Origin of the sequence: Flagellimonas spongiicola (genome assembly GCF_023502425.1) — a bacterium.
GTDB classification, from domain to species: Bacteria; Bacteroidota; Bacteroidia; order Flavobacteriales; family Flavobacteriaceae; genus Flagellimonas; species Flagellimonas spongiicola.
Genome location: NZ_JAMFMA010000001.1, coordinates 865074 through 922744 on the forward strand (window position 1 = coordinate 865074; position 57671 = coordinate 922744).

48 protein-coding genes (2 of these 48 cut by a window edge) are annotated in these 57671 nt (G+C 40.1%); 30 read left to right on the forward strand and 18 right to left on the reverse strand.

Annotated elements, in window-relative coordinates:
- Nucleotides 1–445 carry the 3' end of a DegT/DnrJ/EryC1/StrS family aminotransferase gene (locus M3P19_RS04125; RefSeq protein ID WP_249656359.1) on the forward strand. The gene continues 749 nt to the left of window position 1, outside the view, so only the last 445 of its 1194 coding nucleotides appear in the window; its start codon lies off the left edge, out of view; its stop codon occupies nt 443–445.
- Here M3P19_RS04125 and ribB read toward each other — a convergent pair.
- The 9 genes from ribB to M3P19_RS04170 form a co-directional block, all read right to left on the reverse strand.
- A complete protein-coding gene (gene ribB / locus M3P19_RS04130) occupies nt 442–1578 on the reverse strand; it encodes a 3,4-dihydroxy-2-butanone-4-phosphate synthase (RefSeq protein ID WP_249656360.1) in 1137 nt (378 codons plus the stop codon). The genes M3P19_RS04125 and ribB overlap by 4 nt on opposite strands.
- 1 nt (nt 1579) lies before the next feature.
- Nucleotides 1580–3022, reverse strand: coding sequence for an LptF/LptG family permease (locus M3P19_RS04135; protein ID WP_249656802.1), 1443 nt, complete (start codon nt 3020–3022; stop codon nt 1580–1582).
- 72 nt (nt 3023–3094) lie between these two features.
- Nucleotides 3095–3742, reverse strand: a complete 648-nt coding sequence (gene lolA1 / locus M3P19_RS04140) for an outer membrane lipoprotein periplasmic chaperone LolA1 (protein ID WP_249656803.1) — start codon at nt 3740–3742, stop codon at nt 3095–3097.
- Between the two features lie 4 nt (nt 3743–3746).
- Nucleotides 3747–6119, reverse strand: coding sequence for an FtsK/SpoIIIE family DNA translocase (locus tag M3P19_RS04145; RefSeq protein ID WP_249656362.1), 2373 nt, complete (start codon nt 6117–6119; stop codon nt 3747–3749).
- 63 nt (nt 6120–6182) lie between these two features.
- Nucleotides 6183–6551: a diacylglycerol kinase gene (locus M3P19_RS04150; RefSeq protein ID WP_249656363.1), complete on the reverse strand. Its 369-nt coding sequence runs from the start codon at nt 6549–6551 to the stop codon at nt 6183–6185.
- The gene (tpx, locus tag M3P19_RS04155; RefSeq protein ID WP_249656364.1) at nt 6544–7050 is read right to left on the reverse strand and encodes a thiol peroxidase; all 507 of its coding nucleotides are present in this window, start codon (nt 7048–7050) and stop codon (nt 6544–6546) included. Before tpx ends, M3P19_RS04150 begins: the two co-directional genes overlap by 8 nt.
- A 156-nt stretch (nt 7051–7206) precedes the next feature.
- Nucleotides 7207–7851: a peroxiredoxin gene (locus tag M3P19_RS04160; RefSeq protein WP_249656365.1), complete on the reverse strand. Its 645-nt coding sequence runs from the start codon at nt 7849–7851 to the stop codon at nt 7207–7209.
- 210 nt (nt 7852–8061) lie between these two features.
- Nucleotides 8062–9546, reverse strand: a complete 1485-nt coding sequence (gene nhaC / locus M3P19_RS04165; protein WP_249656366.1) for a Na+/H+ antiporter NhaC — start codon at nt 9544–9546, stop codon at nt 8062–8064.
- Between the two features lie 73 nt (nt 9547–9619).
- Nucleotides 9620–10840: an aminotransferase class I/II-fold pyridoxal phosphate-dependent enzyme gene (locus tag M3P19_RS04170; protein WP_249656368.1), complete on the reverse strand. Its 1221-nt coding sequence runs from the start codon at nt 10838–10840 to the stop codon at nt 9620–9622.
- A 148-nt stretch (nt 10841–10988) separates the two neighbouring features.
- Between M3P19_RS04170 and M3P19_RS04175 the strand changes: the two genes are divergently transcribed.
- Nucleotides 10989–11447, forward strand: a complete 459-nt coding sequence (locus M3P19_RS04175) for an Lrp/AsnC family transcriptional regulator (RefSeq protein WP_249656369.1) — start codon at nt 10989–10991, stop codon at nt 11445–11447.
- A gap of 101 nt (nt 11448–11548) precedes the next feature.
- Here the strand turns inward: M3P19_RS04175 and M3P19_RS04180 are convergent, their stop codons facing one another.
- The gene (locus tag M3P19_RS04180; protein ID WP_249656371.1) at nt 11549–11770 is read right to left on the reverse strand and encodes a hypothetical protein; all 222 of its coding nucleotides are present in this window, start codon (nt 11768–11770) and stop codon (nt 11549–11551) included.
- A 357-nt stretch (nt 11771–12127) separates the two neighbouring features.
- Here M3P19_RS04180 and lpdA point away from each other — a divergent pair, with 357 nt between their 5' ends.
- On the forward strand, nt 12128–13534 hold the full coding sequence (lpdA, locus tag M3P19_RS04185; protein ID WP_249656372.1) for a dihydrolipoyl dehydrogenase: 1407 nt from the start codon (nt 12128–12130) through the stop codon (nt 13532–13534).
- 9 nt (nt 13535–13543) lie between these two features.
- Here lpdA and M3P19_RS04190 read toward each other — a convergent pair whose 3' ends face one another.
- A complete protein-coding gene (locus tag M3P19_RS04190) occupies nt 13544–14737 on the reverse strand; it encodes a heparan-alpha-glucosaminide N-acetyltransferase domain-containing protein (RefSeq protein ID WP_249656374.1) in 1194 nt (397 codons plus the stop codon).
- Nucleotides 14738–14865: 128 nt separating this feature from the next.
- Between M3P19_RS04190 and M3P19_RS04195 the strand changes: the two genes are divergently transcribed.
- The 16 genes from M3P19_RS04195 (at nt 14866) to M3P19_RS04270 (ending at nt 37991) form a co-directional block, all read left to right on the forward strand.
- Entirely contained in the window at nt 14866–15399 is a 534-nt protein-coding gene (locus M3P19_RS04195; protein ID WP_249656375.1) for an NADPH-dependent FMN reductase, read from the forward strand.
- Between the two features lie 13 nt (nt 15400–15412).
- The gene (locus M3P19_RS04200; RefSeq protein WP_249656376.1) at nt 15413–16714 is read left to right on the forward strand and encodes an anthranilate synthase component I family protein; all 1302 of its coding nucleotides are present in this window, start codon (nt 15413–15415) and stop codon (nt 16712–16714) included.
- A gap of 22 nt (nt 16715–16736) precedes the next feature.
- The gene (tilS, locus tag M3P19_RS04205) at nt 16737–18044 is read left to right on the forward strand and encodes a tRNA lysidine(34) synthetase TilS (RefSeq protein ID WP_249656377.1); all 1308 of its coding nucleotides are present in this window, start codon (nt 16737–16739) and stop codon (nt 18042–18044) included.
- Nucleotides 18041–20020 carry a protein-disulfide reductase DsbD family protein gene (locus M3P19_RS04210; protein ID WP_249656378.1) on the forward strand — a complete coding sequence of 660 codons (1980 nt, stop codon included), beginning with the start codon at nt 18041–18043 and terminating at the stop codon, nt 20018–20020. The genes tilS and M3P19_RS04210 overlap by 4 nt, the downstream gene beginning before the upstream one ends.
- Nucleotides 20021–20097: 77 nt before the next feature.
- A complete protein-coding gene (locus M3P19_RS04215) occupies nt 20098–22491 on the forward strand; it encodes a penicillin acylase family protein (protein ID WP_249656379.1) in 2394 nt (797 codons plus the stop codon).
- A gap of 185 nt (nt 22492–22676) precedes the next feature.
- The gene (locus M3P19_RS04220) at nt 22677–23426 is read left to right on the forward strand and encodes a hypothetical protein (RefSeq protein ID WP_249656380.1); all 750 of its coding nucleotides are present in this window, start codon (nt 22677–22679) and stop codon (nt 23424–23426) included.
- Nucleotides 23426–26200, forward strand: a complete 2775-nt coding sequence (locus M3P19_RS04225) for a TonB-dependent receptor (protein WP_249656381.1) — start codon at nt 23426–23428, stop codon at nt 26198–26200. The genes M3P19_RS04220 and M3P19_RS04225 overlap by 1 nt, the downstream gene beginning before the upstream one ends.
- 8 nt (nt 26201–26208) lie before the next feature.
- Nucleotides 26209–27423, forward strand: coding sequence for a DUF4249 domain-containing protein (locus M3P19_RS04230; protein ID WP_249656382.1), 1215 nt, complete (start codon nt 26209–26211; stop codon nt 27421–27423).
- Between the two features lie 42 nt (nt 27424–27465).
- A complete protein-coding gene (locus M3P19_RS04235) occupies nt 27466–28629 on the forward strand; it encodes a DUF4249 domain-containing protein (protein ID WP_249656383.1) in 1164 nt (387 codons plus the stop codon).
- A 2-nt stretch (nt 28630–28631) separates the two neighbouring features.
- A complete protein-coding gene (locus M3P19_RS04240) occupies nt 28632–29855 on the forward strand; it encodes a DUF4249 domain-containing protein (RefSeq protein WP_249656384.1) in 1224 nt (407 codons plus the stop codon).
- A 12-nt stretch (nt 29856–29867) separates the two neighbouring features.
- On the forward strand, nt 29868–31073 hold the full coding sequence (locus M3P19_RS04245; protein WP_249656385.1) for a DUF4249 domain-containing protein: 1206 nt from the start codon (nt 29868–29870) through the stop codon (nt 31071–31073).
- A complete protein-coding gene (locus M3P19_RS04250) occupies nt 31070–32272 on the forward strand; it encodes a DUF4249 domain-containing protein (RefSeq protein WP_249656386.1) in 1203 nt (400 codons plus the stop codon). Before M3P19_RS04245 ends, M3P19_RS04250 begins: the two co-directional genes overlap by 4 nt.
- Nucleotides 32269–33453 (forward strand): DUF4249 domain-containing protein, encoded by a 1185-nt coding sequence (locus M3P19_RS04255; RefSeq protein ID WP_249656387.1) that lies wholly within the window; start codon nt 32269–32271, stop codon nt 33451–33453. Before M3P19_RS04250 ends, M3P19_RS04255 begins: the two co-directional genes overlap by 4 nt.
- Nucleotides 33450–34634, forward strand: a complete 1185-nt coding sequence (locus tag M3P19_RS04260; protein WP_249656388.1) for a DUF4249 domain-containing protein — start codon at nt 33450–33452, stop codon at nt 34632–34634. Before M3P19_RS04255 ends, M3P19_RS04260 begins: the two co-directional genes overlap by 4 nt.
- A gap of 9 nt (nt 34635–34643) precedes the next feature.
- Complete coding sequence (locus tag M3P19_RS04265) at nt 34644–36407, forward strand: hypothetical protein (RefSeq protein WP_249656389.1); 1764 nt, start codon at nt 34644–34646, stop codon at nt 36405–36407.
- 48 nt (nt 36408–36455) lie between these two features.
- The gene (locus M3P19_RS04270) at nt 36456–37991 is read left to right on the forward strand and encodes a YifB family Mg chelatase-like AAA ATPase (protein ID WP_249656390.1); all 1536 of its coding nucleotides are present in this window, start codon (nt 36456–36458) and stop codon (nt 37989–37991) included.
- Between the two features lie 4 nt (nt 37992–37995).
- Here the strand turns inward: M3P19_RS04270 and M3P19_RS04275 are convergent, their stop codons facing one another.
- Nucleotides 37996–38439 (reverse strand): hypothetical protein, encoded by a 444-nt coding sequence (locus tag M3P19_RS04275; RefSeq protein ID WP_249656391.1) that lies wholly within the window; start codon nt 38437–38439, stop codon nt 37996–37998.
- Between the two features lie 181 nt (nt 38440–38620).
- On the opposite strand from M3P19_RS04275, the gene M3P19_RS04280 reads away from it, so the two are divergent.
- The 11 genes from M3P19_RS04280 (at nt 38621) to M3P19_RS04330 (ending at nt 51652) form a co-directional block, all read left to right on the forward strand.
- On the forward strand, nt 38621–39814 hold the full coding sequence (locus M3P19_RS04280) for an Nramp family divalent metal transporter (protein ID WP_249656392.1): 1194 nt from the start codon (nt 38621–38623) through the stop codon (nt 39812–39814).
- Nucleotides 39814–40557 carry a 5-oxoprolinase subunit PxpA gene (pxpA, locus tag M3P19_RS04285; RefSeq protein WP_249656393.1) on the forward strand — a complete coding sequence of 248 codons (744 nt, stop codon included), beginning with the start codon at nt 39814–39816 and terminating at the stop codon, nt 40555–40557. The genes M3P19_RS04280 and pxpA overlap by 1 nt, the downstream gene beginning before the upstream one ends.
- Entirely contained in the window at nt 40554–41288 is a 735-nt protein-coding gene (gene pxpB, locus M3P19_RS04290) for a 5-oxoprolinase subunit PxpB (RefSeq protein ID WP_249656394.1), read from the forward strand. Before pxpA ends, pxpB begins: the two co-directional genes overlap by 4 nt.
- Nucleotides 41281–42120: a 5-oxoprolinase subunit C family protein gene (locus M3P19_RS04295; RefSeq protein ID WP_249656395.1), complete on the forward strand. Its 840-nt coding sequence runs from the start codon at nt 41281–41283 to the stop codon at nt 42118–42120. Before pxpB ends, M3P19_RS04295 begins: the two co-directional genes overlap by 8 nt.
- Nucleotides 42121–42481: 361 nt before the next feature.
- Complete coding sequence (ilvD, locus tag M3P19_RS04300; protein ID WP_249656396.1) at nt 42482–44161, forward strand: dihydroxy-acid dehydratase; 1680 nt, start codon at nt 42482–42484, stop codon at nt 44159–44161.
- 56 nt (nt 44162–44217) lie between these two features.
- On the forward strand, nt 44218–45951 hold the full coding sequence (gene ilvB, locus M3P19_RS04305) for a biosynthetic-type acetolactate synthase large subunit (protein ID WP_249656397.1): 1734 nt from the start codon (nt 44218–44220) through the stop codon (nt 45949–45951).
- A gap of 1 nt (nt 45952) precedes the next feature.
- A complete protein-coding gene (locus M3P19_RS04310) occupies nt 45953–46531 on the forward strand; it encodes an O-methyltransferase (protein ID WP_249656398.1) in 579 nt (192 codons plus the stop codon).
- A 5-nt stretch (nt 46532–46536) separates the two neighbouring features.
- Complete coding sequence (gene ilvN / locus M3P19_RS04315) at nt 46537–47064, forward strand: acetolactate synthase small subunit (RefSeq protein ID WP_249656399.1); 528 nt, start codon at nt 46537–46539, stop codon at nt 47062–47064.
- Nucleotides 47065–47087: 23 nt separating this feature from the next.
- Nucleotides 47088–48563, forward strand: a complete 1476-nt coding sequence (gene ilvC, locus M3P19_RS04320; protein WP_249656400.1) for a ketol-acid reductoisomerase — start codon at nt 47088–47090, stop codon at nt 48561–48563.
- Between the two features lie 38 nt (nt 48564–48601).
- Nucleotides 48602–49906, forward strand: a complete 1305-nt coding sequence (ilvA, locus tag M3P19_RS04325; protein ID WP_249656401.1) for a threonine ammonia-lyase IlvA — start codon at nt 48602–48604, stop codon at nt 49904–49906.
- 156 nt (nt 49907–50062) lie between these two features.
- Entirely contained in the window at nt 50063–51652 is a 1590-nt protein-coding gene (locus tag M3P19_RS04330; RefSeq protein WP_249656402.1) for an NADP-dependent glyceraldehyde-3-phosphate dehydrogenase, read from the forward strand.
- A gap of 119 nt (nt 51653–51771) precedes the next feature.
- Here the strand turns inward: M3P19_RS04330 and M3P19_RS04335 are convergent, their stop codons facing one another.
- The 6 genes from M3P19_RS04335 to leuC form a co-directional block, all read right to left on the reverse strand.
- On the reverse strand, nt 51772–52524 hold the full coding sequence (locus tag M3P19_RS04335; protein ID WP_249656403.1) for a methyltransferase family protein: 753 nt from the start codon (nt 52522–52524) through the stop codon (nt 51772–51774).
- 170 nt (nt 52525–52694) lie between these two features.
- The gene (locus M3P19_RS04340; protein WP_249656404.1) at nt 52695–54053 is read right to left on the reverse strand and encodes a putative metal-binding motif-containing protein; all 1359 of its coding nucleotides are present in this window, start codon (nt 54051–54053) and stop codon (nt 52695–52697) included.
- A 225-nt stretch (nt 54054–54278) separates the two neighbouring features.
- Nucleotides 54279–55337 carry a 3-isopropylmalate dehydrogenase gene (gene leuB / locus M3P19_RS04345; protein WP_249656405.1) on the reverse strand — a complete coding sequence of 353 codons (1059 nt, stop codon included), beginning with the start codon at nt 55335–55337 and terminating at the stop codon, nt 54279–54281.
- A 24-nt stretch (nt 55338–55361) separates the two neighbouring features.
- Nucleotides 55362–56879: an alpha-isopropylmalate synthase regulatory domain-containing protein gene (locus M3P19_RS04350; RefSeq protein WP_249656406.1), complete on the reverse strand. Its 1518-nt coding sequence runs from the start codon at nt 56877–56879 to the stop codon at nt 55362–55364.
- Between the two features lie 55 nt (nt 56880–56934).
- Nucleotides 56935–57531, reverse strand: a complete 597-nt coding sequence (gene leuD / locus M3P19_RS04355; protein ID WP_249656407.1) for a 3-isopropylmalate dehydratase small subunit — start codon at nt 57529–57531, stop codon at nt 56935–56937.
- 32 nt (nt 57532–57563) lie between these two features.
- A protein-coding gene (gene leuC, locus M3P19_RS04360) for a 3-isopropylmalate dehydratase large subunit (protein ID WP_249656408.1) crosses the window boundary here: on the reverse strand, nt 57564–57671 show its end. The gene runs 1302 nt beyond the window's last position; the window shows 108 of its 1410 coding nt (coding positions 1303–1410); its start codon lies beyond the right edge, outside the window — the gene reads right to left on this strand; it ends in the stop codon at nt 57564–57566.

The following is a 57671-nucleotide window of genomic DNA, read 5'->3' on the forward strand; positions in this document are numbered from 1 at the left end:
ATTGGATGATTTCTTGACTATTCAAGAACGAAATTATACCACATTACGAGAGGCAATTGCGCCAATTGATGGAATCCAGTTTAGGACGGTACCAGAAGGGGGCGCGGAGAACTATTCCTTTTTGAATTTTTTCCTACCGAGTGAAGCAAAGGCTGCTGAAGCCCAAAATGCTTTGTCCGAGGCTGGAATTGATGGTTGTTTTTATTGGTACAACAACAATTGGCATTATTATCGAAAATGGGAGCACTTAATCAACAAGACTGCCCTTGGCCGATTGCCGAAAGATGTTTTGGAGGCGCTTCCAGATTATAATAAATCGGATTTTTCAGCCTCCGACCATTGGGTTGGACGTAATTTGTCATGCTTGATAAAACTGAGCTGGACCGAATCTGAAGTTCAGGCCAGGGCGAAGAAAATGGCTGATGTTCTTGGAGCTATTCTCTAATAATTCACATAGTCCACAATCTCAAGACCATAGCCCACCATGCCAACCCGTCTGGTTTGGGCTGAATTGGTCAGTAGCCTGATCTTGGAGATATCCAAGTCGTGTAATATTTGTGCGCCAATACCAAAATCCTTGGCATCCATATCAATTTTCGGAGCCTTATGGATACCTTCGGCTTGTAGTTTTTTGAATTCTGCCAATCGCCCTAAAAGGTTCATATGCTGATTACCTTGGTTGATAAAAATCATCGCGCCGTTTTCTTCAGCATTGATAGCATTGAACATCCGCTGTAAACGCTCATCAGGATTATTGGTCAATGTGCCCAGCATATCATTATTGATCAATGTGGAATTGATACGGGTCAGCACCGGCTCACCGGATTTCCAATGTCCTTTGGTCAAGGCGATGTGCACTTGATCATTGGTAGTTTGCTTATATGCCCGTAGTCGAAAATCCCCAAAGCGGGTTTTGATATCAAAGGATTCCTTACGTTCAATAAGGCTATCGTGCTCCATGCGATAAGCAATCAAATCTTCAATGGAGACTATTTTTAAATCGAATTTTTTTGCCACCTCAATCAATTGAGGAAGACGTGCCATGGAACCATCCTCGTTCATGATTTCCACGATTACGCCAGCAGGTTGTAAATCGGCCAAACGCGCAAAATCAATTGCGGCCTCTGTATGGCCTGTTCTTCTCAACACCCCACCTTCCTTTGCGATTAAAGGGAAAATATGCCCGGGACGCGCTAAATCATGTGGCTTGGTGGCTTGTTCCGTAAGCGCGATAATCGTTTTTGCACGATCACCTGCAGAGATTCCTGTGGTTACACCGTTACCCCGTAAATCCACGGATACGGTAAATGCAGTTTCCAGAGGGTCCGAATTATGGCTCACCATTTTATGTAACCCTAAATCCTCACAACGCCCTTCTGTTAAAGGCACGCAAATCAAGCCACGCCCATGTGTGGCCATGAAATTCACGGTCTCAGAGGTTATCAATTCTGCGGCAGCAAGAAAGTCACCTTCGTTTTCACGGTTTTCGTCATCTACAACAATGATGACTTTTCCTTGTCTGATGTCCTCAATGGCCTCTTCTATGGCATTGAGTTGGATTTTATCTTTATCGGTCATATTAATCGCCGTCTTCTTTGTCTTTTTTCTTGAATAGATTCTTGATGCCATCTATAATGTGCCCAAAGCCTATCAATCCTCTATCTGCAGTTGCTCTTCGCGTTAGCGAAATACCCATTGGTAACATGATCAGTGTTGATAGCCATGCTCCTAACGCAGGATGTATGTTTCCTTCTTTGGAATAGTTTCCGGCGAATACCCCGATAAAGTAGTAGGTCAAAAACAGGATGATTGCAATCACCATGGGCAGTCCCAACCCACCTTTTCGAATAATTGCGCCTAAAGGGGCACCCACGAAAAACAGAATGATACAGCTTAATGCCAGCGCATATTTCTTATGCAATGACAGAATATGGCTGTTGTAGAACTTAAATCGTTTTTGGAGTTCATCCTTTTTGGCAATCACTGTGGTCAAGATTCCCTTGGCCGAGGTTTGGGCAGAACTCATTACTTGTAACTGTTGCCAATCTGGAAGCGTGTCCACAAATTCCTGCACCGAGGAAATGCTATCATATTGAGCTTTCTGTTCCTCTGAAATTTTTGGTTTTACCAGGGTGGAGACTTGCTCGCTTTTCTCGATGCTATCATTGACAACAACAGGTGTGAATGCACCAATCCGCGTAGAAATGTTTTTTGAAAAAGCTTCTACTTTTTCAAGATTGTTTTTCTCCAAGGAATCAATGTCCTTAACCAGTCGAAAAACATTTTTCATTTTATCGGTGGTAATATTACCATCCTCCTCCAAATCTTGGTTGTTGAGCTCAGAAATGTCAATATTAATCGTGTACGTGTCGAACTGGGCCTTGGCAAAAGGGTGTTTGCGACGTTCCTTGCTCGACTTTGGCTTGAGCTCCTCATAGTAATTCCCATCCTTTAAAACCAATTGTATGATATCTGAGTCTTCACTACTGATCAATTCCCCTTCTTTGGCTTTAATTACCGTATTGTTTACCGCTTGTTCCGTTTTTTTGTGAATTATGACATTGTCCAAAAAACGATCTTGTTCGCCATACTTCTTTTCAACCTTGATGTTCATTCCTTCGCCGGTACCTTCAAAATCACTGAACACCCCTTCTGTGATGGCTGCTGCAGGTTTTACCTTGGCAATGTTACGTCTTAGGTTGAACATTTTTTGTTCTGATTTTGGAATGATATTATTCGCAAAAAAGAAAGTGACCACTCCCAGAAACAGTACAAAAACAATTAAACTCCGCATACCACGCTGCAGCGAAATTCCAGAGGCTTTCATTGCTGCAAACTCATAGTTTTCCGCGAATGTTCCAAAGGTGAGGATGGAGGATAATAATACGGTTAAGGGTAGTACTTTATCAACCAGGGTTGGAATGAAATAGAAAATAAACTTGCCAATAATAACAATACCAAGGCCTTTGCCTGCCAAATCATCGATAAATAACCATATTCCTTGGAATATGAAGATCACGATCAAGATGCAGAAAGAGCTAAAAAAGTTATAGAGAAACCTCGATAATATATACCGGTCAAGTAATTTCAATGCTTAATTTCTTATGATGTAGTACCCTTCGTCCTCGTATTTTTTCGCGTTAAAGGTAAACAGTGTACTTGACAATGCTTGATTGGTTTTGAAAGAATTAACGGTAATGGTGGTTTTGGTACTGTTTTTACCAGTTTGAATAAGCTTGTAAATGTGTTTGGTACCCATATCGATGCCCAATAGAATTGATTGAATTTCCGTGTTGGAATCGATTGGGGTTAATTTGACATATTGGATTTTACGTCCACCAACATTTTGAAGGATATCCCAGGCATAATTATGGCCAGACCGGTAAAAAGTCAACATTTTTGATGGGGTGATGTTATTATCATCCTCAGAAATGGCATCTATGGTGACTTCCTCATTTTCTGGAACAATTGTGTAGACTTTAGCACCATCGCTCATAACCTGTGCACCTAAGTAATCCAAGAAGTAATTCTCGCCACTGAGGGTGACATTACCACTGGATTCTTGATTTATGTTGGCCTCGGTGTTTTCGAGTCCGTATTTAAAATCAATTTGAATGTTATCATAACTGGTGACTTTCGCGTAAACCTCTTCAAGCAGTGCCTTGGCCTTGTCTGAGTTCTGTGCATTTACTGCTAAGGTTAAACTGAATATTCCTATGAATAAAAATAGTTTTTTGAACATGCTGTTATTTTGTCTCATTTTCCAATAATTGATCTAGGGCAAAGATATCGGGAACCAATACTTGTCTCGCTTTACTCCCTTCAAAGGGTCCCACAATACCAGCAGCTTCCAACTGATCTATGATTCTTCCAGCCCTATTGTATCCTAATTTTAATTTACGTTGGATCAAAGATGCGGAACCTTGCTGCGCATTTACAATGACTTCTGCGGCATCGCGGAACATTGCATCCCTGTCCGCAATGTCATAATCAATACCCGTGCCAGAATCCTCACCTACATATTCTGGCAGAAGATGTGCGTCAGGGTAAGCTCTTTGCGATCCAATATACTCCGTGATTTTTGCTACTTCTGGGGTATCAACGAAGGCACATTGTAGTCGCGTAACATCGTTACCTTGGGTAAACAACATGTCACCTCGTCCAATTAATTGATCTGCACCTTGAGAATCCAAGATGGTTCTTGAATCTATTTTTGAAGTCACCCGAAATGCAATACGTGCAGGGAAATTAGCCTTGATTATCCCCGTAATAACATTTACAGACGGTCTTTGCGTTGCAATAATCAAATGGATACCAATGGCCCTGGCCAATTGTGCTAGTCTTGCTATTGGGGCTTCCACTTCCTTTCCAGCGGTCATAATCAGGTCAGCAAACTCATCAATGACCAAAATCACGTAGGGTAAAAACTTATGCCCATCATTTGGGTTCAATTTTCTGGCCTTGAATTTGACATTATACTCCTTGATGTTACGGACCATCGCTGATTTCAATAGTTCATATCGATTGTCCATTTCGATACATAAGGAATTCAAGGTATTGATGACCTTGGTGTTATCTGTGATTATCGCATCCTCGGAATCTGGTAGTTTCGCCAGAAAGTGTCGCTCAATTTTATTGTAAAGCGTTAATTCCACTTTTTTAGGGTCTACTAGAACAAATTTGATTTCCGCCGGATGTTTTTTGTAAAGTAAGGAAGTTATCACCGCATTTAGGCCCACGGATTTTCCTTGTCCCGTTGCACCTGCCATAAGCATATGTGGCATCTTGGCTAAATCCACTACAAAGGTTTCATTGCTTATGGTCTTGCCAAAAGCAATGGGAAGCTCCATTTCCGCTTTTTGAAATTTATTGGAAGCGATAACCGAACGCATGGAAACCACACTTGCATTTTTATTGGGCACCTCAATACCAATGGTTCCTTTACCTGGAATTGGTGCGATAATACGAATGCCTAGGGCAGCCAATGATAAAGCGATATCGTCCTCCAGATTTTTGATTTTTGAAATCCGGATTCCAGCTTCAGGGACTATTTCATAAAGTGTTACTGTAGGACCAATGGTAGCCTTAATTTGGGCAATACCGATTTTGTAGTTTTTTAAGGTGCTTACAATCCTATTCTTATTTTCTTCGAGTTCTTCCTGATTTATGGTGATTCCGCCGGAAGCTCCATGCGGTTCAAGAAGGTCAATAGGAGGGAACTTGTAATTGCCCAGTTCCAGTTTAGGGTCAAATTCGCCGAAATCCTTGACCAGTTTTTCCGCTTTGATATCTTTTTCTTCCTTTTCCTCTTTTACGGCCTCTACCTTCAGTGCAATATCGCTTTCTTCTTCTTGCGGAATATTCACATCCAGTCCTGCCTCAGGATTTATAGGAGGTATGTCCTTTTTATGTGTATAAGTGTCTACCGCAACCGGTTCATCAATATCGGTGCTGAGTTCTATACTTTGTTCTTCAACTATTGTAGCTGATTCTGGTGAAGGTTTGGTCTTAAAATCTGATTTGATTTGTTCGCGTTGCTTCCTAAAAAAATTGCCAATGCCCTCTGGACTAAAATTAAAAAGGCGCACAAGAATGACCACCAATAAGAACAACAATATCAGGAATACACCGATTTTACCTGTATAGTCCTGCAGAAAGTCATTCATCTCATAACCAATGAGACCGCCCAGCAAAGGTTGTTCCATGGCAAAGAATCCCAATGCTACGGATATCCAAATAATGGCGATTATGCCCCAAATCCATTTGCTGATCAAACCCTTGCAGTCCAAGCCAAGGAATAGGTATAATCCTGTAATGGCCAAAAGTACAGGAAAAACCAGGGATGCTAGTCCAAATCCCTGATACATGAAAAAATGACTTACGGCTGCTCCAAATTTGTTAAGCAGATTGCTGGCTTCCGCATTGCGGTTTCCAAATTCGGTTAACAAGCTCTGATCTTCCTGCCATGTAAAATAATAGGACATAAAGGAAAAGAAGAGTGCGATACTAAGCATAATCAAAAGACTTCCCAAAATGATTTTATTTTGTTTGGACGGCTTAAGCGATACTTTCTTTTTCTTGGCTGATGTAGATTTGGATTTTGTCCTCTTTTTTGCCATGCAGTTGTTGAATATCGGGGCTAATTTACAAATTTACGTTGCTTGCGGTGCTTGCGGATGTTGTTATACCCAAATTTTGGGGATATAAATGATAAGACCAACAATACTTGCGATTATGGAAACCATCATTACTGCCCCGGCGGAAACATCTTTGATGAAACCAATTTTTGGGTCGACCTCGGGCTGGATATAGTCGGAGATTTTTTCCACCGCGGTATTTAGCCCCTCAATTCCCATGACCAATCCTATAGCCAATAATTGGGCAATCCATTCATTTGCCGAAATATCATAGTAGAATCCCGCAAATGTCATTATGATGGCTATTACAAATTGGATTTGTATGCTGGCTTCGGTCCTTAATAAAAGGAATAAACCTTTGAAGGCGTAGCCAACACTTTTGACCCTATTTATAAAAAAGGATTCCTTAGGCATCCATTAACGCTTCTAAAGCCGCTTTGTAGTTCGGTTCATCTGCCGTTTCCGAAACCTGTTCCGTGTATCTGACCTTTCCATTTTCATCCAGTACAACAATACATCTAGACAAAAGGGTTTCAAATGCGGTATCTGTAAACGCCAATCCATAGTCCTTGCCAAATGCACCTGTTTTGTAATCTGATAACATTTCCACATTTTCTATGCCTTCAGCTCCACAGAATCTATTCTGGGCAAAAGGTAGGTCTTTGGATATGCAAAGTACTTTAACCCCATCTAGTTCCGCAGCTTCCTCATTGAACTGTCTAACGGATTTCGCACAGGTTCCAGTGTCTACACTAGGGAAAATATTAAGTACGACTTTGCTTCCTTGATAATCGGATAACGTTTTTACACTCATGTCTGATTTGGTAAGTTCAAATGCTGGAGCTTGAGAATTCAACGCTGGAAGTTCTCCTATTGTGTGAGCGGGATTTCCGCCTAATGTTATTGATGCCATTATATCTAATATTTAAGCCATGAAATTACTAAATATTCCATAGTGCGAAACAAAAAAAGACCCATTTAATTCAAGTTAAATAGGTCTTTTTCAAACTGTCTATTTGTACTGCTAATATATCCTTCCCCAAAGAATTAATGGGGCAATGGCTTAGGACTAATTGGCGTGCTTTGATAAGTATTCGGCTACACCACTTCGGTCAGCGTTCATCGCTTCATCTCCTGTATTCCAATTAGCTGGGCAGACTTCGCCTTTTTCCTGAACATGAGCATATGCATCAATTAGCCGTATAAATTCATCAATGTTTCTGCCCAATGGCATATGGTTCACGCTTTCATGGAAGATAGTTCCTTCTTCATCAATTAAATACGTGGCTCTGTACGTTACATTGTCGCCTTCAACGGTAAATACCTTAGTCTCTTCATCATAGCGTTCGTCCGTAATATCCAAGATTCCCAGGGTACTGGCCAAATTTCTGTTGCTATCTGCAAGTAAAGGATAGGATACACCTTCAATCCCACCGTTTTTCTTAGGAGTGTTAAGCCATGCAAAATGAACTTCCGAAGTATCACATGATGCACCAATAACGATGGTATTTCTTTTATCGAATTCCTCAATTGCCGCTTGAAAAGCGTGTAATTCTGTTGGACAAACAAAGGTGAAATCCTTAGGGTACCAAAACAAGACCACTTTTTTATTGGATTCTTGCGCCTTTTTAAGAATGTTCAATTTGGTAGTAACACCAGATTTGTCGATTGCATTTACTTCTAAATTTGGAAATTTTTTACCAACTAATGTCATAATGATTTTGTGCTTTTAAGGAAAAACAAAGTTAGAATGGAACGAGAGAATTTTAAACTTCTGTAAGCTTAATTTCAGTAGCCTGGAATGGATTTTTCATATCCATTATCACGTGGTTATTTTACTGAGATAATTTAAAAATTTGCAGTGGAATATTATGACTTTGATAGCCAAATCAAAAATTGGTAGCGAATATGCTATGCGGGGAAATTATTCCGATTTAGTGGCCAATTGTTTGATCTTGATTTTGAATGCAGCGAACAACAAGGTCATGAAAGGGCTGAGCCAGTTGAAAATGGCAAAGGCAAAGTAGTCGATAACCGGCACTCCTAAAACGCCACTGTGATAGGCACCACAGGTATTCCAGGGCACTAATACTGAAGTAACCGTTCCGGAATCTTCAAGAGTCCTACTTAGATTTTCCGGGGCCAATCCTCGTTCTTGATAGGCCTTTGAGAACATTTTTCCGGGTACTACAAGCGCCAAATACTGGTCGGACGCAGTAACATTTAAAGCCAAACAACTTCCTACTGTACTTGCAAAAAGCCCAAAAGTGGTTTTTGCCATATTCAATAGGGATTTAGTAATGCGCTGTAAGGCCCCAATTCCATCCATAATCCCACCAAAAACCATAGCACAAACAATTAGCCAAATGGTTCCCAACATACCATGCATGCCCTTAGATTTAAACAATTTTAAATACTTGTCAGGTGCATCCAATTGCGTTTCGATTGTTATTGCATTAAGAACGCCCTTATATCCAGATTCAAATGTGAGAGTATCTGCACCGCCCAAACCGCTGACAATATTTGGTTGGAAAATTAAAGCAAAAACACCTCCTAGAAGCGTACCTATTAACAATGCAACTAACGGCGGAGTTTTTTTTATGATTAAAAAAATAACAACCACTGGAACGATAAATAGCCAGCCATTGATATTGAATTTAGATTGAATAATTCCCAATATTTCAGAAGCGTCAGTTAAACCATCTGGTTCCGCTACAAATCCAATGATAATAAAAGCCAACAAGGTAACCGTAATGGTAGGAATTGTGGTAAGAGACATATATCTTATATGGGAAAACAACTCTCCGCCTGCCATAACCGGGGCTAAATTGGTTGTATCACTTAATGGCGACATTTTATCCCCGAAGTATGCTCCTGATAGTACAGCTCCAGCAGTCATTCCCAAGGAGATACCGAGGACATCACCAATTCCTATTAGCGCAATACCAATTGTTGCGGCTGTCGTCCAGCTACTGCCCGTAGCAATGGAAATAATAGCACAAATGACAACGCAGGCAGCAAGAAATATAGTGGGATTAAGAATGTAAAGACCATAGTAAATCATTGCAGGTATTATTCCGCTAATTAACCAGGTGCCAGCGAGTGCTCCAACCATTAAAAGTATAAGTAGCGCGCCTGTGGTGGATCGAACATTTTCCGCAACTTCAGCCAACATTTGCTTGTAAGAGACCTTGTTTCTGAAACCAACGATAGCTGCAACCGCACCACCAAGCAATAAAATGAACTGATTAGAGCCTTCAATGGCACTATCACCAAAAACGAACACATTATAGGCCAGCATGGCTACCAGTGCAAAAACCGGAATGAGCGCCTCCCAAATATTTAGTTCTTTATTTTCTACGATATTTTCCGCTTCTCTAAACTTGGGTTTTTGGGCTTTTTCTGCCATGTAGTCTGGTTTTGTTAACGAGTAATATTACGACATTGCTGTCTGTTGTGCAAACCAGCATATCCAGCAAGCTTTATACCAAGGAATTAGAGGTTTCAACAATTCCTAGCCTTTGCATGCACGATTTCATGGCGTGGTAGGTTTTGTCAATATCGTTGTCCAATCCAATAGAAAAGCGTATTAATCCTTGAGACAAGCCTAATTCCTCCTGCTCTTCCATTGGAATTTCGGAAGAAGTGGAAGTTCCAGGGGCACTAAAGAGTGTTTTGTAGAAGCCAAGACTTACGGCTAAGTAACCTAATTTTTCGCGCTGCATCAATTCCATAAGTGCATTTGCCATATCCAAAGAGCCTACATCCAGGGTGAGTAATCCACCATATCCAAATTCCGGGTTGTATTGTTTGGTCATGGTTTCATGACCGGAATGCCCTTCAAGACCCGGATATACAACGGTTAGTCCGTCTTTTTGGAATTGATCCGCAAGATATTGCGCATTTTCGCTATGTTTTTTAATGCGAATATGTAGCGTACGCATGTTTTTAAGGATGGATGCTGCGCGTAGACTATCCAAAGTAGAACCTAAAAGCATACCAGCACCATCGTTTACATCTTTTAGGCTTAAGCAAAACTCCGAAGATGCGCATACGGCCCCAGCAACACAATCACTAGTTCCGTTAATGAATTTGGTTAGACTATGTACAACAATATCAGCACCCAATTTGGTTGCACTGATGGATAAGGGGGAAAAAGTGTTGTCCACAACCAAAGGGAGGTCATGGGATTTGGAGAGGATTGACAGCTGCGGTATATCCGCAACTTCCAATAATGGATTACTTACCGCCTCGCAATAAATCATTTTAGTATTCGGATTGATGGCTTCCTTAACCTTATCCAAATCAGTGATATCAACAAAGGAGGTTGTGATATTGAATTTCTTTAAAAAATTCTTCAATAGGGCATAGGTTCCACCGTAAATTGTACGACTGCATACAATATGGTCACCTGCATTGCAAAGCTGTAGGATTACGGCGCTTATGGCACCCATACCGCTTGCATAAACATTGGCGGATTCCGTACCCTCCAATTGAGCTAACGCTTCACCGAGATAAAGGTTTGAAGGAGACGAGTGCCTACTGTATAAGTAACAGCCCTCCGTATTACCCTCAAAAGTATCGAACATAGTTTTTGCCGATAAGAAGGTATAGGTAGATGAATCCGATATTGATGGATTGACACCGCCAAATTCGCCAAAGTATTGCAAGTCTTGTATCTCGTCTGATGCTTTATAGTCCATTGGTGTTTTTTATGTAAAACTACCTATGATTAGTATTAAAGTCAATGATAATTTAATATATTAGAATATAATTCTGTATTAATTATGTTTGTAGAATATTGTAAAGAACAATTCGTTTTATTATAAATTAAACTGAACATTGGTCGGTATGGACTTAGATCATCTTGATAAACAGCTTGTCACCTTATTGCAAGAGGATTGTAAAAAGACAACTAAACAATATGCGGATAGTTTAGGTTTATCTAAAACAGCAGTATACGAGCGTATTCGCCGATTGGAAAGACTTGGTGTTATTACCAACTATGTTGCGCTGGTGAACAAAGAAAAGGTAAAGCGTGATTTTACGGTATTGTGTCACATTCGTTTGGCACAGCACATTAAAGAAAATGTGCTGCGTTTTGAACGCGAAATATTGAAGTTAGAGGAAGTTTCCGAGTGTTTCCATGTTAGTGGTGACTACGATTATATTTTGAAGGTACATGTGGAAAATATGACCAAATTCCGGGAATTCATGGTTACCAAGTTGACGGCCATAAGCAACATTGGCAGTACGCAAAGTTCCTTTGTAATCAGTGAAGTTAAGAGTAGTACTGCTATTTCCATTTAGTAAACTTTAACCTAAAACGGTGTTAAAGTCAAGGTGTGGTTAGAATGATATTTCTAATTTTTGCGTTAATCAAGAAACGAACCACAATCAAAAAACTTCAATCAAAAAATGAATTTGCGTACACGAGTGATGCTAACAGTGCTCTCAACGGCTGTTGGCGGCTTTTCATTAATACTGTATTCAACAATATCCAAAGACATTCTGTTTAAAGGTTTGAGTTTCTGCTCTTCCTCTACACAGGAACTTTTTTTAGGAACATCCGCCTTCTTTCTCTCTGCAGTAGTTGCCGGGTTTATTTCAACACTAATAGTGGTCAAGGACAATTTTGTGCCCTTGTTTTTTCTTTCATTTTATGTGATATGTAAATTATTCGTTTTTACGACCTGTGGCCAATGGCACGGCCCAATTTGGTTTGAAACCAGTTTAAATGTTTCTCATCTTGGGGGATTATGGTTAGGCTGGTATGGTGCCGTAAAATTTCCTTTGGCGCCCGTATAATAACTACGTTGTATTTGGTTAAGAATTGCTTGCGATAGACCCTTTGCATTAAAGGTGGTTGCATGCATTTAGCGGCTATAGTGATTTGTTGTCGCAAATGCGGAAAAATCACAGTTGATTCAAATAAACATTCCTATTTTTGTAGTTGGTATTTAAACAATTAAAATCCCTAATAAGAAGATATGAATCAATATGATGTGACCGTTATTGGCTCAGGACCTGGTGGATATGTAGCAGCAATTCGATGTGCACAGCTGGGTATGAAAACCGCAATTATTGAAAAGTACACTACACTAGGTGGAACCTGCCTAAACGTTGGTTGTATCCCTTCCAAAGCGTTATTGGATTCCTCGCATCACTATGAGGATGCTGTAAAGCATTTTGAAACACATGGGATTGAAATCCCAGGAGAGGTAAAGGTGAATCTGGAGAAAATGATTGCACGGAAGCAATCAGTTGTAGATCAGACCACCAAAGGCATTCAATTTTTGATGGACAAGAACAAAATTGATGTGTATCAGGGGATTGGTAGTTTTAAAGATGCTACACATATCAACATAGCCCTTACGGATGGTAAGACGGAAACAATAGCATCCAAAAACATCATAATTGCGACAGGTTCCAAACCTTCCACTTTACCATTCATCAAATTGGACAAGGAAAGAATCATAACATCTACTGAGGCATTGGAACTGAAAGAAGTGCCAAAGCATATGATTGTAATAGGTGGGGGAGTAATCGGTCTTGAACTTGGACAGGTCTACAAGCGATTAGGAGCTGAGGTCACCGTTGTTGAATTCATGGACCGAATAATCCCGGGAATGGATGCAGGACTTTCCAAGGAATTGATGAAAGTTTTGAAGAAACAAAAAATGAAATTCGCACTTTCACACAAAGTTAAATCCGTGGAACGAGTTGGGGACGAGGTTGTGGTAAAAGCGGATGATAAAAAAGGGCAGGTAGTGGAATTTAAAGGTGACTACTGTTTGGTTTCTGTAGGAAGAAGACCCTATACGGATGGTTTGAATGCTGAAGCAGCTGGGGTTAAATTGGATGAAAGGGGTCGCGTGGATGTGAACGAATATTTGCAAACCAATGTTTCCAATATTTATGCCATAGGCGATGTAGTCCGTGGGGCAATGCTTGCGCACAAGGCAGAAGAAGAGGGAACAATGGTAGCAGAATTGCTGGCAGGTCAAAAACCCCATATCAATTATAACCTAATTCCGGGGGTGGTTTATACCTGGCCTGAAGTTGCTGCAGTAGGTAAAACAGAAGAGGAATTAAAGGAAGCCGGTATTGAATATAAATCTGGTCAGTTTCCAATGCGTGCACTTGGACGTGCAAGGGCTAGTATGGATATTGATGGATTCGTGAAAATATTGGCAGATAAAAACACAGATGAAGTGTTAGGGGTCCATATGATCGGTGCGCGTTGTGCGGATTTGATCACTGAAGGTGTTACTGCTATGGAGTTTAGAGCCTCTGCTGAGGATATGGCTCGGATGAGTCATGCGCATCCAACATATGCTGAAGCTGTTAAGGAAGCGGCCTTAGCTGCCACAGAGGACCGACCAATCCACATATAATAGGAACGGCTATTTAGCGGTTTTCAAAACCCGGTTTAAGAAGATTTTGACTTTTAATGAAATCTCCTTGAATACGGGTTTTATTTTTGGATACAATGCTAAACCTTTTGATTTAACCTGGGTAACACCGAAAGCAAGTTGTGCTTTGATTGCAGTTTCGTGTTTATTGTAGACTAATGCAAAATAGGTACAGGCAAGCATGAAGGCAATTGCTCCTAGAATGACTTCATTTGGTGACAGGCTATACTTCAAAAATCGATACAATCCCAGTCCGGTAAAACTGCCATATAAAATGATAAAGTGAATTACATAAATAGATAACGTACTCGCACCGATTTTTAAGACTGTTGGATTTGTCAGGTATTTTCTGATAATCATAAAAACGGCAAAAACCACAAAAACATCACCCAGTCGAATAAAAAGATAGTTGTTATTCTGCACTAACTTGAACAATTCCAACCCCGTAACCTCAAATAGGGAAATAAAGCCGGTGGAGGAATAGTTTATCAATATAAACCCAACAGCAGCTGCAATGGTGATTGCAATGGGGTATAAGAATTTGAAATCTTTAAATCTGGTAAAAAGTACGGATAGAAAACCACCAATTGTAGCATAACCCAACCAAGGAATAATAGTAAATACGGAGCCATTTGCCTTCGTGAAATAATTTGCAAACAAATCAGGTAAAAAGCTAAAAGACCACTGTTTATATATCGGTTCAAAGAGGAACAATACCAAGGTGGTAACTACTAAGAGTGTTGGAAAAACCCAAGGTTTTCTTTTTGCTGTAATTAAGTACATCCCAATAACGGATAAAATGGATAGTCCAATACAGTGCAACACATCCACCAAATAAAAAGAACTATAAATATGTCCGTTGAGCAATCCAATGAAATTGGTACGTAGTAAATAGCCAATCAAAAGGAGTTGTAACCCGCGCCGTATTCCTTTTTTTACGCGAGGATTGTCCCATCCTATTTGTGGAACTCGAATTAAAAGATAGGTAAAGATAAAGCCAGATACAGTAAAGAATACTGGAGCAGTGATACCCCTGAAGTAAAGCCAGGTCTTGAACACCATGTTTTCCTTATCGCGGAATATAGGATCCAAAAGCCCGTCAATGAAATGCCCTTGGAGCATCATTAATATGGCCCATGCCCGCATTGCATCAATAAAGTACAGTCTTGTCGATTTGGTATTCATGCTCCATTAATTATCCTATATACTTGTTTCACAACAAGTTTGGACGTTCTGCGGCCCAAAATTAGACAAAATACTCGCATGGAATAGCGTTTTGCGGTATTTTAGCGAAACTATTAAAGAAATCACCTATGGCTACAATATTGGCATTTGCAGGAAGTAACTCATCAGCATCCATTAATTTTAAATTGGTACAGCATACCGTCTCTAAAATGGAGGAACATCAAGTGCGGCTCTTGGATATGTCAGGATATGCGTTCCCTATGTTCAGTGAAGACTTAGAGAAATCGGAAGGCTATTCAAATTCATTGGTTGAATTGAAAGATGAAATACAGAAAGCTGATGGACTGGTGTTGTCTGTAAATGAACATAATAGTAACCCATCGGCATTTTTTAAAAATGTTTTGGATTGGCTATCTCGATTAGATCGTGACTTTTTGCAGCAAACAAAAGTATTCCTGATGTCTACCTCACCGGGTAAGCGAGGAGGAATTGGAGCTCTTGGGACGGTTGAAGGTATGCTACCACGATTTGGAGGTGATGTAGTCTGCACTTATTCATTGCCCTCGTTCTATCAAAATTTCGATGAGAATGGTATTGTGGATGCGGATGAGAAGGCAAGTCACAAGGCTGCACTGAATCAATTTTTAGAATCTCTTTCTTAAGTATTCCTGCCTTTTGCGAAAGCAAGTATCATTTACGGTTACCAATACCGATGCAGTCAAAGAAGCCCTGTTGGAATGGTCTTCCGACTATAATCATATTGTATGGTTGGATGGTAACGAGCATCATGATACCTATGGTAATTGGGATGCTATCATGGCTGTTTCCGGACAGAACGATAAGTCTTTAGATTTTATCAATACTATCGATGAATTGCATGATTTTGTCGGTAAAAAACAAGATTGGTTATTTGGTTTCATTACATATGATATAAAAAACAAGTTAGAAAATCTGAATTCCAACAACTATGACGGTCTAGATTTTCCGGAATTACAGTTTTTTATTCCTGAAAAAATCATCGCATTTAAAGGGGACGAAATCCATTTTATTTATATCCATCGGGTGGAAGGGGAAATCAATTTGGACTTTGATGCAATTACGAGCAGAATAGGTCGTATATCTGAAAGAACAGCTAACCCAAATGCAATAGGAATACGACTTCGCATTCATAAGGACTCCTACTTTGAAAAAACAAATCGATTATTGAGGCACATTCACCGTGGGGATATTTACGAAGCTAATTTTTGTCAAGAGTTCTTTTCGGAAAACATCACGATCAACCCACTGGATACCTATAAAAACTTAAATCAAATTTCTGTAGCACCATTTGCTTCTTTTTTAAAATCGGATGACAAATACCTGATGTGTGCTTCTCCAGAGCGATATTTAGCGCGAAAAGGTAATTTGATTGTTTCACAACCAATAAAAGGTACAGCCCCTAGAGGGACTAATCAAAAGGAAGATAAGGACATGGTGCAGCAGTTGCAAAATGACCCAAAGGAACGAGCAGAAAATATCATGATTACCGATTTGGTTCGAAATGATCTATCCAAGAGTGCATTAAAAGGAACCGTTGAGGTGAAAGAATTGTGTAAAGTTTATTCCTTCAAACAAGTGCACCAAATGATTTCTACAGTGGTATCCAAAGTGCCTAAAGATTTAAATTCCGTCCAATTACTTCGTGATTCTTTTCCAATGGGAAGCATGACTGGGGCGCCTAAGATTTCGGCGATGAAAATAATTGAAGAGCTTGAAGAAACCAAGCGCGGACTCTATAGTGGTTCAGTTGGCTATTTTGACCCAGATGGTAATTTTGACCTAAATGTGGTGATCCGAAGCATTCTATATAATGCAACGAAAAAATATGTGTCGTTTTCCGTGGGCGGGGCAATCACAGCGAAGTCTGATCCAGATAAAGAATACCAGGAATGTCTTTTAAAAGCAAAAGCCATGCGGAGCGTATTGGAGGGAAGCTAAGGTTTATTGCTAATTTTGTTGCATGCGAGACCAATTCACAGAACATCTAAACGAACACTTCAGCTTTTTGCTGAACACTCCTTTTTTAATTGCTTGTAGCGGAGGAGTGGATAGCGTTGTACTTGTTGATTTGTGCGCAAAACTAGGGTTGGATTTTGCATTGGCACACTGCAATTTTAAGTTGCGAAAAGAGGAGAGCGATGGGGATGAATCCTTTGTGCGTGAATTGGCAAACTCGTATGGCAAGACCATTTTTGTGAAGCAATTTGATACCGAGGATTACATCTCAAGTCATCGTGGATCGGTTCAAATGGCCGCAAGAACTTTGCGCTATGAATGGTTTACAGAATTGTTGGGAAGTAAGAACTACGACTACCTGCTTACCGCACATCATTTGGACGATGCACTGGAAACATTTTTGATCAATCTTTCAAGAGGAACAGGAATTGACGGATTAAAAGGTATTCCGGCCCAAAATGAGCGTATCATCCGGCCTTTATTACCATTCAGTCAGGAAGTTATAATGGCGTACGCCAATGAACATGGGGTTGCATGGCGGGAAGATAGTAGTAACAAAGAGTCCAAATACCTAAGGAATGCAATAAGGATGGATATTGCTCCAAATCTAAAATCCTTACATCCCAATTTTCTTCAAAACTTGCAAACTACGCAGCAAAATTTGCAACAGAGCCAGAAACTGGTGCAAAAATACATTGATGGACTAAAAACGGATTTGATCAAGCCAAAGAATGATTTTCTTTATGTTGAAATAGAAGAGTTGCTAATGCTAGATCCACTGGAATCACATTTGTATGAAATCTTCAAACCTTATGGTTTTACGGATACCAATAATATAAAGGAATTGTTGACTTCTGGTAGTGGCAAAGAATTGCATTCAAAAACCCATAGATTATTAAAGGACCGTAATGCTTTACTTATAAAGGAAAGGGAATTGGGGATGCCAATGAGCTATGAAATTTCAAAACAAATCTTAGAAATTGATGAACCAGTAGCTATTCGTTTTGAACTGACATCCAAGATTGGAAATTCCAATAACAATACCATATATGTTGATAAAGAAAAGTTAAACTATCCGTTATTGTTAAGGAATTGGGAAAAAGGCGACTATTTTTATCCTTTAGGAATGACAGGTAAAAAGAAATTGTCTAAGTATTTCAAGGATGAGAAAGTGGACCAATTCTCGAAGGAAAACCAGTGGTTACTTTGTAGTAAGGATGCTGTCGTTTGGGTTGTTGGAAGACGCATGGATAACAGATTCAAGGTAACGGAATCAACCAAGGAAATTTTAAAAATCACGCTTCTTACATGAGAAAGTACTACATATTTATTGTAACCTTATTTATTGCCCTAGGTATTAATGCGCAAACGGAAGAAGAACCTGCGTTATGGTCGCATGCGGTGCAAAAAATTTCAGATACGGAATACGAAATCACCTTCTCTGGAAAAATCATGGAGGGTTGGCATGTGTACTCACAATACACCGCTGAAGGAGGTTCTCTGCCTAGTGAATTCACTTTTGAGAAAGCCGGGGAAGATTATGAGTTGGTTGGCAAAACCCTCGAAAGCGAAACCATCACGGAATACAGTGATATTTTTGAAGTGGATGAGACCTTTTTCAAGGAAGAAGCCATTTTTACTCAAAAAATCAAGTTGCTAAACCCCGAAGTTCGTCAGATTACAATAAATCTATTTTACCAAATCTGCAAGGAGGTCTGTATTCCAATGGATGCGTATTTTCAGGTTTCTTTGGATGGCAATCAATTTGTTGCTACTGAAAAGGAAGTAGGGGCAGAGAGTTTGGCATTGAGTACTTCCTTAAAATTGGATTTAAAAAACAAGGATTTACTCAACCAAGAGAGTGCCAGTAACGTAAAGAAAAAATCAGGTCTGTGGATGGTTTTTGGACTGGGTTTTCTTGGAGGTTTGATTGCGCTGTTGACACCTTGTGTGTTTCCAATGGTTCCGCTAACGGTTTCGTTTTTCACCAAACAATCACAACAAAAATCCAAAGGTATTACCAATGCAATGCTTTATGGATTTTTCATAGTCTTGATTTACTTCTTGCTCAGTTTACCGTTTCATTTGTTTGATTCAGTTGATTCGCAAATACTCAACACCATAGCAACCAATATTTGGTTAAATGTGCTGTTCTTTGTCATCTTCGTGTTTTTCGCATTTTCATTTTTTGGGTACTACGAACTAACATTACCAAGTTCCTGGGCCAATAAAATGGATGCGGCTTCCACTAAAGTCGGCGGAGGTTTGGGTATATTTTTCATGGCGCTTACCCTGGCCATTGTTTCCTTTTCCTGTACTGGACCTATTTTGGGTGGGTTACTAGGTAGCACCACGTTGGCTGAGGGCGATGTGGCAACAAATCTTACCGCAGGAATGGTTGGATTCGGTTTGGCTTTAGCTTTACCGTTTGGTTTGTTTGCTTTGTTTCCTGCATGGTTGAATTCCTTGCCAAAATCAGGCGGTTGGATGACAACGGTAAAAGTGGTATTGGGCTTTTTGGAATTGGCGTTAGCCTTTAAATTCCTGTCCAATGCGGATTTGGTTGGGAATTGGGGCATACTTAAACGAGAGCTCTTTCTTGGTATTTGGATAGTGATATTTGTGTTGATGGCACTATATCTGTTTGGTGTTTTCCGTTTTCCTCATGATGGCCCTAAACAGAAACTCTCGAATGCACGAAAATTAACAGGATTGGTTAGTGTGGCTTTTGCTACCTATCTCGTTTTGGGAATGATGAATTTTACCAATTTAAAATTACTCAGTGGATTTCCTCCTCCTGATTTTTATACCCTATCAGCTTCGGAATCCGATTGTCCTCTTGGCTTGGATTGCTTTAAGGATTTTGAAGAAGGTGTGGCATATGCCCAAGAACAGAACAAACCCATTTTATTGGACTTTACCGGTTGGGCATGCGTAAACTGTAGGAAAATGGAAGAAAATGTTTGGAGTGACCCAAAAGTATATCCATTGATTAATGAGGAATACGTGCTGATTTCCCTTTATGTCGATGATCGCAAAGAATTACCTGAAGATGAAAAGTTCGATTACCAATTCGATTCAGGACGGATAAAGAATATTTCTACCATAGGTCAAAAATGGGGTACCTTCCAAACCATTAATTTCAATGCTGCCTCGCAGCCCTATTATGTATTGTTATCCCCTAATTTGGAAATCCTCAACGATGCTATTCAATATGTGGATGTTGCACAATACGAGCAGTGGTTAAAATCCGGTTTGGAGACCTATCAGCTAAGTATGAACAAATAGGTTCACCATTATTTCTTGTCATGGTTTTTGGAAAATACCGTACCTTAGAGTAACTATTTTAATTAACCACAGCCCCCGTGAAGAAACTAAAGAAAGTACTTTTAGTACTACTTAGCCTTGTTCTCCTTGTCGTAATTTCCGTTTTGATCTTTGTGCAAAGTCTTAAGCCAGACTACAGTGGCACCAAATCCATGGCAGGACTTTCCGACGAGGTAAATGTGTATTTCGATGATTTTGGTGTCCCACATATCTATGCCCAAGATGAAGCAGACGCGATAAAAGCATTGGGTTACGTTCATGCCCAAGATCGTTTGTGGCAAATGGAATTGTTACGCAGAGTTGCCAAGGGGAAGTTGTCAGAAGTGTTTGGTGTGGATTTGGTAGAGACGGATAAGTTTTTCTTGTCTCTGGGAATCGATGATAATTCTGTGGAAGCAGTTGCAAATGCAAATAATGAGAGTAGGGCGGTCATGCTTTCCCAAGCCTATTTGGATGGTGTCAACCAATTTATTGAAGAAGGACCAACACCTATTGAATTTTATCTTACCGGTTTGGAAAAGGAACCATTCGAGCTTAAGGATATTTATGATGCCATGGGCTATATGGCATTTAGTTTTGCAATGGCCCATAAGACAGACCCGTTCTTAACTGACATCAAAAACGAGCTGGGCGAGCAATATATTGCTGACATGGCAGTGTATTCGGATACTTCCACAGTTTGGATAAAGAACTATAGAAACGCAAAAAAAGATAGTCTTGAATTGGATATTACCGCAAGTGTCTTTAATGCTTTGGAAAAACTACCGATTCCACAATTTGAAGGCAGTAATAGTTGGGTCATAGCGCCTGATAAAACCAAATCCGGAAAGGTAATATTGGCAAATGATCCACATATTTCTTACGCGCAACCATCTGTTTGGTATGAAGCACATGTCAGTACCCCAACGTATGAAAAATACGGTTACCATTTAGCGGGGGTCCCATTTCCGATGCTAGGGCATGACCGAAAGTTGGCATACGGTATGACCATGTTTGAGAATGATGATATTGACTTTTATCAAGAACAGGTAAACCCAGCAGATAGCACTCAATATTTAACTGAGGAGGGGTGGCAATCTTTTGAATATGTATCCAAGGAAATCAAAGTGAAGGATGCCGAACCGGTTTCCTTTACCATCAAAAAAACACGACATGGGTCGTTGGTAAATAACATTGCAAAGCAAATATCAGGTGAAACACCCATAGCTATGTCCTGGATTTATACCAAATTGGAAAACAAGGTGATGGATGCCGTATATGATATGAGCCATGCGACCAATCTAGATGAATTTAAGGCTTCTTTGCCCAAAATCCACGCACCTGGGTTAAATATTATGTATGGCGATGCCGAGGGTAATGTTGCTTGGTGGGCCACGGCCAAGCTTTATCAAATGCCGGACAGCGTTTCTACCAAACTCGTTATGGATGGAACTTCCGGAAAGGACGAGCCTATACGGTATTTGGATTTTGAGGAGAATCCATCAGCAATTAATCCACCATGGAACTATGTCTACTCGGCTAATAACCAGCCGGATTCCATTGCTGGCATGCTTTATCCAGGATATTATCTCCCTGAAAATCGCGCTATGCGTATTGTCAATCTTCTTGAAGGAAAAAGCGATTGGGACAAGGAATCTTCCGCTGAGATGATTCTGGATGCAACATCTATGGTAAATCCAGCTTTAGTGACCGAACTGATAAAACTGTTGGATGTATCCCATTTGACAGAAGAGCAATTGGTTCAGGTAGATGCCTTGCGAAATTGGGATGGTTCCTATACGTTGGATGCCATTAGTCCAACATTATATCACAGATGTGAATACTACATGGTTAAAAACACCTTTTTGGATGAATTGGGTGAAGAGAAGTTCCAGCAGTTTTTGGGAACGCATGTTTTTAAAAGGCAAATAGCACATGGTGCACGAATGAAGGATGGCATTTGGTGGGACGATATTCGTACTAAGGATAAGGTTGAAACTCGGGATGAAATTGTACTTAAGTCATTTGCGGAAGCATGGGAATCCTTGGTGACGGATTTCGGCACGGATACCTCACAATGGCAGTGGGGGAATGTTCATACTTTGGAACACCCGCACCCTATAGGTCAAGTTGAATCCTTAAGAAAATACTTCAATGTTGGGCCATTTCCGGTTAATGGAACACGTGAAGTCATCAACAATATGAATTTTACCTATGATGGTTCAGGTTTCTACAAGGTCAATGTCGGGCCCTCTACACGAAGGATCATTGATTTTTCCGATGTTGAAAACAGCATAAGTATACTTCCAACCGGTCAATCAGGGAATCCGTTCAGTAAACATTACAAGGATCAAGCGGAAATGTTTGTCAATGGCGAATTCCGCAAAATGATGATGAACCAAGAAGAAATCATTGAAGAATCAGCATCCAAACTCATTTTCACACCAAATTAGAATGCGTTAACAAAGAATTCTGCGATAAAGTGAATGAATTGTTATCATAATGTTGATTCAACCTTACTATTGATGATAATCTGTTAATTTTTAACAATTTTTTACAAATTATCACATTATGTGTTAAATTAGAGCAAGCTAATTCAAATAGTTTAACATACCTCATACATCAATCAATTTGTAAGATGCTTTACAACCTTAAAAAGCCAATAGGGGCCTTGATGGCCTTAGGCATTTTTGTGTCCAGCTATGGCCAAGATTCGCAAGAAATAGATTACTACAACCTTTTCGATAAAGCTGTTGGAATAGAAAACACCGATCTCTATCAAGGTGAGATTTATACAGAACAGTATCGAACCATAAACGAAAACACACAATACTTCAGAAGTAGGGACTTTCTAAAAGGAAGTCTGTGCTATGAAGGAAAGTGTTATTATGACCTGGATCTAAAGTACGATGTCTTCTCGGATGAAGTGCTTTTGAAACTTATTACCAAAGCAGGTGGTGGCACCTTGAAACTGTTTAAGGACAAACTGGATTCCTTTACCATTGACGGGGTAGATTACATCAAACTGGATAGAAGTAACGCAGATGGATTGAATTTGTATGGATATTATTCTATTGCATATGTTAGTCCACGCTATACCTTATATACAAAGTACACCAAAAAGAGTTTTGATAGAAAGGACCGTAGTTCGCTCTATTACGAGTTTTTGGATGGACCAAGTGAACACGTGTTGCTTTATCAAGGTAAATACCATATTGTCAATACTAAAAAGGACAATATCATGGTCTTTCCTGAACTAAAAAAGGAAATCGACAAATTCTACAATCTGGCAAGGCGCTTGAGGAAAACCGACTCCAATGGTTTTCAAGTAGGGCTCTTGAAACGTTTGGATATTTTACTTACCCAACCTATAAACACTTCTAAGTAATGAAGAAAATTTTCATGTCTTTCATGCTTCTCGTAAGCATGCAATACGCATTGGCTCAAGAATCCATTCCAAGGATTTCAATATCGCTTACTAATGTTAGTGTTTTAGAGGCACTACAGGCCATAGAGGAAAAAACGGATTACCAATTCTATTACTTGGAGGAATGGGTTGAGGACGTCAGGGTTTCTGGCACCTACGAGAATACACAGGTAAGTCTTATACTGGATGATTTGTTCAAGGATACGGTACTGAATTTCTACATCGCTGAGGACAATAAGATTTTTCTTTTACAAAACAGCCAAATCTACGATACCTTGCCCAAGGATTTCTTTGGGAAATCTGAGACCTTGGAAGATGACGGACCTAGTTATGATGATATCCAAGATTTAGGACCATTATTCTTGAATGCAGAAGATAGTGGAGTTTCACGAGGGATGCCAGTCGTGAAAATTGGACGTGAAAACCGAAACAATCGCCAACGTACCTTTACGTTAAGAGGTAAGGTGACAAATGCGCGTAACGGCCAACCTATACCAGACTTGGCCATTATTGTTGAAGGCGATTCGGGAGGAACTTCTACCAATGCCAACGGAAACTACAGTTTGGAACTTCCAGTAGGTGAAAATGTGATTCGAACCCAAGGTTTGGGGATTCAGGATTCAAGAACCAAAATCATACTTTATAATAATGGTACCTACAACTTTGATTTAAACGAAAGTGTTGAAGCACTGGATGAAGTTGTTGTACAAGGTAATTTGGACCGAAATGTAGAAACCGCTATTACTGGGGTCACCTTGATTGAAGTGGAGAAAATCAAAAATATCCCGTTGGTACTGGGTGAAAGGGACATTCTGAAAGCAGCTGTAACTTTACCAGGGATCACTACGGCTGGTGAAGGATCCGCAGGTTACAATGTTCGTGGGGGTAGAACGGATCAGAATTTAATTCTTTTGGACAATGGGGTAATCTATAATCCATCGCATTTCTTTGGTATATTTTCGGCAATCAATCCTTTTTCAACGGGTTCTGCGGAAATTTATAAGGGTAATGTTCCGGCCGAATTTGGAGGTAGGCTATCTTCTGTTTTCGATATTACTACCAAAGATGGAAATACAGAAAAATTTTCCGGTGAAGCCTCTATTGGTCCTGTTACCAGTAATATTGTTTTGGAAACTCCTATTGTAAAAGACAAATCCGCCTTGCTGGTAGGGGGTAGGGCTACTTATTCGGATTGGATTCTTCAAGCATTGGATGATGAGCAATTGAACAATAGTACGGCATCTTTCTTTGATGTAGTTGCCAAGTATAACCATACCATCGATGATAAGAATGAAATCAAGGCAACAGGATATTTTAGCCGTGATGAATTCAGTATCACTTCCGATTCCATATTCGATTATAGCAATCGATTGGTTTCATTGAAATGGGATCACAAATTCAGTGAAAAAACTACAGGTAGTGTTATACTTTCAAATAGTGAATACAAATTTGGTATTGAGTTCGATGGGGAGTCCAACGATGATTTCGACTTAGGGTACAAGAACAATGAGACCGAAGTAAAGTTGAAAATGAAATACCTGCATAGCGATAAACATAAATTTGATTTTGGTATCTCCAGTAAGCTTTATGTCGTTGATCCAGGAGATATAGTTCCTTTGGGTTCAGATTCTGAAGTGACTTCCTTGACAATACCCCAGGAAAAAGGCCTGGAATCCGCCGTGTTTTTGTCAGACAGCTATGAGGTCAATGATAAATTATTGATAGATATAGGGATGCGATTCTCTTTTTATGCAGCCCTAGGAGCTTCAGCACAACGCATATACCAAGACAATGCACCTAGAAATAGTGGAACATTTGTAGAAGCCCAGGATTTTGACAATAATGAAGTTATAGAAACCTACGGTGGACCAGAAGCCAGAGTTTCGGCTCGCTACTTTATAACACCTGATTTCTCAATAAAGGCTAGTTTGAATAATGCCTATCAATACATCCATACATTATCGAGCAATACCACTGTTTCACCAACAGATACATGGAAACTCTCTGATTTGAACATCAAACCGCAGGAGGCCTATCAAGCTTCACTTGGACTTTATAAGAATTTTGAAGGAAATAAGTATGAATTAAGCCTAGAGGGGTATTATAAAAAACAAACCAATTTATTGGATTATAAGGTTGGAGCGCAATTACTATTGAATGAGGCCATTGAAACCGAAGTGATTCAAGGAGATGGCAAGGCTTATGGTGTTGAATTCCTCTTAAAGAAAAATGAAGGAAAATTAAATGGCTGGCTTGGCTATACATATTCTCGTTCTTTTGTGAAATTAGATAGTGAGTTTGGAGAAGAAAGAGTGAACAATGGAGAGTTCTTCCCTTCCAATTTTGACAAGCCCCATGACATCAGTTTGGTGGCTAATTATAAGTTTACAAGACGCTTTAGTGCATCGGCAAACTTTGTTTATCAAACAGGTAGACCGGTTACGTTCCCAATCGGAAGTTTCGCATTCAACAACTCCGAGTTTGTTTTTTATAGCGACAGGAACAAGTTTAGAATACCAGATTACTATCGATTGGATTTGAGTTTCAATATGGAAGGCAACCATAAGATCAAGAAGTTCGCACACAGCTTCTGGAGCTTTTCAATTTATAATGTCCTCGGCAGAAACAATCCATATTCAGTATTCTTTGTAACCGAAAATGGAGATATCAAAGCATACCAAAGCTCAATATTCGCGATACCTGTACCAACCATAACCTACAATTTCAAGTTCTAAAAATGGGGATGTTCAAGAAACATATCGGTTTTTTGACAGCTTTGTCCATTGGGATTTCCCTAGTAGGATGCGTGGAGGAATTTGAGCCAGAATTGCAGGAATTTGAAGATAACCTGGTGGTAGAAGGTACCATTACCAATGAGCTCAAACATCAGACAATCTATTTGAATCGCACGTATACTTTTGAGGAAGAGCAGCCTTCTGCGGAGGTTAATGCCACCGTAACAGTAGAAGGTGGAGGAAATGTTTACGCCTTTCAGGAATCAAGGCCAGGAACGTATACTTCGATCAATGAATTTAGGGCACAACAAGGCACCCCATATCAACTGCGGATTTCTACCCATGATGGTGTGAAATATCATTCTTCAGAAATGCAATTACCGAATTCCACGGATATAGATGAATTGTATGTGGAACGTTTCACCACTGATTTGGATGAAGAAGGTGTAGGGATATTCATTGACAATGAAAACGTGTTGGATGGTTCAAAAAACTATCGGTATGAATTTATTGAAACCTATAAGGTTATTGCCCCAGATTGGAATAACACGGCATTGATAAATGTGCCGGATGTTGTGTGTGACCGCACGGTGAAAACAACTCGGGAAAGAGATGAACAGGTCTGTTATACCACAGTGGCTTCCAATGCTATTATCTTGGCGAATACGGAAAACTTAAGTGGTAATAATCTAAGAAGGTTTCAGATACGTTTCATTAATAGGGATAACTACATCATATCGCATCGTTACAGTGTGCTGGTACGCCAATATGTGCAATCAAATGAGGCCTATTCCTTCTATGAAACCTTACGTGATTTCTCGGGTTCTGAAAGTATCTTTTCAGAAACACAACCCGGATTTTTAGAAGGAAATATTCAAGAAGATGTCAATACGGGTAGAAAAGTCCTTGGCTTCTTTGATGTAGCTACAGTATCTGAAAAAAGATTGTTTTTCGATTATGAAGATTTGTTTCCAGGTGAAGAACTTCCGCCGTATGCCGATCCTTGTCAAAGGTCAGCACCAAAAATTGCCGAAGGCCATGGACCGGAACCACGTTGCATTCTTGAAAGTTTGGTGAACCTGGACTTGATACGATTCATAACCGATAATGAAGAATGGGAAGGGCCACAATCAGATGGTGGGCCATTTATAGTTGTTCCTCGAGTATGTGGGGATTGTACGGTATTGGGCACCACGGAAGTGCCGGAATTTTGGTTTGAATAAATGGTTGACAAAGTGAAGTATAATTTCCATAAATCAGGAGTTTTGATACTTACAATACTAGTAGGGCAGTCCTGTATTGAAGAATTTGATGCCAGCTTTGAAGATTTTGAAAGTGCCATTGTAATAGAAGCTACCGTAACGGATATTAACGAATTTCAACAAGTAAGATTGACCCGCACCTACGAATTCGAAGCAGACGGGCCATCTGCTGAAACCAATGCTAATGTTTCAGTTAATGGAGGCGGCGTTGTCTACGAATTTGTAGAAGTTTCTCCCGGTATCTACAATTCTGTTCTAGAGTTTGCAGCGCAAAGCGGAGTTGCCTACCAACTACATATAACCACTCAGGATGGCCGATCATATAGCTCTTCGGAAGAGAATTTACCCGCAGTCATAGGGCTGGATAGGCTATATGCGGATAGAATCACATCAGATCTGGGGCAGGAAGGTGTCGCAATTTTTGTGGATAGTTCGGATGAATCGGAAAACACTAGGAATTTCAGGTATGAATATGAAGAAACGTATAAAATCATTGCCCCGGATTGGAACAATTTTGAGCTGAAAAGTACCGGTATTGAATGTGGTGTTGACGTTATCCCCAAAACAGAACAAAATCAGGTTTGTTTCGCAACGGGTATTTCAAATGATCTAATATTGGCCAGCACAGCTGACTTGGACGAAAACCGAGTCGAAAGATTTATGGTTCGATTTATGGATCGAAACAATTACATTATTTCACACCGATATAGCATAAAAGTTAGACAGTATACACAATCAAATGCCTCCGCCGCATTCTATAATGCACTTGATCAGTTTTCAAGTAGTGAGAGTCTGTTTTCAGAAAGTCAACCAGGATTTTTGGCTGGGAATGTTACATCTGATTTGAACCAAAATGAAAAAGTATTGGGCTATTTTGATGTAAGCTCTGTTTCAGAACAACGGATTTTCTTCAATTATGATGATTTGTTCCCAGGAGAAACGCTCCCTGATTATGTCAATCCTTGCATGGAGATTGCACCAATGCTGATCAGTCAGGGTGGCGCGCGCTGTGTATTAAGTGCAATGGTTGATGCCAATCAAGTTAGTTATTTGGATTTAAATGAAGATCCTCCTGCTGAACAAGGACCATATTTAGTAGTGCCCCGAGAATGCGGAGATTGTACGGTACTTGGTGCTAATGTTACACCAGAATTTTGGACGGAATAACTATGATGAAAAAACTATTTTTCGATATAAAAATAGTAATGGCACTTCTGTCATTTGCTACTTTTATGGCCTGTATTGAGCCCATTGATGTGGTTTTTGAAGACTTTGAAAGCGCCATTGTTGTAGAAGCAACCATTACAGATCAGATGGAGTTTCAACGGGTGTTTTTAACGCGGTCCTATGAATTTGAGGCTGATGGTCCATCAGCAGAGTCCAATGCAAATATCAGTGTTTTTGGTGGTGGTAATACATACAATTTCGTGGAGAGTTCTCCTGGTGTCTATAGATCAGCGCAAGCTTTTGCGGCCCAGTCCGGTACGGCATATCAATTACGTATCCAGACACAAGATGGAAGAAATTACTCTTCATCGGAAATGACTTTATCCGCAGTAACACAGATAGATGAAGTAAGAGCGGAACGAATAACCAATGATTTGGGCGAGGAAGGAATCGGGATTTTTGTGGACAGTTTTGACCCTACTGGAAATTCTATGAATTATCGCTATCAGTATGAAGAATCATATCGAATAATTGCTCCTTTTTGGACACCACTTGATTTAGAGAAAGTTCCACCGGAGGAAGCTACGGAATTGTGTGAAGTTAGAGTGATTCCTGATGTGACTTCAGAACAAATATGCTATAGAACTGATTTTTCCCAAGCTATTATTCAAACCAATACCAGTGATTTGGATGAAGACCGGGTAAGCAATTTTATGGTTCGCTTCATTAATAGAAACAACTATATCATCTCTCATCGGTACAGCATATTAGTGCGTCAGTTTGTGCAGTCAAATGAGTCCTTCAATTACTATGAAACGCTTAATGAGTTTTCTGGGAACGATAGCTTTTTCTCACAGACACAACCAGGCTTCCTTGAAGGCAATCTAAGTTCAGATACCAATGAGGAAGAAAAGGTTTTAGGCTATTTTGACGTATCATCAGTTAAGGAGCAACGCATCTTCTTCAATTATGAAGACCTGTTCCCTAATGAAGAATTGCCACCTTACATAGATCCATGTCAATTAGGTGCACCTCCTTTGCGCACTCCAAGTGTTCCAACTAGGTGCGTTTTAAGCACACAGGTGGAAGAAAACTTGGTAGGTTACATTGATGTAAACGAAAGTGCAGCTATTGGTCCTGGGCCTTTTATTATTGTGAATAAGATTTGTGGAGATTGTCAGGAAATTGGAAGTGTGGACGTTCCAGAATTTTGGATTGAAGAGTAATGGATTGATTTAATGAGTAAGAAACGATTCATAGCATATTATAAACTGGCACCGTTGTTTATGGCGATGCTGTTTTATGCCTGTATTGAACCTTTTCAGGCAACTTTTGTGGATTTTGAAAGTGCCTTGGTCATAGAAGCCACAATCACCAATGAGTTAAAAACTCAGCAGGTGGTACTAACACGGTCTTACGAATTTGATGCAGAGGGACCCCCTGGTGAGCAAGGTGCACGTGTCATGGTTGTCGGTGGTGGCAATACTTATAATTTCATTGAAGAAGCTAATGGTGTTTACTTGTCCGATCAAGAATTTGCAGCGCAAGATGGGGTTGAGTATAAGCTTCAGGTTGTTACCTCTGATGGTAATAGCTATGGCTCAGATAATATGCAGCTCACGGCCACTACTTCTTTTGATGAATTAAGTGCCGAAAGAATTACAACTGATTTAGGTGAGGATGGAATGGCAATATTAGTTGATAGTTTTGATCCTACGGGAAATTCTGTTTACTATCGGTATGAATTTGAAGAGACCTATCGCATTATTGCGCCAACATGGAGTCCCGTTTCGTTGATAGGTGACCCTGAAAATATTTTTAGTTGCAATGTGTTCAAAGTGCCAAATGAAACCGATGAGCGGGTATGTTACGCTACAGCTTTATCCAATACAATAATATTGAATTCCACAAATGAATTGGATGAAGATAGGGTGAGCAATTTTATGGTCCGTTTTATTAGTAGGAACAACTACATAATCTCGCATCGTTACAGTATACTTGTTCGTCAGTATGTGATGTCTAACGAGTCCTATACGTTTTTTGAAACCTTGAATGAACTATCCGGTTCCGAAAGTTTGTTTTCAGAAAATCAACCTGGTTTTTTACAGGGAAATGTGTTTTCTGAAGATAACGAAGAAGAAAGGGTTTTAGGCTATTTTGATGTGGCAACCGTTTCGGAGAAACGCATTTTTTTCAATTTTGATGACTTTTTTCCAGGAGAGGATTTACCTCCATATGTGGATCCTTGCAATACAAGTGCACCTGTGTTGTTTAATCCAGGTGGATGTGTTTTACGACCAATAATAGAAAGTGGTACGGGCATTTATGTCTCAGATAATGAACCTCCAGGACCTAATGAAGGACCATATTTTATTACCGCACGAGTATGCGGGGATTGTAAAGTACTGGGACCTCCTGAAATACCTGAATTTTGGACCGAATGATAAATTATAGACCTAAATACAAATCTTTTTTGGTACTGTTAGTACTGGTAGTTGTTAATTCCTGTATTGAACCTTTTCAGGCAACTTTTGTGGATTTTGAAAGTGCTTTGGTCATAGAAGCAACAATAACGAATGAACTAAAAACCCAGCAAGTGGTTTTGTCCAGGTCCTATGAGTTTGATGCGGATGGACCAACGGCTGAAACGGGCGCCCGAGTAATGGTTATTGGCGGAGGAACTACGTATAATTTTATTGAAGGCGATAACGGTATCTATTTTTCAGACCAACAGTTTGCCGCGCAACAAGGTGTGGAATACAATCTACAAATCACTACTTCAGATGGCAGAAACTATGGTTCGGACAATACACAATTAACTGCGGCAACGTCGCTGGACGAAGTAAAAGCAGAACGAATCACCAATGACTTGGGCGAAGAAGGAATGGCAATATTGGTAGATAGTTTCGATTCCACAGGGAATTCTGTGAATTATCGCTATGAATACGCAGAAACGTATCGGGTTATTGCGCCAACATGGAGCCCTGTTTCCTTAATTGGTGATCCGGAGAACAGTCTTAGCTGCCTAGTGCTAAAAGTAAATAATGAAACAGATGAACGCATTTGTTACCCTACCAGTTTTTCCAACTCCATTATCTTGAATACCACGGATAATTTGGATGAAGACAGAGTAAGTAACTTTATGGTTCGGTTCATCAATCGGGATAATTACATCATTTCGCACAGATACAGTATTCTAGTACGACAATATGTAATGTCCAATGAATCGTATAACTTTTTTGAGACTTTAAATGAATTGTCGGGGTCAGAAAGTTTGTTTTCACAAACCCAACCTGGTTTTTTGCAGGGAAATGTATTTTCTGCTGACAATGAAGAAGAGCGTGTTTTGGGTTATTTTGATGTAGCCTCAGTAGATGAAAAACGACTATTTTTTAATTACGATGACTTTTTCCCTGGTGAAGATTTACCTCCATATGTAGATCCTTGCAACCCAAGTTCACCGGTACTGGCAAATATGGGTGGATGTGTACTAAGACCTATTATTGAAAGTGGGGCAGGGGTTTATTTCTTAGATACGGATGAACCAGGAATAAATGAAGGTCCCTATCAGATTGTCCCTCGGGTTTGCGGGGATTGTAAAGTACTTGGACCACCAGAAGTACCAGATTTTTGGATGGAATGATAAATTATGAAACTACATACAAAACATTTGGCGTCATTTTAATGATGGTACCTTTCTATGGTTGTATAGAGGAGTTTCAGACAGAATTTGTGGAATTTGAAAGCGCTTTGGTAGTAGACGCCACTATAACCAATCAAATGGAAACTCAAAAAGTGTTGATTTCTAGAACATTTAGGTTTAATGAAAATTCGGAGCCTGGCGAAAAAGCTGCACAAGTATGGGTTATCGCTGCAGATGGCACTCGTTATGCTTTTAATGAAGGAGCCGCGGGTGAATATAACTCAGAGATTCAGTTTGCTGCTGAGCCTGAAATGGACTATCATGTATCGATAACCACCAAAGATGGAAGGGCTTATAGGTCCAGTCCAGATAGGTTTACCACAAGTACTAAAATTGACAGCTTATATGCCGAACGTATAATAACAGATCTAGGTGAAGAAGGAATGGCTATAATGATTGATGCATCAGATGGAACTGAAGATGCCTCATTCTATAGGTATGAATATGAAGAATCGTATAAAATTGTAGCACCAGAATTTTCAAGTCGGGATTTAGATTTTGTTCCTGGTGAAGGATTTGTGATTTCACCCAGACCGTTAGACGAAAAGGTCTGTTTCACAACCGACCTATCCAATAGATTGATCTTGGCAAATACACGAGATTTGGATGAAGACCGACTTTCACGATTTACAGTGCGATTTATCAATCGTGATAACTATATTATAACACATAGATACAGCATTTTGGTCAGGCAACTCACGCAGTCTGAACAAGCACATAATTTTTATGAGACACTAAGTAATTTTTCAAGTTCAGAAAGTGTGTTTTCAGAAACGCAACCAGGATTTTTGGAAGGCAATGTGTTTTCTGAAGATGATTCTGCTGAGAAAGTATTAGGCTATTTTGATGTTGCAGCAGTAGACGAAAAACGAATCTTCTTTAATTATGAAGACTTTTTTCCCGGGGAGGATTTGCCGCCTTATGTGGATCCATGTGTATATGGTGCTCCTCCAATAGATAAATTACCTAACATGTTGGCGTTGAATGTAATTAAATTCATCAATGAAAATACACCCGGTTCAGGAGCAACAGGTTCTGGCCCATATGTGACTGTGCCAACTGTTTGTGGAGACTGTACAGTACTTGGAAAACCTGAAGCACCAGAATTTTGGATTGAATGAAATGGACTCAAAACACATATCATGCCGCGTACATCGTATTTATGGTGTTCCCTTTCTATGGCTGTGTGGAAGAGTTTCAAGTGGAATTTGAAGATTTTGAAAGTGTACTTGTTATAGAAGCTACCATTACCGATCAAATGGCACTGCAAGAAGTTTTACTTACCAGAACATACGAATTTGAAGCCGAAGAATCGGCCAAAGAATCTGGGGCACAGATTTTTGTGATTGGTAGTGATGGTAATAGATATGCATTTATTGAAGCAGAGGAAGGAAGGTATGTTTCGGACCAAACATTTGCAGCTACTGCAGATGTGGAGTATCATTTATCAGTGGAAACCAAAGATGGCAGAACCTATGGTTCTGGAACAAAAGTTCTTCCGAATTTAGCGCAAGTGGATGATGTCTCTGCCAGAAGATTCACTAATGATTTGGGCGTTAACGGGATGGGAATCTTTTTGGATGCGAAAACCCCTGGTGCAACTTCCAGTTACTACCGTTTTGAATATGATGAAACCTATAAGATTATTGCGCCTGAATGGGCACCTATTGAACTTGAAGTGATTGAAGGCAATAATCCCAGGATAATTAAAACTGTAAGGTCGCTGGATGAGAAGACTTGCTATGCAACGCGAAGTTCCAACAGAATAATTCTGGAGGATACCGAAGGCTTGGATGGCAATGAGATTAAAAACAAACTAATACGGTTTATTCCGAGTGATGACTTTATGCTTAGTCATCGTTATAGCATTTTGGTACGTCAATACTCCCAATCTGTGGAAACGTATAATTTTTATGAAACCTTAAATACGTTTTCAACATCGGAAAATTTGTTTTCAGAAAATCAACCTGGTTTTTTGGAAGGCAATGTTTTCTCGGAGACGGATAGAAATGAAAAAGTAGTTGGATATTTTGATGTTTCAACAGTGGATGAAAAACGGATATTTTTCAATTACACCGATTTTTACCCAGACGAACCATTACCACCATATGTGGATCCCTGCAGATATGGGGTGCCCACAATTGGTTTAATAGATTTAGTACGTTGGGATATAGCCAAATACGTTGCAGATAATGGGCCCGATTTTGATTTAGGACCTGGCCCTTATGTAATGGTTCCGCAAGTATGCGGAGACTGCACGGCCTTGGGTGAATCACAACCACCAGAATTTTGGATAGAATAAATTATGATTATGAGATATAGCATCATCACATTGTTTACGGCATTGATTGTTACGGTAACTGGTTGGGCGCAAAGTGCCAATTCCAACCAAAATGATTTTTTAACTACCATACCTCAGGAAAAGGTTTTTGTGCAATACAACGAGTCCTTGTTGTTTTCAGGTGAACCGTTGCTGTATAAGTTGTACAGCTTGGATGCCCAAAAAAGAAAATTGACGACGATTAGTAAAATCGGATACGTTTCCTTAGTAGATAAAAATGGAAATACCGTTTTTACACATAAAGTTAGACTGACTAATGGCGCAGGATACGGGGATTTCTTTGTGCCAACATCAATACCAACAGGTAGTTACAAATTACTGGGGTATACGCAATGGATGAAAAATTTTGGTTCAGAGAACTTTTTCCAATCAGATATTCATATCATAAACCCGTATCAACCAATTCCAGAAGAATACTTGGCCAAGCCGCTTGATTCAATGCAAATGGCCAACCAATCTAGGGTAAAAGCCTCTCCAAATGTAGCCACAACACGAACCGCTGAAGCACCCATTCAGGTTTCGTTGGATAAAGAATCATTGGGGCAACGGGAAAGATTAACCGTAAATTTTACGACTTCAGATGAAAATTTGAAAGCAGGAAATTATGCATTGTCCATTCGTAAAATGGATGGTGTTGATGCACCAAATAGAATGGGGCCTGCTGATTTTGTTTCTCAATATCTGAACAAACGTAATAATGCTAACGGAAGCGGACAATTTAGTTTGCCCGAACTGCGTGGAGAAGTACTTTCCGGAACAATCACCAACAAGGATTCCAATACGCCGGCTGCAGATGTGAGGGTATCCCTGTCGTTACCTGGTGACAATTACCTGTTCAATGTGGCCACATCGGATCAAAATGGTAGATTCCGATTTTTATTAGATCAAGAATATGACAATGTTACCGCTGCTTTCCAAGTATTGGCTGACAACTGGGATGATTATGAAATTACCATGGATGAAGCTCAAAAACGCTTTGACAACTTAAATATTTCCGAGTTGGAAGTTTCGGAAAGCTTGGGCGAGTTCATACTTCAAAAGAGTATAGAAAATCAAATTGAAAATGGATTTAGAGCAGTCAAATCGGATTCCGTTTTACCTGCCGTTCATGAACAACCCTTTTACAGGAAGTTTACGGTGGATTATAATTTGGATGATTATACCCGATTTAATTCCATTCAGGAAACCATTATCGAGGTTGTGGATCAGCTATCTGTCCGGAGATTGGACAACGGCGAGCGCGCTTTTGAAATAAGACCGGAGCAAGGCTTTACAGATTTGGCACTTTTGCCTATGGTCTTTGTTGATGGTTTATTTATCAAAAAACATGAAGATTTCATGGATTACTCAGCAAAAAAGATTCAACGTATCCGTTTTTCTAGGGAAAAAGTAATTCTAGGACCTCAGGTTTTTCAAGGGGTACTTCATTTTGAAACGATTGAAGGGGACTTTTATAGTGATTTTTATACCCCACATATCGTAAATCAAAACCTTTTTAAACCTCAGACCAAGAAAATACATTTTAATCAGGGCTATGGGTCAGGGGCAAACCAATCAAGAGTGCCAGATTTTAGGCATCAATTGCTTTGGGAACCAAACTTGGATTTATCTGCAGGGAATAATGAGGTTTCCTTATACACTTCAGATGTAGCTGGGACGTATCTATTGATCCTAGAGGGCTTTTCGTCAACTGGAACCCCAGTATCCGTCAAACGGCAGTTCAAGGTTCAATAAATCCAAATTACATTTCAGGCATTAGGAATTAAACCCTATGTCTGAATTATGTTAATTAAGATTTACGGAAGTGCTGTTTTTGGAGTAGAGGCACAAACCATCAGTGTAGAAGTCAATGTTGATCAAGGCATAGGCTATCATCTGGTTGGCCTGCCTGATAACGCAATCAAAGAGAGCAATTACAGGATTGCTGCAGCATTGCAAAATACGGGTTACCGGATTCCCGGAAAAAAAATCACCATTAATATGGCACCGGCAGATTTACGGAAGGAAGGGTCCGCATATGATCTTACCCTAGCCATAGGAATTCTTGCAGCTTCAAAACAAATAGCCTCAGTAGCCATTGATGAGTATCTCATAATGGGCGAGTTGTCGCTTGATGGTTCGGTTAACCCTATAAAAGGGGCACTTCCAATAGCCATTAAAGCAAAGGAGGCAGGCTTCAAAGGATTTATTTTACCTATTGCAAATGCAAAGGAAGCTGCAGTTGTAGAAGGATTGGAAGTCTATGGAGTTGAAAACATCCTTGAAGTTATTGAATACTTTGACAAAGGAATGCCATTGAAAAGAACCCTATTGGACGCCAAGACGGAGTTCTATGACCAATTGGAATTGTCCGACTTCGATTTTGCGGATGTAAAAGGGCAAGAAGGAATAAAGCGTTGTATGGAAATCGCAGCGGCTGGCGGGCACAATATCATTTTAATCGGACCGCCGGGTTCAGGTAAAACCATGTTGGCCAAACGATTACCTTCAATTCTTCCTCCAATGACATTGGAAGAGGCATTGGAGACTACAAAAATCCACAGTGTTATTGGTAAGGTCAAGAATACAGGCCTAATGAGCCAACGCCCTTTTCGAAATCCACATCATACCATCAGCAGTGCCGCTCTTGTAGGAGGGGGGAGTTACCCACAACCAGGAGAAATCTCATTATCACACAACGGTGTTTTGTTTTTGGATGAACTTCCTGAGTTTGAGCGTCGCGTTTTGGAAGTAATGCGCCAACCCATGGAAGATCGCGAAGTGACCATATCAAGAGCCAGATTTACAGTAACTTATCCGAGTAGTTTTATGCTCGTTGCAAGCATGAACCCAAGCCCAGGCGGTTATTTTAATGATCCCAATGCTCCGGTAACTTCCTCGCCAATGGAAATGCAGCGATACCTTAGTAAGATTTCGGGCCCATTACTAGACCGCATAGACATTCATATAGAAGTTTCCCCGGTGCCTTTTGAAAAACTGTCCGAAACAGGAATCACAGAAGGCAGTAAAGATATCCGTCAAAGAGTTATTGCAGCAAGGAATAGGCAAACACAAAGATTCCAAAATATGGAGGCCGTACATTATAATGCGCAAATGAACACCAAACAAATACGTGAATTTTGTCAGATGAAGGAGGAAACCAATGTACTATTGAAACATGCCATGGAGCGCTTGAACCTTTCTGCTAGAGCATACGATAGAATTCTGAAAGTTTCACGTACAATAGCAGATTTGGACGGATCTATTGAAATCGAGGGCAAGCATATTTCAGAAGCTATCCAATACCGTTCTTTGGACCGCGAAGGATGGCTAGGCTAGTTTCTTAGATGACTTTGATGTTCGCTTTCAATCCCTCAATGATACCAAGGATGTTTTGTACGGTATCATCCAGATAGTATTTAATCGCCAAATGCGGTATGCGAATGGTTGTGAATCCGTTCTTAAAGGAATGCATGGCTTCTTCTAAATCATTGATGGCTTGCTCATGCGTGATCATATTGTAATCCTTATCGATTTCAATATTCAATTTCACTCTTGAAATGGCAACATCCACAGATTTTTTACCGTCCCACCATTCCAACATAGGGTGGGCGCCGGCTTCTTTTAAGGCGTAAAACAGATGAATGGCCTCAATTGGGGTGTTGTTATTTAAGATGATTTTTTTAATGAGTTTGGTATGACGTTCGCAGAGTGTGACGCCCAAAGATTCCGTCGAATCTCGGTGCTGGTCATGCGTAATAGGTTTACCACAGTCTTTACAGATCATGAGTAGGGGTTAAGTTTAGGTCAATTATTAGATTTGGGATTATTATAACTATGAGAAATTCATAATCGTATAAATAATCGATGTAAAACATCCTATTTTTAGACGAAATGCATTTTTTTGGATGAAATGCATCTTTCTGTGGAATTCTATCTATTTTAAAATCCAATATAAAATCGAACCTATGTTTAAAAAAATTGGTCCTGGTATTCTTGTCGCGGCCGCTTTTGTAGGCCCTGGAACCATCACCGTATGTACTTTGGCAGGGGTGAAGTTTGGTTACAGTCTGCTCTGGGCGGTACTGGTTTCCGTAATAGCTACCATTGTATTGCAGGAAATGGCGGGTAGAATAGGTGTATTTACCCAGAAAGGATTGATGGAAGTTGTTAAGGAAGAGATAGGCATGCCGTGGGCGAGAAATGGAGTTGTTGGTTTGGTATTGCTAGCCATTTTGGTGGGTAATGCAGCATATGAAGCTGGAAATATTGGTGGGGCAACCCTAGGTCTTGAAGGTCTGTTCGGAGAATCAACTTGGTCAAAATTTTATCCACTTTGCATTGGTTTGGTGGCTTTCGGTTTACTTTGGTTAAGTAGCTATAAAACCTTGGAGAAAGTTTTTGTTGGGCTAGTTGCCTTGATGGGAATATCGTTTTTGATTGCAGCATTCCAAACCAAACCATCGGGTCTGGAAATTGTAAAAAACCTGTTTATACCAAACTTGCCAGAGCAAAGTCTATTTATGGTTATTGCCCTGGTTGGAACAACAGTAGTTCCCTACAACTTATTTCTGCATGCATCATTGGTAAAAGAGAAATGGAATTCCAAAAACGATATGAAAACTGCAAAATGGGATACCATTATATCCATTGCTTTGGGTGGTGTGGTATCTATGGCCATATTGATTACCGCCATATCCGCACCTTTAGACGAAGTAGGCAATGTGATGGATCTCGCGGTAGGCTTGGAGCCTTTGTTTGGCAAAAGTGCGGTTTACTTTATTGGATGCGGCCTTCTGGCAGCTGGGATAACTTCTGCAATAACGGCGCCTTTAGCTGCGGCCTTTGTTGCCAAAAGTTGTTTGGGATGGAATGGTGGAATGAAAGATAAGCGATTCCGATTGGTATGGATTACCATTTTGGCATTAGGGGTCATTTTTCTGTCTTTTGATATAAAGCCCATTCAAGTCATACAGTTTGCACAGGTCGCTAATGGTATGGTATTACCGATTATGGCTATTCTTTTGCTTTGGATTGTCAATCGGAAGGTTATGGGAAGTTTCCGAAATACTTTGGTTCAGAATATCCTTGGTTTAGCAATAGTTGCTTTTTCCGTGTTTTTGGGCGTAAAAAGTATAGTAAAAGTTTTAGGCCTTTTTTAATGGAAAATTGGAAGATAGATATCAATTGTGATGTTGGGGAAGGCGTTGGTAACGAAGCGCAACTATTCCCATTGATTAGTTCTTGTAACGTTGCATGCGGTGGTCACGCCGGAGATACCAACAGCATGTTGGAAATCGTTCAATTAGCAAAAAAGCACAAAGTGAAGGTAGGAGCGCATCCTTCATATCCAGATAAAGAGAATTTTGGTAGGACCGTATTGGACATCCCGGATCATGATTTGAGGGAGAGTATCAAAAGGCAGCTTGAAGATTTTGGTTCGGTTTTAAATCAATTGGGAGTTCATTGGCACCATATCAAGGCGCATGGGGCATTGTACAACGAAACTGCAAAAAATACCGAGTTGGCAGAATTGCTTTTGGAAACCTTAAAAGATATAGGCGAAAAAGTACCGTTGTATGTTCCTTATGGTTCGGTTATCGCAAAACTAGCTGTGGAAAATGACTTTGAAATTCGCTATGAAGCCTTTGGTGACCGCAACTATAACGCTGACTTAAGCCTGGTGTCTAGAAAGCTTCCAAACGCTTTGATTCATAAACCGCAATCGGTATTGGAGCATGTGTTACCTATCATAAAAAGCAACAAAATTGTTACATCAAATGGCCAAGTTTCACCAATAGAGGCAGATACCCTTTGTATTCATGGAGATACTCCAGAAGCTTTTGAAATATTAACGTATCTTTCAAAACAATTGCCCAAGCATCAGGTAACCATTATAAAGTGAAAGAATTCCCCATCAACATTAAACCGTTTGGCCAAAGGGCAGTCCTTGTGGAATGGCCAAACGAGGTTAACGAAAGCATTCTTAATGACATTCTTCGATTTGTGGACTGTTTTCAGCAGCTTGGATTACCGGGTTGGGAAATGTCCATTGCCTATAATTCCCTAACCATGGTCAGCGCCATGGAAGATATTGATTTTGACCTTATCGCGGAGCAAATTAAGGCATGTCATAATGAAGATGGAAGCCAACAACTTTCCAAAGAAAGGTATTTATGGAAAATCCCAGTTTGTTATGACGCAGAATTTGGTTTAGACCTAAACGAAACCGCACAAACACTGGCATTATCTGTTGATGAATTGATTGTACAGCACACGTCATTTCAATATACAGTGTTTGGAATTGGGTTTCTACCGGGCTTTATGTATCTGGGAGGTTTACCGTCCAAATTGGAGATTCCAAGAAGAAAAGAACCGCGATTGCATGTTGCTAGAGGATCGGTAGGATTGGCAGGTAAACAAACGGGGATTTATCCCCAAGATTCTCCAGGTGGTTGGAATATAATTGGCAGCAGTCCCATACCTATTTTTAATCCTGCATCTGAAAAACCATGTTTTGTGAGCGTTGGCGATAAAATTCAGTTCACGCAAATTTCCCGAGCGGAATATGATTTAAAACGAATTGAGGCCGAAGTGGGCATATTGAGACCCGAAAAACACAAACTGGATGCTTAAAATACTTAAATCTGGGTTTTTTACCACGGTCCAAGACCATGGGCGATTTGGTTTCCGAAGTATTGGAGTACCAGTTTCGGGTGTTATGGATGACGATTCCTCCAGAATTGCCAACCAATTATTGGAAAACCAAACGGACAGTGCAGTATTGGAAATCACAATGACTGGCCCCACGTTACTATTTGAAGCCTCCACTTATATTGCCTTAACGGGAGCATTCTTGTCACCAACCTTGAACAATGAACCCATTGAGAACTATCAAGTTATTAAAGTAAATAAAGGGGATATCCTATCCTATGGCAAATTGCAAAACGGGCTTAGGTCTTACTTGGCGGTTAAAGGAGGATTTAAAACTCAAAAAGTGCTTGGGAGTTATTCGCAATACTATCCGGTAACAATGAAAAAATGTCTGAAGGACGGTGAAAGTGTGGACTTTGAAGAAACCTTGTTATTTAATCCAGCAATTTCTGGCTTAAAAATAGATTCTAAGGCAACAGAGACGGTTTTGAAAGTGCATAAAGGTCCAGAATTTGAGTTGTTATCCAATGAAGCAAAACAAAAGTTGTTCAATACACCTTTTTCTATTTCAGAAAAAAACAATCGAATGGCATACCAATTAGCCGAATTGATTGAGCCACATAAAAATTCCATACTAACTTCGGGTACCATGCCCGGAACCATACAGTATACACCTGCAGGCAGATTAATAATTTTGATGAAGGATGGACAAACCACAGGAGGATACCCTAGAATACTGCAATTAAGTTCTGAATCTATTGGTGTTCTTTCCCAAAAGAGGTTTGGTGATCAAATTTCCTTTGAATTGATTTGAAAAAAAATCAAAACTTTTCGGATTTGAATTTAAAATTTTGTACTCTTGAACTGTGAAAGCATTTAACCGAATCATAAGCGTCGTCATTATTATTCCAGCAATGGAGTGATACAGACCTGCTATTGATTCAATAAAAAAGCCTGTATCATTAAAAGATACAGGCTTTTTTTATGCTCGTAAAAAGAAATGAATATGGTATTTTAAAACGACTTAAAAGATTGATATACAGTAAAATAGATGAGTATTAATTTAAATGGATTTAGAAGGTGTAAAACTGTTAAAAATATAGGGTATCTGAAACATCTATCTTTGGATGATAGAGTAAATTCAACAGGATTCCGCTTTTGAAAGAAATATAACAATGGAATTGAACAAACATAGTAAGAACGTTACCCAAAACCCCTCACAACCAGCATCGCAGGCCATGTTATATGCAACTGGTTTAAAGGAGGAAGACATGAAAAAGGCTCAAGTGGCAATTGGAAGCACCGGTTACGATGGTAACCCATGTAATATGCACTTGAACAGTATTGCACAAGAAATTAAAAGCCATGTCAACAAGACGGGGCAGGTAGGACTGACCTTTGGTACTATTGGTGTATCCGATGGTATTTCCATGGGAACTCCTGGAATGAAGTATTCGTTGGCCTCTAGGGATATTATTGCAGATTCTATGGAAACTGTAATGAACGGAATGTCTTACGATGCTTTGATTGGCGTAGTTGGATGCGATAAAAACATGCCAGGTGCAATTATTGCCATGTTAAGACTTAACAGGCCATCCATTATGGTGTATGGGGGTAGTGTTGCTTCTGGAAAATATAACGGAAGAAAGTTGAATATTGTTTCCGCATTTGAAGCCTTGGGGCAAAAAATAGCTGGGGAAATTGATGAAGCGGAATACAAGGAAATTATCAAACGAGCTATTCCTGGGGCCGGCGCTTGTGGTGGCATGTATACTGCAAATACCATGGCATCTTCCATAGAATGTATGGGAATGGCATTGCCCTACAATTCTTCCATTCCTGCAGTAAATCCAAATAAACTTTCTGAAGCAGAGCGTACCGCATTGGCAATAAAAAATCTGCTGGAACTGGATTTGAAGCCAAAAGATATTGTAACTAAAAAATCAATAGAAAATGCGATAACATTGGTAAATGCACTAGGTGGTTCTACTAATGCTGTATTGCACTACCTAGCTATTGCCTATGCCGCAGATATTGAATTTACTCTGGAAGATTTTCAAAGGATTAGCGATAGGACTCCTTTAATCGGTGATTTGAAACCATCAGGAAAGTATCTGATGGAAGATGTACATGGCATTGGGGGAACTCCAAAAATAATGAAGTATTTATTGGAACAGGGCTTCTTGCATGGTGACTGTATGACCGTAACCGGTAAGACCTTGGCTGAAAACCTTGAAGATGTTGAAGCCATGGAATTTGAAGAGCAAGACTTGCTTTATTCTGTAGATAAAGCATTGAAATCCTCAGGAAATTTACAGATTCTTAAAGGAAATTTAGCGGAAGAAGGTGCTGTGGCCAAGATATCGGGTAAAGAAGGATTGAAATTTGAAGGCAAGGCCGTGGTATACGACAGCGAACCTGAGGCCAACGATGGTATTTCAAACGGAGAAGTGGAAAAAGGCGATGTTGTGGTAATTCGTTATGTGGGACCAAAAGGAGGACCCGGCATGCCAGAAATGCTTAAACCTACATCAATGATAATGGGAGCTGGTCTTGGAAAATCGGTAGCACTGATTACGGATGGCCGTTTTTCAGGAGGCACACATGGTTTTGTGGTAGGTCACGTAACCCCTGAAGCTCAAGTAGGCGGCGCCATTGCCTTGGTAGAAACCGGAGATATTATCACGATAAATGCTCTGGATAACTCCATTACCTTGAATATTTCAGATGAGGAAATGGAAACAAGAAGATCTAAATGGCAAGCCCCACCATTAAAATTTACCAAAGGAATATTATACAAGTACGCAAGATCTGTTGCATCTGCATCAGAGGGTTGTGTAACCGATAAGTATTAAAGGATTAATTCATTCCCATTTTGATAATGGGAATCTCATCAATTAAAGTTGAGCGTATGAATACCGAGACACTAAGAAAAGAAGAACGTAAAACAAGCAAGACCATTAGAATTAGTGGAGCAGAAGCAATTATACATTGCTTGTTGGCCGAAGGGGTGGATTTAATCTATGGTTACCCTGGCGGTGCTATCATGCCCGTTTATGATGAGCTTTACAAATTCCAAGATAAATTGACCCATATCCTGACACGTCATGAGCAAGGTGCAACACATGCAGCTCAAGGCTATGCACGGGTAAGTGGCAAGGTAGGTGTGGCAATGGCAACCTCTGGACCAGGCGCAACCAACTTGGTAACCGGTTTGGCAGATGCACAAATCGACTCTACCCCAATGGTATGCATTACGGGACAGGTGCCGAGGCATTTGTTGGGTTCTGACGCGTTTCAGGAGACAGATATTGTTGGAATTTCAACCCCAGTGACCAAATGGAATTATCAAGTTACCAATGCTAGCGAGATTCCTGAAATATTAGCGAAGGCATTTTATATTGCAAGGTCAGGAAGACCAGGCCCCGTGTTGGTTGATATTACCAAAAATGCCCAATTCGATGAATTGGATTTCAGCTATGAAAAATGTACGGGCGTTAGAAGTTACAAGCCAGTTCCAGAGCCAGATTTAAAGTCTATTGAGGCCGCAGCGGAATTGATTAACAATGCCAAAAAGCCATACATTGTCTTTGGTCAAGGTGTGATTTTGGGAGAAGCCGAAGAACAATTGAAAGCCTTGGTTGAAAAAGCTGGTATTCCTGCAGCTTGGACCATCCTAGGTTTATCAGCAATGGATACGGAGCATCCATTGAATGTTGGAATGGTGGGCATGCATGGAAATTATGGGCCAAATGTCCTTACCAATGAATGTGATGTTTTGATTGCGATTGGGATGCGTTTTGATGATCGGGTAACAGGAAGTCTGGACACCTATGCCAAACAAGCCAAGGTAATCCACTTTGAAATAGACCCGGCAGAAATCAATAAAAATGTGTCCGCAGATGTTGCAGTACTGGGGGATGCCAAGCGTACCTTGGAACTAATCTTACCACTCATTACTAAAAATGAGCACAAAGAATGGCGTGCAGAGTTTGCTAAAAAGTATCAGATAGAATATGATACAGTAATCAAAAAAGATATTGAACCCACTAAAGAAGGGCTCACAATGGGAGAGGTTATTGAACAGATCAATAAGGCTTCCGGACATAAGGCAGTGGTCGTAACAGATGTGGGTCAACATCAAATGATTGCGTGCCGTTATGCAAAATTCAAAGAGTCAAAGAGTAATATTACCTCCGGAGGTCTTGGGACCATGGGATTTGCGCTTCCCGCGGCAATCGGGGCCAAAATGGGGGCAATGGACCGTGAAGTAGTAGCTATTATAGGGGATGGTGGTTATCAGATGACCATTCAGGAATTAGGTGTGATCTTTCAACATAATGTCCCAGTTAAGATTGTAGTGCTCAATAATGATCATCTTGGAATGGTTCGTCAATGGCAGGAACTCTTTTTTGAAAGTAGGTATGCATCTACAGTAATGACCAATCCGGATTTTGTGAAAATCGCTGAGGGATATCATATCAAATCGCGTAGGGTAGTGGAGCGTTCGGATTTAAAGGATGCAGTAGTGGAAATGATTGCTTCCAAAGACCCATATTTCTTGGAAGTACGCGTGGAGAAGGAAGACAACGTTTTCCCTATGATTCCATCCGGAGCTTCAGTTTCAGATATACGATTGAAATAAAATGAATCAAGCCATCATTAGGGACATGCCAGCATTGTATCCGGAATTATTGGATAAGTCTTCGGAAATAGGTTTCCAGATGCCTTCTGACCAATATATTGGAACATTGTTGAAGACATTGGTGGCTTCCAAGCCGGTTGGTAATTTTTTGGAACTGGGTACAGGAATAGGACTTTCATTGTCTTGGATGCTGGATGGGATGGACAATGCTTCCAAACTCACAAGTATTGATAATGATGGCAGTCTTATAGCAATTGCCAAGGAATTTTTTGCGACCGAAGAGCGGCTTCGCCTAGAATGTCAAGATGGGACAACTTGGATCAAACAAAACCAGCATAAAAAGTTTGATTTGATTTTTGCGGATGCTTGGCCAGGTAAATATGATTTGTTGGATGAAACCTTGGGAATGTTGAAATCAGGTGGGTTTTATGTAATCGATGACATGAATCCTCAGTCAAATTGGCCAGATGGACATGCGGACAAAGCTACTGCCTTGATTACGGAATTAGATAACAGAAAAGATATTAAACTAACAAAAATGGATTGGTCAACGGGAGTAATCGTTGCAGTCAAACTATAATAGACATGGAAAGACAGTGGTATACCATCTCGGTGTATTCGGAAAACAACGTAGGGTTGTTAAATAGAATATCAGGAATATTCTTAAAGAGACACATCAATATTGAAAGTTTAAATGTCTCTAAATCAGAGATTGAGCATGTTTCTAAATTTACTATTGTAATCTACTCTACGGAGGATTGGGCCCGCAAGATAGTGGGACAGATCGAGAAACAGATTGAAGTGATCAAAGCATTCTATCATACGGATGATGAAACCATCTATCAAGAATCTGCGATCTTTAAAATTGCATCCCACTTACTTTTTGATGAGCGTCAAATTCAGAATATCATCAAGGAAAGCAATTCTCAGATTGTAACTGTTTCCAGAGATTTCTTTGTTTTGGCAAAAACGGGTCGTAGGCATGAAATTGATGAGATGCACGACGCTTTGGAACCCTTTGGCATTATGCAGTTTGTTCGATCTGGAAGAATTGCGGTCACAAAGGCTACAATGCCTATTACAAACATATTAGAAGAATTTCATAATCAATAAATAGCACTAAATAGAAACCAAAAATGACAAATTACTTTAATACGCTTTCGCTTCGTGATCAATTGACACAACTTGGAAAATGCAGATTCATGGAAGCCAGCGAGTTTGCTGATGGCGTAACGGCATTAAAAGGTAAAAAGATTGTAATTGTAGGCTGTGGGGCACAAGGATTGAACCAAGGATTGAATATGAGAGATTCCGGTTTGGATATTTCATACACCCTTAGAGAGGCAGCTATCAAAGAGCAACGACAATCGTACAAAAATGCTACGGAAAACAATTTTACCGTTGGCACCTATGAGGAATTGGTTCCAACGGCAGATTTGGTTATCAACTTAACCCCGGACAAGCAGCATACCAATGTAGTAGGAGCTGTAATGCCTCTAATGAAGCAAGGTGCTACACTTTCCTATTCGCATGGATTCAACATTGTAGAAGAAGGAATGCAAGTTCGTAAGGATTTGACTGTGATCATGGTGGCTCCTAAAAGCCCAGGTTCGGAAGTAAGAGAAGAATACAAAAGAGGTTTTGGTGTACCTACATTGATTGCAGTGCACCCAGAAAATGATCCTGAAGGAAAGGGGCTGGAGCAAGCAAAGGCTTATGCTGCGGCCACTGGTGGACATAGAGCAGGTGTGTTGGAATCTTCGTTTGTTGCAGAGGTAAAATCAGATTTAATGGGCGAGCAAACCATTCTTTGTGGTTTATTGCAAACTGGTTCCATCTTGTCTTTCAATAAAATGTTGGAAAAGGGAATAGATGCAGGTTATGCTTCAAAATTGATTCAATACGGATGGGAAACCATTACAGAAGGATTAAAACATGGCGGAGTTACCAATATGATGGACCGTTTGTCCAATCCTGCCAAAATAAAGGCTTATGACCTGGCTGAGGAGCTAAAGGATATTATGCGTCCTTTGTTCCAAAAACATCAAGATGATATCATGAGCGGTTATTTCTCCAAAACCATGATGGAAGATTGGGCAGATGGCGATAAAAACCTATTGACTTGGAGGGCTGCTACAGGAGAAACAGCTTTTGAAAAGACTCCTGCTGGTGCTGTTGAGATTTCTGAGCAAGAATACTATGACAATGGTGTCTTAATGGTTGCTTTTGTGAAGTCAGGCGTAGAATTGGCTTATGAAACAATGACGGAATCCGGAATTATTGGAGAATCTGCTTATTATGAATCCTTGCATGAGACACCGTTGATTGCAAACACCATTGCAAGAAAGAAATTGTTCGAAATGAACCGTGTGATATCTGATACCGCGGAGTACGGATGTTATTTATTTGATCATGCTTGCAAACCTTTGTTAGAAGAATTCATGAAGACCATTGATGTTGATGTTATTGGAAAGCACTATGGTGAAGGAAATGACAATGGTGTTGATAATGTAAAGCTAATTGCCGTAAACAAGGCGCTACGCGAACATCCGGTAGAAGTCGTAGGAACACGTTTACGCGAGTCCATGACCGCTATGAAACCTATTGTCTAGGTTATACGGCAGGATGAAATAATCCAAAAGGGATTCCCATGGGAACTACCATAAAAGATACTATAAGAAAACAGGGGCATGACAAAAACGTGCCCCTTTACTTTCCTAAAATAGCGGACATTAAAGCGGCAGCTTCAACCATAGCTAAGGTTGCCCATGTTACCCCGTTGCAGCAGAGTATCAGATATTCGAAAAAATTCAATGCTGAGATTCTACTAAAAAGAGAAGATCTACATAGGGTTAGAAGCTATAAGATCAGAGGGGCATTTAACAAGATAAGCTCCTTGACCCAGGAAGAATTAAAACAGGGCGTAGTGTGCGCAAGTGCCGGAAACCATGCCCAGGGCGTTGCTTTTGCCTGTAATCATTTAGGGGTACAGGGTACAATTTTCATGCCGGTGGTAACGCCAAAACAGAAAATAGACCAAACTAAAATGTTTGGCGGCGATTGGGTTAATGTAGTATTGGAAGGGGATACCTTTGATGATTCTTCCAAGGCTGCACATCTGTTTTGTGAAGCTCAAAATAAGACATTTGTTCATCCTTTTGATGATCCAAAGACCATAGAGGGCCAGGCAACGGTTGGTCTGGAAATCATGAACCAATCTGAGGTGCAGATAGACTATGTGTTTGTTGCGGTTGGAGGTGGTGGGTTAGCTTCTGGACTTTGTGCCACTTTTAAGGAGCTCTCACCCAAAACAAAAATTATTGGAATAGAACCGGAAGGGGCACCTTCAATGACCAAGTCCATAGCAGCTGGACAACTGGTTGAACTTCCTGAAATTGATAAATTTATAGATGGTGCCGCAGTGCAAAAGGTGGGCGGTTACACCTATTCCATCTGCAAAGAACATCTGCATAAAATGATTACTGTTCCAGAAGGTAAAGTATGTCAAACCATTTTGGAGCTTTATAATAGAGATGCCATCGTGGTTGAGCCTGCCGGTGCGCTTACTATTGCGGCTTTGGATTCCTTCAAGGAAGAAATTGAAGGTAAAAATGTGGTCTGCATTGTCAGCGGTAGTAACAATGATATCACTAGAACCGCCGAAATCAAAGAAAGGGCACTACTTTATGGCAATCTCAAGCATTATTTTATTATTCGATTTCCGCAAAGACCTGGAGCATTGAAGGAATTTGTAGCGGATATTTTGGGGCCAGATGATGACATCACGCATTTTGAGTATTCCAAAAAATCAAGTCGCGAAAATGCGCCGGCAGTTGTAGGTATTGAATTGAAATCTCCGGAAGATTTAGAACCCTTAATGCAACGTATGAAGGCGAATAATTTCTTTGGGGATTATCTCAATGATAAACCTGATTTATTCCAGTATTTAATTTAATCGTTTCACAGAATTCCTTGAATTCCAGATATCGGTTCAACTAAAACGTTTTCGTTGCTATCCCTTTGAAAATAAGGGGTTTTCCAACTTTTTTTGTCTTAGATTTGTCATTTAATCAATGAGCGAGGATACAGCGATAAGCACAAAAAATCGATTATGTCAGATAATGTAAAAATTCCAGAAGCACTTCAGATAAAGTCAGAAATCCATCAAAAAACCTATTTGGTCAATGGGGAATTAAAAGAGTGGAAGGGAGAAAACTCCACCGTAATATCCACCATATCCACCACCAAGGCTTATGCGCATACCGTATTGGGTAGTATCCCAGCCATGGGTGAAAAAGAGGCATTAGAGGCATTGGATGCGGCAACAGGAGCTTTTAACAAAGGGCAAGGTGTTTGGCCTACTATGAAGGTCAAGGATCGTATTGAATGTATGGAGACCTTCGTGAAGAAGATGGAAGAGAAAAGGGAAGAGGTAGTCAAGCTATTAATGTGGGAAATTGGAAAATCCATGCCTGATTCTTACAAGGAGTTTGATCGTACCGTGGAGTATATTTATGATACCATTGAAGATTATAAACAATTGGATCGCGATTCTGCCAAGTTTAGTAAGCATGATGGTGTTTACGCCCATATCCGCAGAGGACCTTTGGGTGTGGTGTTATGTCTTGGTCCCTATAACTATCCACTAAACGAGACGTTTGCCTTATTGATCCCTGCCATTATCATGGGGAATACGACCATATTTAAACCTGCCAAACATGGTGTATTGCTAATTACTCCCTTATTGGAGGCGTTCCAAGCCAGTTTTCCAAAAGGTGTGGTAAATATACTTTTTGGAAGGGGTAGAGCTGTGGCTGGTCCCATTATGAAAACAGGAAAAGTAGACGTATTGGCCCTTATCGGGAATAGTAAATCGGCAAATGCGCTACAGGACCAACACCCTAAAAGTAATCGTTTGCGATTGGTTCTAGGATTGGAAGCAAAGAATCCCGCAATAATTTTACCTGATGCAGACTTGGATTTAACCATAAATGAATGCATCGCCGGAACCTTGTCTTTTAATGGACAGCGTTGTACAGCATTAAAAGTGGTTTATGTGCACGAGGATGTAAAGGATGAATTTTTAAAACGATTTTCAGAGAAGGTAGATGGGTTGAAATTTGGCAATCCGTGGGATAAAGATGTGAAACTTACACCATTACCAGAACCTGGCAAGCCAGACTACATCCAGGAATTGTTGGATGATGCAAAAGAAAAAGGCGGAAAGGTCCAAAACAAGAAAGGAGGAAAACGTTCTGACAATTACATATGGCCCGCAGTGTTATACCCAGTGACCAAGGATATGAGAGTTTACGAGGAAGAGCAGTTTGGGCCAATAATTCCAGTGGTTTCTTTTACGGACATAGAAGAACCTTTAAATGACATGGCCGAGTCCAATTACGGACAACAGGTAAGTTTGTTTGGTAAAGATGTGTACACACTTTCACCATTGATTGATACATTGGCTAATTTGGTATGCCGTGTGAATCTAAACAGCTCTTGCCAACGTGGTCCAGATGTATACCCATTTACAGGGCGAAAGGACTCTGCACAGTCTACATTAAGCGTACATGATGCCTTACGTTCTTTCTCAGTTAGAACCTTTGTGGCCTTTAAGGATAATGAGTTAAACAACGAGACCATAGAACAATTGTTAGAGGCCAAAGTGAGCAATTTTTTAAGTACGGATTATATACTCTAAGAGCATTTTAATGCCCAAATAACTCTTTCATATTAAGTAACTTGATTCTGAAGAAGTATAAAAAAAGGCCTAACAAAAGTTAAGACCCTTTCTTCATGAAAAAACTACCAATTGCTAAATCATTTGTCTTTTTCGTCTAATAAAGACGTGGTTTTTTTAAGTAGGGTAATTAGTAAGAACAGTATTCCGGAACCTAGAAACCCTAAAAACCATATGGCTTTGAAGTTGGTTTTTTGCATGATCAATTCACCTGCCACATCAAAAAGAAAAAATATTAAGAATAGATTAAACAGCCCATTTACCTCGGCTTTGATGACCTTCTTTGGATTAAATGAATGTTCTGATTTTTTAAAGGATTTAAAGTTTGGAATGAAAGTGGGTACATTCTTGGACCATTGGAGGTACTCCGCTCCAAATTTATTTCGCAAATATTGTTCCTCTGCGAACATGATACGTTCGTAATACACCCAATACAAAAAGCAAAAAGCAATTACAAACCAAAGGTTTTCAGTAAGCAGGGCAGGGGATAGCCACATTAAGAAATTGCCTACGTAAAGGGGGTGTCTGCATAAGGAATAACTACCTGTTGTATTTAGGTAATCAGCAACTTGACCTTTTACATTCCTGCCCGAAGTGTTTTTAGGAGCGTATCCCACGGTATAAATCCGTATGCCAAGACCTAGCAAACCAACCCATAAACAAAACATCTCAAAATAAAGTTCATAGGCGGAAGAACGAATTGGAAATTGCTCTGCATGAAGTTCGGTCTGCAAGTATAGGCCAATACCTACCAGTAGAATCAATATAGGGAGGTAAGTTCTTCTTCTGAACAGCCAAACGCCTTGTTTTTCTAGTTCTTCTTGTAATGCCATTTTGGATGAATCGTTAAATACGTCAAAAATAAATGAGCCCAGTGGTCATCGAGGTGCTTAATTGATGAATGCCTGATTTGAATTGACGGATGGTGGATTGGAATTGAAACAAAAATGGCCTTGGAAATTCCAAAGGCCATTTTCGAGTACTAAACGGATTATTGATTAGCTTACTTTTTCTTCTCGGCCGGCGTAGATCTTGTCAAAGCGAAGCCACCGCCACCATCTTCATCCAAGGTGTATTGGGTGAAGGTTATTTCTAAGAAGATGTCTTCTTCCACAATATGCATACCCAATTTGGTACCTACAAGCGCACTGAAATCATAATCACTGTAGGTTCCTCCTACACCTCCTACTTCCGCAGAAATTTCAAAGTCGTTTATTGGATAATATACCTGACCACCTTGTTTGATTACAGTCAAGGAATTCAACAAGTTTTTAAAGCTCATATAGTTGGTTGGATTACCAAGCTTACCATATGGGAATTTTGTATTGGTTTCCGACAAAATCGTCCATTTAGTTCCTTCCATACCTCCTGTTGGATCTCCAGGGATATTGTTTGTGATTTGGAAGGTGCCATTGCCTGTTAAGCGATATAACAAATCGGATAGATCGTCACTTTCATGGACGGGAGCGTCACCACCAACATTATTTTCCCACCATTTTAAATTGTGTATAGGACCTAAATATTTTCGACTTAATACCACATTGTCAGTAATTTTATGTTGGTTTGCTTCATCTGTCCATATAGCTTCATCCGCTCGACTAAACGCTACCAGTTCTCCGTCCCAGATGATACCTTGCAAACCATCGCAATCGTTGTCTATGCCATCTCCAAGAATTTCTTCTGCGCCACTATAGGCTGCCGGTTCAGCATCATTACAATCATCGCTGTTGGAAACGTAGTTTACTAAATCCTCTAAAAATTCCAGTGGTTTGGAATTTCCAGGGTCCCCAAAGCCATCGGAATCACCATCAAAATACCAGATTTCACCAATAAATGCACCTGATTCTTCATCATTTAAATCCAAATCATTAGTAACAAAATCTTCAGGTATAGGACAACCCACTATGAATTGACTTTTGTCAGGATTTCCGTATCCGTCATTATCTCCATCTTCAAAAACTTGAATTTCAACAAGACTATCTGGATTGATATCAGCATTAGTGTCATCGCAGTCGTCAGAATTGGCTACAAAACCTTCTGGCGGTGTTTCCAAACAGCCAATTGATTTATTATTGATGTCACCAAAGCTATCTTCGTCTTCATCCTTATAAAACGTTGTGCGTTCAACACAGTCATTTTCACCAATGGCTGGATTGGAATCATCCAAATCTTTATTGTTGGTCACATAACCAGCAGGTACGGGAAGGGTAGTTCTTATTTGTACCGCTTGATTTCCAAAACCATCAAGATCTTCATCTAAATAGGCGGTAATTACTTCCTCGATTTTCTCTGGATTACAGGAAATGAATATTCCAATACCAAATAGCAAGATCAGCTTGCAAAATACGCTAGGGGTTTTCATAATTGATTTATTTTAGGGTTTGTAATCATTAGGTGATTATTTTAATAATGCGCCGAAATTACTTTCGCCCCGCAATAATTATGAGCCTCAATTGATGAATGCACCATTTGAGTTGACGTATGCTGATTTTGACTTGATATGCTTTTTTCGATAGGTCTAAATGAAGCATAAAAAAACCTGCAACTTTGGTTGCAGGTTCAGTGTATATAATTGTTTGTCGGAAATCTATTGGATATTTTTCGCTAGCCAATTGCCGACTTCACTGGTTTTATAGGATTTTCCGCCATCTGCCAAATCTTCTGTTACCACGCCTTCGGCTAGGGATTTGTTTACTACATCCCTTATGGCCTTTGCTTCATCCTGTAATTCGAAATCCTCAAACAACATAGCTGCAGAAAGAACAGTAGCTAATGGATTGGCAATATCTTTGCCAGCTGCCTGTGGATAGGAACCATGAATTGGTTCATAAAGCGATACATTGCTTCCTAATGAGGAAGAGGGCATTAATCCCATAGAACCGGAGATGACGGATGCTTCGTCCGTTAATATGTCCCCAAAAAGATTGGCGGTGATGATAACGTCATACCCTTTTGGCCATTGAATCAGTCGCATAGCCACAGCGTCCACAAACTCATACGAAACTTCTACCTCTGGATATTCCTTTTCTAAGCCTTGCACAGTTTCACGCCAAAGTCTAGAGGCTTCCAACACATTTGCCTTATCTACACAGCAAAGTTTTTTACCCCGTTTCATCGCCATGTCAAATCCTTTTCGAGCAAGACGCTCTACTTCAAAACGTTGGTAGGTCATGGTGTCAAATGCAGTATCGCCATCATCTTTTCTCCCGCGTTCACCAAAATATACACCACCGGTCAATTCCCTTAGAATAATCAAATCCGTTCCTTCAATGCGCTCACGTTTCAATGGTGACTTATCAATCAAAGAAGGAAAGGTAAAAGTTGGCCTTACATTGGCGAATAGACCAAGCTTTTGACGCATTTTCAACAAACCTTGTTCAGGACGAACCTTGGCACTTGGGTCATTGTCAAATCTAGGATGTCCAATGGCACCAAATAATACCGCATCAGCATTGGCACATACTTCGTGGGTTTCATCAGGATAGGGTTCCCCTACGGCATCAATCGCGGCTGCACCGGTCAAAGCCGGTGTCCATTTGATCTCATGGTTGTATTTTTTGGCTACAGCATCTGATACTTTGACGGCTTGGTCAATCACCTCTGGGCCAATTCCGTCTCCTGCTAATAGTGCAATATTGAGTTTCATTTATGTTGTGGGTTATCTAGTTATTTAAAATAAGTTGAGCATTTTTTCGGTGGCTTTTATAGCTGATACCGTTTGGTCTGAATCCAAGCCACGTGTGGTGAAATCCTTTTCCGGTGTTTGCCATGTTATTATCGTTTCACACAATGCATCTGAACTGCTACCGGGCGGGATTCGAACGGCGTAATCCACCAATTTGGGTAATTCTATCTTTTCTTTCCTGTACACTTTTCGCAATGCATTGATGAATGCATCAAATTGCCCGTCTCCTTGGGCATTTTCCTCATATTCCTTTCCATCAATCTCAATGGAAAGCGTAGTGGAGGGTTTCAGTCCTTTTGAATGTGTAAGTACATATGATTTTACAAAAACACGTTGTTGGTGCAATTCGGAATCCAGAACATCTGAAATAATAAAGGGAAGGTCGTCTTTTGTAACTCTTTCCTTTTTGTCACCTAACTCAATTATACGTTCTGTGACTTTTTTTAGTTCTTCATCGTTCAGCGTCAATCCAAGCTCCTGAAGGTTCTTTTGAATATTGGCTTTTCCTGATGTCTTCCCTAAGGCATACTTTCGTTTTCGACCGAAACGTTCTGGCAGAAGATTGTTAAAGTAAAGATTCTTTTTATTATCTCCATCTGCATGTATACCAGCAGTTTGCGTAAAAACATTATCTCCAACAATAGGTTTGTTGTCTGGAATGCCAAACCCTGTGAATGTACTTACCAGCTTGCTTACTTTGTAAAGTGAAGACTCTTTGACACCAATATTGATTTGTGGTAAAAAATCATTGATTACGGCAACTACACTTGCTAATGGTGCATTGCCAGCACGTTCTCCCATCCCGTTTACGGTAAGGTGTAAACCATGACATCCTGCTTTTAAGGCTTCCATAACATTGGCCACGCTTAAATCATAGTCATTGTGACCATGAAAATCAAAGTGATTGTTAGGATAGCGCGTAATGATTTTATTCAAAAACTCAAAGGTTTCATCATGCGTTAAAACACCTAACGTATCTGGCAGTAGAATACGTTTAACTGGTTGTTGTGTCAAAAAATCCAGGTATTCAAAAACGTAATCTGGCGAATTTCGCATTCCATTGCTCCAATCCTCCAAATAAACATTGGTGGTGATGCCCTTATCCGTGGCAAGGGAAACAACCGCGGCAATATCTTTAAAATGTTGCTCCGGCGTTTTCTTTAACTGATGTGTGAGGTGGTTAAGTGAACCCTTGGTCAATAAGTTTTGAACTTTTGCCCCCGCTTGTTCCATCCATTCCAAGGAAACACCCTTGTCCACAAAGGTCAATACCTCAACCTTATCCAAATAACCCTCTGAATCAGCCCATTCCGTGATGTTCTTGACTGCATTGAATTCCCCGTCTGATACACGCGCAGAAGCCACCTCTATACGATCCACCTTCAATTCTTCCAAAAGTAGTTTGGCCAATGTCAGTTTCTCTGAGGAAGAGAATGAAACTCCGGATGTCTGCTCACCATCCCTCAAGGTGGTGTCCATGATTTCAACAGTCCTTTGGCTCATGTGTTCTTGGATTTATTTGGAATTGTAGAGACCGAAGCCTTATCAGCCATTAGTGTTATAGGGGTGTATTAGCGGCAAAAGTTTCAATGTCTTTTTTGATATTGAGTAAATAATCAATATCGTCAAAACCATTCTGAAGATTCCCTTTTTTGTAATCGTTAATTGCAAATCTCTCCTGCTCACCAGTTTCAGAAATAGTAATCGTCTGTTCGGGAAGGTTCACAACAAGTTCTGACTTTGGATTGGCTTCTATTGCCTTGAAAATTTTATCTAGGAACTCAGGGCTTACTTGTACAGGAAGCACACCAATGTTCAAACAATTATTACGAAAGATATCAGCGAAAAAACTGGATACCACACATCGGAAGCCATAATCATAAACAGCCCATGCTGCATGCTCCCGTGAGGAACCTGATCCGAAGTTTTTCCCACCTACTAGGATTTTCCCGCTATAAATTGGGTTATTCAACACAAAATTCTCCTTTGTAGTATCATCAGAGTTATAACGCCAATCCCGGAATAGGTTATCGCCAAATCCTTTACGCTCGGTAGCTTTTAAAAATCGAGCTGGAATGATTTGATCTGTATCCACATTTTCGATGGGAAGTGGAACAGCTGAACTTGTTAGTATATTGAATTTATCGTAAGCCATTGTTTTAATCTGTTATCAGTGAAAATAAGTGTTTAAGCATCTTGAAGTTCAAGCAACTCCCTTGGATCAGTTACCTTACCGGTAACGGCTGCGGCTGCGGCCACTAACGGACTCGCCAAAAGTGTTCTAGCTCCTGGGCC

Excerpts from the sequence above, each read along its gene's own strand:
- M3P19_RS04255 (WP_249656387.1), top strand. The coding sequence starts at position 32,269 with ATGATAAATTATGAAACTACATACAAAACATTTGGCGTCATTTTAATG.
- M3P19_RS04260 (WP_249656388.1), top strand. The coding sequence starts at position 33,450 with ATGAAATGGACTCAAAACACATATCATGCCGCGTACATCGTATTTATG.
- M3P19_RS04330 (WP_249656402.1), top strand. The coding sequence starts at position 50,063 with ATGTCAGATAATGTAAAAATTCCAGAAGCACTTCAGATAAAGTCAGAA.
- tpx (WP_249656364.1), bottom strand. The coding sequence starts at position 7,050 with ATGGCATCAATAACATTAGGCGGAAATCCCGCTCACACAATAGGAGAA.
- M3P19_RS04175 (WP_249656369.1), top strand. The coding sequence starts at position 10,989 with ATGGACTTAGATCATCTTGATAAACAGCTTGTCACCTTATTGCAAGAG.
- nhaC (WP_249656366.1), bottom strand. The coding sequence starts at position 9,546 with ATGGCAGAAAAAGCCCAAAAACCCAAGTTTAGAGAAGCGGAAAATATC.
- ilvB (WP_249656397.1), top strand. The coding sequence starts at position 44,218 with ATGAATACCGAGACACTAAGAAAAGAAGAACGTAAAACAAGCAAGACC.
- M3P19_RS04275 (WP_249656391.1), bottom strand. The coding sequence starts at position 38,439 with ATGATCTGTAAAGACTGTGGTAAACCTATTACGCATGACCAGCACCGA.
- M3P19_RS04160 (WP_249656365.1), bottom strand. The coding sequence starts at position 7,851 with ATGACATTAGTTGGTAAAAAATTTCCAAATTTAGAAGTAAATGCAATC.
- M3P19_RS04150 (WP_249656363.1), bottom strand. The coding sequence starts at position 6,551 with ATGCCTAAGGAATCCTTTTTTATAAATAGGGTCAAAAGTGTTGGCTAC.
- M3P19_RS04210 (WP_249656378.1), top strand. The coding sequence starts at position 18,041 with ATGAGAAAGTACTACATATTTATTGTAACCTTATTTATTGCCCTAGGT.
- M3P19_RS04245 (WP_249656385.1), top strand. The coding sequence starts at position 29,868 with ATGAGTAAGAAACGATTCATAGCATATTATAAACTGGCACCGTTGTTT.
- ilvC (WP_249656400.1), top strand. The coding sequence starts at position 47,088 with ATGACAAATTACTTTAATACGCTTTCGCTTCGTGATCAATTGACACAA.
- M3P19_RS04145 (WP_249656362.1), bottom strand. The coding sequence starts at position 6,119 with ATGGCAAAAAAGAGGACAAAATCCAAATCTACATCAGCCAAGAAAAAG.
- pxpA (WP_249656393.1), top strand. The coding sequence starts at position 39,814 with ATGGAAAATTGGAAGATAGATATCAATTGTGATGTTGGGGAAGGCGTT.
- M3P19_RS04340 (WP_249656404.1), bottom strand. The coding sequence starts at position 54,053 with ATGAAAACCCCTAGCGTATTTTGCAAGCTGATCTTGCTATTTGGTATT.
- leuB (WP_249656405.1), bottom strand. The coding sequence starts at position 55,337 with ATGAAACTCAATATTGCACTATTAGCAGGAGACGGAATTGGCCCAGAG.
- M3P19_RS04190 (WP_249656374.1), bottom strand. The coding sequence starts at position 14,737 with ATGAATACCAAATCGACAAGACTGTACTTTATTGATGCAATGCGGGCA.
- M3P19_RS04265 (WP_249656389.1), top strand. The coding sequence starts at position 34,644 with ATGAGATATAGCATCATCACATTGTTTACGGCATTGATTGTTACGGTA.
- lpdA (WP_249656372.1), top strand. The coding sequence starts at position 12,128 with ATGAATCAATATGATGTGACCGTTATTGGCTCAGGACCTGGTGGATAT.
- M3P19_RS04270 (WP_249656390.1), top strand. The coding sequence starts at position 36,456 with ATGTTAATTAAGATTTACGGAAGTGCTGTTTTTGGAGTAGAGGCACAA.
- M3P19_RS04250 (WP_249656386.1), top strand. The coding sequence starts at position 31,070 with ATGATAAATTATAGACCTAAATACAAATCTTTTTTGGTACTGTTAGTA.
- M3P19_RS04240 (WP_249656384.1), top strand. The coding sequence starts at position 28,632 with ATGATGAAAAAACTATTTTTCGATATAAAAATAGTAATGGCACTTCTG.
- lolA1 (WP_249656803.1), bottom strand. The coding sequence starts at position 3,742 with ATGTTCAAAAAACTATTTTTATTCATAGGAATATTCAGTTTAACCTTA.
- M3P19_RS04335 (WP_249656403.1), bottom strand. The coding sequence starts at position 52,524 with ATGGCATTACAAGAAGAACTAGAAAAACAAGGCGTTTGGCTGTTCAGA.
- M3P19_RS04170 (WP_249656368.1), bottom strand. The coding sequence starts at position 10,840 with ATGGACTATAAAGCATCAGACGAGATACAAGACTTGCAATACTTTGGC.
- M3P19_RS04350 (WP_249656406.1), bottom strand. The coding sequence starts at position 56,879 with ATGAGCCAAAGGACTGTTGAAATCATGGACACCACCTTGAGGGATGGT.
- M3P19_RS04195 (WP_249656375.1), top strand. The coding sequence starts at position 14,866 with ATGGCTACAATATTGGCATTTGCAGGAAGTAACTCATCAGCATCCATT.
- M3P19_RS04310 (WP_249656398.1), top strand. The coding sequence starts at position 45,953 with ATGAATCAAGCCATCATTAGGGACATGCCAGCATTGTATCCGGAATTA.
- M3P19_RS04220 (WP_249656380.1), top strand. The coding sequence starts at position 22,677 with ATGCTTTACAACCTTAAAAAGCCAATAGGGGCCTTGATGGCCTTAGGC.
- ilvN (WP_249656399.1), top strand. The coding sequence starts at position 46,537 with ATGGAAAGACAGTGGTATACCATCTCGGTGTATTCGGAAAACAACGTA.
- ilvA (WP_249656401.1), top strand. The coding sequence starts at position 48,602 with ATGGGAACTACCATAAAAGATACTATAAGAAAACAGGGGCATGACAAA.
- leuD (WP_249656407.1), bottom strand. The coding sequence starts at position 57,531 with ATGGCTTACGATAAATTCAATATACTAACAAGTTCAGCTGTTCCACTT.
- ilvD (WP_249656396.1), top strand. The coding sequence starts at position 42,482 with ATGGAATTGAACAAACATAGTAAGAACGTTACCCAAAACCCCTCACAA.
- M3P19_RS04280 (WP_249656392.1), top strand. The coding sequence starts at position 38,621 with ATGTTTAAAAAAATTGGTCCTGGTATTCTTGTCGCGGCCGCTTTTGTA.
- M3P19_RS04230 (WP_249656382.1), top strand. The coding sequence starts at position 26,209 with ATGTTCAAGAAACATATCGGTTTTTTGACAGCTTTGTCCATTGGGATT.
- tilS (WP_249656377.1), top strand. The coding sequence starts at position 16,737 with ATGCGAGACCAATTCACAGAACATCTAAACGAACACTTCAGCTTTTTG.
- ribB (WP_249656360.1), bottom strand. The coding sequence starts at position 1,578 with ATGACCGATAAAGATAAAATCCAACTCAATGCCATAGAAGAGGCCATT.
- M3P19_RS04225 (WP_249656381.1), top strand. The coding sequence starts at position 23,426 with ATGAAGAAAATTTTCATGTCTTTCATGCTTCTCGTAAGCATGCAATAC.
- M3P19_RS04295 (WP_249656395.1), top strand. The coding sequence starts at position 41,281 with ATGCTTAAAATACTTAAATCTGGGTTTTTTACCACGGTCCAAGACCAT.